The sequence below is a fragment of the Anabaenopsis tanganyikae CS-531 genome (assembly GCF_029891675.1).
GTDB classification, from domain to species: Bacteria; Cyanobacteriota; Cyanobacteriia; order Cyanobacteriales; family Nostocaceae; genus Anabaenopsis; species Anabaenopsis arnoldii.
Window position 1 is genome coordinate 1 of record NZ_JANQDF010000089.1, and the last position, 57671, is coordinate 57671.

At 42.8% G+C, this 57671-nt stretch carries 44 protein-coding genes, 1 pseudogene and 1 CRISPR repeat array (1 of these 46 running past the window's edge); of the genes and pseudogenes, 23 read left to right on the plus strand and 22 right to left on the minus strand.

Annotated features, from left to right (window positions below; genetic code table 11):
* Window positions 1–389 precede the first annotated feature (389 nt).
* Window positions 390–2186, minus strand: a complete 1797-nt coding sequence (gene mrdA, locus NWP22_RS08895) for a penicillin-binding protein 2 (protein WP_271731778.1) — start codon at window positions 2184–2186, stop codon at window positions 390–392.
* A gap of 279 nt (window positions 2187–2465) precedes the next feature.
* Between mrdA and NWP22_RS08900 the strand changes: the two genes are divergently transcribed.
* A complete protein-coding gene (locus NWP22_RS08900; protein WP_271731780.1) occupies window positions 2466–3629 on the plus strand; it encodes an ABC transporter ATP-binding protein in 1164 nt (387 codons plus the stop codon).
* Between the two features lie 186 nt (window positions 3630–3815).
* On the opposite strand, the gene NWP22_RS08905 is transcribed toward NWP22_RS08900, so the two are convergent.
* Entirely contained in the window at window positions 3816–4328 is a 513-nt protein-coding gene (locus NWP22_RS08905) for a universal stress protein (RefSeq protein ID WP_271731781.1), read from the minus strand.
* Window positions 4329–4423: 95 nt separating this feature from the next.
* A complete protein-coding gene (coaE, locus tag NWP22_RS08910) occupies window positions 4424–5026 on the minus strand; it encodes a dephospho-CoA kinase (RefSeq protein WP_271731782.1) in 603 nt (200 codons plus the stop codon).
* A 122-nt stretch (window positions 5027–5148) separates the two neighbouring features.
* Here coaE and NWP22_RS08915 point away from each other — a divergent pair, with 122 nt between their 5' ends.
* The gene (locus tag NWP22_RS08915) at window positions 5149–5907 is read left to right on the plus strand and encodes a metallophosphoesterase family protein (RefSeq protein WP_271731783.1); all 759 of its coding nucleotides are present in this window, start codon (window positions 5149–5151) and stop codon (window positions 5905–5907) included.
* Window positions 5908–5926: 19 nt separating this feature from the next.
* Here the strand turns inward: NWP22_RS08915 and NWP22_RS08920 are convergent, their stop codons facing one another.
* Window positions 5927–6778: a M48 family metallopeptidase gene (locus NWP22_RS08920; protein ID WP_271731784.1), complete on the minus strand. Its 852-nt coding sequence runs from the start codon at window positions 6776–6778 to the stop codon at window positions 5927–5929.
* Between the two features lie 142 nt (window positions 6779–6920).
* On the opposite strand from NWP22_RS08920, the gene NWP22_RS08925 reads away from it, so the two are divergent.
* Window positions 6921–7451 carry a DUF4330 domain-containing protein gene (locus NWP22_RS08925; protein WP_271731785.1) on the plus strand — a complete coding sequence of 177 codons (531 nt, stop codon included), beginning with the start codon at window positions 6921–6923 and terminating at the stop codon, window positions 7449–7451.
* A 138-nt stretch (window positions 7452–7589) separates the two neighbouring features.
* On the opposite strand, the gene NWP22_RS08930 is transcribed toward NWP22_RS08925, so the two are convergent.
* Window positions 7590–8483 carry an alpha/beta fold hydrolase gene (locus NWP22_RS08930; protein WP_271731787.1) on the minus strand — a complete coding sequence of 298 codons (894 nt, stop codon included), beginning with the start codon at window positions 8481–8483 and terminating at the stop codon, window positions 7590–7592.
* 192 nt (window positions 8484–8675) lie between these two features.
* Between NWP22_RS08930 and NWP22_RS08935 the strand changes: the two genes are divergently transcribed.
* On the plus strand, window positions 8676–9455 hold the full coding sequence (locus tag NWP22_RS08935; protein ID WP_280801754.1) for an armadillo-type fold-containing protein: 780 nt from the start codon (window positions 8676–8678) through the stop codon (window positions 9453–9455).
* 2 nt (window positions 9456–9457) lie between these two features.
* Here NWP22_RS08935 and NWP22_RS08940 read toward each other — a convergent pair whose 3' ends face one another.
* Window positions 9458–10210, minus strand: coding sequence for a WecB/TagA/CpsF family glycosyltransferase (locus tag NWP22_RS08940; RefSeq protein WP_271731789.1), 753 nt, complete (start codon window positions 10208–10210; stop codon window positions 9458–9460).
* Window positions 10211–10395: 185 nt separating this feature from the next.
* On the opposite strand from NWP22_RS08940, the gene NWP22_RS08945 reads away from it, so the two are divergent.
* Together NWP22_RS08945 and NWP22_RS08950 are read left to right on the plus strand one after the other, a co-directional pair.
* Window positions 10396–11103, plus strand: coding sequence for a response regulator (locus NWP22_RS08945; protein WP_271731790.1), 708 nt, complete (start codon window positions 10396–10398; stop codon window positions 11101–11103).
* Between the two features lie 255 nt (window positions 11104–11358).
* Window positions 11359–11799: a hypothetical protein gene (locus NWP22_RS08950; RefSeq protein WP_271731809.1), complete on the plus strand. Its 441-nt coding sequence runs from the start codon at window positions 11359–11361 to the stop codon at window positions 11797–11799.
* 202 nt (window positions 11800–12001) lie between these two features.
* On the opposite strand, the gene NWP22_RS08955 is transcribed toward NWP22_RS08950, so the two are convergent.
* Window positions 12002–12523, minus strand: coding sequence for an orange carotenoid protein N-terminal domain-containing protein (locus tag NWP22_RS08955; RefSeq protein ID WP_271731791.1), 522 nt, complete (start codon window positions 12521–12523; stop codon window positions 12002–12004).
* A 146-nt stretch (window positions 12524–12669) separates the two neighbouring features.
* Between NWP22_RS08955 and queG the strand changes: the two are divergent.
* Both queG and NWP22_RS08965 read left to right on the plus strand, forming a co-directional pair.
* Window positions 12670–13645: pseudogene (queG, locus tag NWP22_RS08960) on the plus strand (tRNA epoxyqueuosine(34) reductase QueG).
* Window positions 13620–14261: an HAD-IA family hydrolase gene (locus tag NWP22_RS08965; protein WP_280801755.1), complete on the plus strand. Its 642-nt coding sequence runs from the start codon at window positions 13620–13622 to the stop codon at window positions 14259–14261. Before queG ends, NWP22_RS08965 begins: the two are co-directional and overlap by 26 nt.
* Before the next feature lie 49 nt (window positions 14262–14310).
* On the opposite strand, the gene NWP22_RS08970 is transcribed toward NWP22_RS08965, so the two are convergent.
* Entirely contained in the window at window positions 14311–14502 is a 192-nt protein-coding gene (locus NWP22_RS08970) for a hypothetical protein (protein WP_280801756.1), read from the minus strand.
* A 242-nt stretch (window positions 14503–14744) separates the two neighbouring features.
* Here NWP22_RS08970 and drmD point away from each other — a divergent pair, with 242 nt between their 5' ends.
* Complete coding sequence (gene drmD / locus NWP22_RS08975) at window positions 14745–17993, plus strand: DISARM system SNF2-like helicase DrmD (protein WP_280801757.1); 3249 nt, start codon at window positions 14745–14747, stop codon at window positions 17991–17993.
* Window positions 17994–18005: 12 nt separating this feature from the next.
* Window positions 18006–22100 carry an Eco57I restriction-modification methylase domain-containing protein gene (locus NWP22_RS08980; RefSeq protein WP_280801758.1) on the plus strand — a complete coding sequence of 1365 codons (4095 nt, stop codon included), beginning with the start codon at window positions 18006–18008 and terminating at the stop codon, window positions 22098–22100.
* On the opposite strand, the gene NWP22_RS08985 is transcribed toward NWP22_RS08980, so the two are convergent.
* On the minus strand, window positions 22066–22677 hold the full coding sequence (locus NWP22_RS08985; protein WP_280801759.1) for a hypothetical protein: 612 nt from the start codon (window positions 22675–22677) through the stop codon (window positions 22066–22068). The two genes, NWP22_RS08980 and NWP22_RS08985, sit on opposite strands and share 35 nt — an antisense overlap.
* A gap of 40 nt (window positions 22678–22717) precedes the next feature.
* On the opposite strand from NWP22_RS08985, the gene drmA reads away from it, so the two are divergent.
* The 3 genes from drmA (at window position 22718) to NWP22_RS09000 (ending at window position 30680) form a co-directional block, all read left to right on the plus strand.
* Window positions 22718–26218, plus strand: coding sequence for a DISARM system helicase DrmA (drmA, locus tag NWP22_RS08990; protein ID WP_280801760.1), 3501 nt, complete (start codon window positions 22718–22720; stop codon window positions 26216–26218).
* 5 nt (window positions 26219–26223) lie between these two features.
* A complete protein-coding gene (gene drmB, locus NWP22_RS08995) occupies window positions 26224–28101 on the plus strand; it encodes a DrmB family protein (RefSeq protein ID WP_280801761.1) in 1878 nt (625 codons plus the stop codon).
* A gap of 256 nt (window positions 28102–28357) precedes the next feature.
* Window positions 28358–29496: direct repeats of the CRISPR family, unit length 36 nt; unit sequence GTCCCCACTCGCTGGGGACATTAATCGAATGGAAAC.
* Window positions 29497–29888: 392 nt separating this feature from the next.
* Entirely contained in the window at window positions 29889–30680 is a 792-nt protein-coding gene (locus NWP22_RS09000) for a hypothetical protein (protein WP_280801762.1), read from the plus strand.
* A gap of 71 nt (window positions 30681–30751) precedes the next feature.
* Here NWP22_RS09000 and NWP22_RS09005 read toward each other — a convergent pair whose 3' ends face one another.
* The 5 genes from NWP22_RS09005 to NWP22_RS09025 form a co-directional block, all read right to left on the minus strand.
* The gene (locus NWP22_RS09005; protein WP_280792726.1) at window positions 30752–31171 is read right to left on the minus strand and encodes a type II toxin-antitoxin system VapC family toxin; all 420 of its coding nucleotides are present in this window, start codon (window positions 31169–31171) and stop codon (window positions 30752–30754) included.
* Window positions 31168–31398 carry a type II toxin-antitoxin system VapB family antitoxin gene (locus NWP22_RS09010; RefSeq protein WP_280792725.1) on the minus strand — a complete coding sequence of 77 codons (231 nt, stop codon included), beginning with the start codon at window positions 31396–31398 and terminating at the stop codon, window positions 31168–31170. Before NWP22_RS09010 ends, NWP22_RS09005 begins: the two co-directional genes overlap by 4 nt.
* A 297-nt stretch (window positions 31399–31695) precedes the next feature.
* Window positions 31696–32460: an ABC transporter ATP-binding protein gene (locus NWP22_RS09015; RefSeq protein WP_280801763.1), complete on the minus strand. Its 765-nt coding sequence runs from the start codon at window positions 32458–32460 to the stop codon at window positions 31696–31698.
* A 55-nt stretch (window positions 32461–32515) separates the two neighbouring features.
* Entirely contained in the window at window positions 32516–33733 is a 1218-nt protein-coding gene (locus NWP22_RS09020; RefSeq protein ID WP_280801764.1) for an ABC transporter permease, read from the minus strand.
* Complete coding sequence (locus NWP22_RS09025; protein ID WP_271731798.1) at window positions 33730–35187, minus strand: efflux RND transporter periplasmic adaptor subunit; 1458 nt, start codon at window positions 35185–35187, stop codon at window positions 33730–33732. Before NWP22_RS09025 ends, NWP22_RS09020 begins: the two co-directional genes overlap by 4 nt.
* Window positions 35188–35547: 360 nt before the next feature.
* Between NWP22_RS09025 and NWP22_RS09030 the strand changes: the two genes are divergently transcribed.
* Window positions 35548–36402 carry a tetratricopeptide repeat protein gene (locus tag NWP22_RS09030; protein WP_271731799.1) on the plus strand — a complete coding sequence of 285 codons (855 nt, stop codon included), beginning with the start codon at window positions 35548–35550 and terminating at the stop codon, window positions 36400–36402.
* A 416-nt stretch (window positions 36403–36818) separates the two neighbouring features.
* Here the strand turns inward: NWP22_RS09030 and NWP22_RS09035 are convergent, their stop codons facing one another.
* On the minus strand, window positions 36819–37223 hold the full coding sequence (locus NWP22_RS09035; protein WP_271731800.1) for a response regulator: 405 nt from the start codon (window positions 37221–37223) through the stop codon (window positions 36819–36821).
* A gap of 373 nt (window positions 37224–37596) precedes the next feature.
* On the opposite strand from NWP22_RS09035, the gene gyrA reads away from it, so the two are divergent.
* Both gyrA and NWP22_RS09045 read left to right on the plus strand, forming a co-directional pair.
* Window positions 37597–40116, plus strand: a complete 2520-nt coding sequence (gene gyrA / locus NWP22_RS09040; RefSeq protein ID WP_271731801.1) for a DNA gyrase subunit A — start codon at window positions 37597–37599, stop codon at window positions 40114–40116.
* A gap of 377 nt (window positions 40117–40493) precedes the next feature.
* Window positions 40494–40673, plus strand: coding sequence for a chlorophyll a/b-binding protein (locus tag NWP22_RS09045; RefSeq protein ID WP_200987555.1), 180 nt, complete (start codon window positions 40494–40496; stop codon window positions 40671–40673).
* 309 nt (window positions 40674–40982) lie between these two features.
* On the opposite strand, the gene rpoD is transcribed toward NWP22_RS09045, so the two are convergent.
* On the minus strand, window positions 40983–42158 hold the full coding sequence (gene rpoD / locus NWP22_RS09050; protein WP_271731803.1) for an RNA polymerase sigma factor RpoD: 1176 nt from the start codon (window positions 42156–42158) through the stop codon (window positions 40983–40985).
* A gap of 1725 nt (window positions 42159–43883) precedes the next feature.
* Window positions 43884–45821, minus strand: a complete 1938-nt coding sequence (gene gyrB / locus NWP22_RS09055; protein WP_271731804.1) for a DNA topoisomerase (ATP-hydrolyzing) subunit B — start codon at window positions 45819–45821, stop codon at window positions 43884–43886.
* Window positions 45822–46142: 321 nt separating this feature from the next.
* Here gyrB and miaA point away from each other — a divergent pair, with 321 nt between their 5' ends.
* The 4 genes from miaA to NWP22_RS09075 all read left to right on the plus strand — a co-directional run bounded on the left by miaA (window position 46143) and on the right by NWP22_RS09075 (window position 50407).
* Window positions 46143–47033: a tRNA (adenosine(37)-N6)-dimethylallyltransferase MiaA gene (miaA, locus tag NWP22_RS09060; RefSeq protein ID WP_271731805.1), complete on the plus strand. Its 891-nt coding sequence runs from the start codon at window positions 46143–46145 to the stop codon at window positions 47031–47033.
* A gap of 101 nt (window positions 47034–47134) precedes the next feature.
* A complete protein-coding gene (glcD, locus tag NWP22_RS09065; RefSeq protein ID WP_271731806.1) occupies window positions 47135–48607 on the plus strand; it encodes a glycolate oxidase subunit GlcD in 1473 nt (490 codons plus the stop codon).
* 118 nt (window positions 48608–48725) lie between these two features.
* A complete protein-coding gene (locus tag NWP22_RS09070) occupies window positions 48726–49949 on the plus strand; it encodes a glycoside hydrolase family 10-like protein (RefSeq protein WP_280801765.1) in 1224 nt (407 codons plus the stop codon).
* Window positions 49950–49999: 50 nt separating this feature from the next.
* The gene (locus NWP22_RS09075) at window positions 50000–50407 is read left to right on the plus strand and encodes a hypothetical protein (RefSeq protein WP_271731808.1); all 408 of its coding nucleotides are present in this window, start codon (window positions 50000–50002) and stop codon (window positions 50405–50407) included.
* An 11-nt stretch (window positions 50408–50418) separates the two neighbouring features.
* Here the strand turns inward: NWP22_RS09075 and tftA are convergent, their stop codons facing one another.
* Window positions 50419–51768, minus strand: a complete 1350-nt coding sequence (tftA, locus tag NWP22_RS09080) for a hormogonium tapered terminus morphoprotein TftA (protein ID WP_280801766.1) — start codon at window positions 51766–51768, stop codon at window positions 50419–50421.
* 111 nt (window positions 51769–51879) lie between these two features.
* Here tftA and dnaG point away from each other — a divergent pair, with 111 nt between their 5' ends.
* Window positions 51880–53775 (plus strand): DNA primase, encoded by a 1896-nt coding sequence (dnaG, locus tag NWP22_RS09085; protein ID WP_271731477.1) that lies wholly within the window; start codon window positions 51880–51882, stop codon window positions 53773–53775.
* Window positions 53776–53883: 108 nt separating this feature from the next.
* On the opposite strand, the gene NWP22_RS09090 is transcribed toward dnaG, so the two are convergent.
* Window positions 53884–54846, minus strand: coding sequence for a protochlorophyllide reductase (locus NWP22_RS09090; RefSeq protein WP_271731478.1), 963 nt, complete (start codon window positions 54844–54846; stop codon window positions 53884–53886).
* A gap of 96 nt (window positions 54847–54942) precedes the next feature.
* Window positions 54943–55452: a pentapeptide repeat-containing protein gene (locus NWP22_RS09095; protein WP_271731489.1), complete on the minus strand. Its 510-nt coding sequence runs from the start codon at window positions 55450–55452 to the stop codon at window positions 54943–54945.
* A 14-nt stretch (window positions 55453–55466) separates the two neighbouring features.
* On the opposite strand from NWP22_RS09095, the gene NWP22_RS09100 reads away from it, so the two are divergent.
* The gene (locus tag NWP22_RS09100) at window positions 55467–55973 is read left to right on the plus strand and encodes a YraN family protein (RefSeq protein WP_271731479.1); all 507 of its coding nucleotides are present in this window, start codon (window positions 55467–55469) and stop codon (window positions 55971–55973) included.
* A gap of 17 nt (window positions 55974–55990) precedes the next feature.
* Here the strand turns inward: NWP22_RS09100 and NWP22_RS09105 are convergent, their stop codons facing one another.
* Both NWP22_RS09105 and trxA read right to left on the minus strand, forming a co-directional pair.
* The gene (locus tag NWP22_RS09105) at window positions 55991–56380 is read right to left on the minus strand and encodes a hypothetical protein (protein ID WP_271731480.1); all 390 of its coding nucleotides are present in this window, start codon (window positions 56378–56380) and stop codon (window positions 55991–55993) included.
* A 391-nt stretch (window positions 56381–56771) separates the two neighbouring features.
* Window positions 56772–57089, minus strand: a complete 318-nt coding sequence (gene trxA / locus NWP22_RS09110) for a thioredoxin (protein WP_271731481.1) — start codon at window positions 57087–57089, stop codon at window positions 56772–56774.
* A gap of 221 nt (window positions 57090–57310) precedes the next feature.
* On the opposite strand from trxA, the gene fabG reads away from it, so the two are divergent.
* Window positions 57311–57671 carry the 5' end (the start) of a 3-oxoacyl-[acyl-carrier-protein] reductase gene (gene fabG, locus NWP22_RS09115; RefSeq protein ID WP_271731482.1) on the plus strand. Its footprint extends 383 nt past the window's final position, so only the first 361 of its 744 coding nucleotides appear in the window; it begins with the start codon at window positions 57311–57313; its stop codon lies off the right edge, out of view.

Genomic DNA, 57671 nt, shown 5'->3' on the forward strand with positions numbered 1-57671 from the left:
TACTGTTCTTAACCCATAAATCCTTGCACTAAAGCATATTGGGTTAACCTTTCAGCTTGTTTTTCTAAGTTGTCTTTTGAACCATTATCAGAAACACGGCAGTAGATAGCTACAACTTTGTTAGGGTTTTGGTTAGTTTCACGTAGACTAATAATTATGGTTCCTGTAGGTTATTCATAACCTGTGATTACGCCGGATTTGTACCAACGCCACGCAGTTCTATAACTTATCCCTACCTTTTTTGCATAATCAGATAGTTTCATTCATTTAATGATCGTACATTCATAATTATATTATACTACAAATGTACATAAATGACTATAAATTCATTAAATTGTAGTCAAGACTCAAGTCTTGACTACGAGCCAAGATTATTTAGTCCCCCAGTTTTAATACTTATCAGGATACTTGCGTTTAAAGTAGTCTTCTAGAATTTCTAAAACCATCGGACCTGCAAGACTACCACCACCACCGCCAGAATGTTCAGTAAAAGCAACGATAACGATTTCCGGTTGATCTACGGGAGCGTAAGCACCAAACCAAGCGTGATTTTTTTTCACCCGATTTTGCCATGCTTCAGCTGTACCGGTTTTACCAGCGACGGGAGGGAGTGTAGGCTTGTTTAAAACTTGACCAGTACCGTGAGTAATCACCTTCCTTAATCCATCATGGAGAATTTTAATGGTTGTCGGCTTCATTTTGATAAGTTTTCGCCAGTTTGCAGCTGGTTGATTATCTTTGAGTAAATGGGGCTGGACTCGGTAACCACCATTAGCCGGAACTGCAAACATGACCGCAACTTGTAAAGGACTACTTAATAAAGCACCTTGGCCGATTGACATATTCACCGTATCCCCCACAGTCCAAGGCATATTTCGATGCTTGCGTTTCCAGTCGTCATCTGGGACTAAACCCCTGGTTTCTTCGGCAGCAAAATCAAAGCCAGTTTTTTCACCAAATCCAAATTTACGAGTCCATTCAATTAAAGTGGGTCCACCCACTGCTTGAGCAATTTGGTAAAAGAAAGTATCACTACTCCATTGCATTGCACCCACAAAACCTAAAGGGCCGAATCCGGCGTGGTTCCATTCACCAAATGTGATCCCACCAATAGTTAAAGAACCGTAGGTTTGGAGTATGGTTTTGGGAGAAAATTTCCCCGATTCCAATCCTGCGGCTGTAGTGACAATTTTGAAGGTACTGGCGGGAGGAAAAGCACTCAGAGCGCGATTCACTAAAGGATGGTTGGCACCTTGGACAGATTCCCAGTCTTTTTGCGAAAGTTTTTGTTTAGAGAAGATATTGGGGTCAAAGGTGGGGCGAGACACCATGGCTAACACCTCGCCATTGTTGGGATCAAGTGCTACAACTGCACCATTATACTTGCCTAAAGCTTTGTTTGCCGCTATTTGCAGATTTAAATCTATAGTTAAATTTAAATCACTACCCGACTTTGCTGCTTTTTCTCCCAACACTCGAACCGGACGACCAGCCCGGTCTACTTCTACTTGCTGACCGCCCCATTCACCCCGCAGAGTATTTTCGTAAACCTTTTCAGTCCCCATCTGACCAATGACATCTCCTAATCGATAGCCTAACTCCCGCTTCCGTTGTAGCTGTTCGGCAGTTAATTCTCGTGTATAGCCCAGGACATGGGCTAATTCCTGACCATGGGGGTAGTACCGAACCGCTTCCGTATGTATTTCTACGCCTTTGAGTTCCCTGTGATACTCTTTGAGGGCAGTTAGTTGGGCTTCATTCAGGTCACGAGCAATGGGAATTAGTGAAGAAGAGTTGGGTCCAGCCTCTTGTAATTTTTTTTCTATTTCTTCCTGGGGGATATTCAGAATTTTCTCTAAACGTGAACCCACAACAGACCAACCAGATTTTCTGTGGGCCATTGGCCACAAGTATACAGAACGAGGATAACGAGTACTAGCCAAAACCTTGCCATTTCGGTCAAAAATATTACCCCTTACTGGTTGTTTGGGAATGATCCGCACCCGGTTAGCTTCTGCTCTAGTTCGATGGTTTGTTCCTTCAACAATTTGCAAGTGTGCTAACCGCACACCTATTATACTTGTCATTAAGAGGGTGAATGCAATTAAAAATATGGGCTGAAAATCTCGTCCAACCGTACGTGTATTATTTTTTAGGGGTAGTCGGGATGGCTGCAATAAAGTCATAACACCCAGTTTCAATAGTCTACATTAACTGACACATTAACACTCTCCAGTCTCAAGACACCACCTCAACTATGCCGTTCTTTGACACTCCCCACGGTTATACAATAGTCGGAGAGTCAAACTATCATTTTCTATTTCTACCCGCTTTTAAGTCTCTGTCTTGGGTGTAACAACAATCAGTGCAAAGATAACATAAGTGCTATTTTTCATAGCATCTTGTCAGATAACCCAGCCCTAAAGGCATCGGGAATCTCAAATCAGCGCATTCTACCAGGGATTATGACTCAAACTCTCACCCACAATCATGATCAAATTACAAAATCTCAGCCGTTGGACGTTGAACTGCGTTATGTGTTCAAGTTTTTTAACCAGGAACCAGCAGTTAATGGGGTCGATTTGGATATTAAACGGGGAGAATTCTTAACTATTATCGGTGCTTCTGGTTGTGGTAAGACAACTATACTACGCTTGATAGCTGGGTTGGAGATGACTGATGCTGGTAAGGTGTTCATTCAGGGACACCAGATGACTAATGTCCCTGCTGCTCGCCGACCCGTAAATACTGTTTTTCAAAGCTATGCTTTGTTTCACCATATGAATGTATGGGATAATGTCGCTTTTGGATTGCGTGTTCACAAAAAAATCCCCAAATCAGAAATCGCCACCAGGGTTCAAGAGGCTTTAATGCTGGTCAAAATCGCAGATTTGCGATCGCGCTTTCCCGGTCAACTCTCTACTGCTCAACAGCAACGGGTAGCTTTAGCCAGAGCTATAGTCAATCGCCCCACTGTTTTACTGCTAGATGAACCTTTGAGAGCTTTAGACTTGAAGCTACGTCAGGAAATGCAGTTGGAACTGTGGAATTTACATAAACATTTAGGACTAACCATGATCATGGTGACACAAGATCGGCAACAGGCTATGTCTTTGAGCGATCGCATCGCCGTCATGAATCAAGGTAAAATTGAGCAAGTTGGTACTCCACAAGAAATTTACGAACATCCCCAAACCCCCTTTGTTGCTGATTTTATTGGGGATAATAATTTATTTACTGGTAAAATCATTTATGTAGATTCCTCATCAATACAAGTTGAGACCACAACGGGACTGAAAATTACGGTTGACCGCACAGAAAAAACACCAACTGAATTATCACAAACCGTAGTGGTGAGCGTCCGTCCCGAAAAAATCCAACTTTCCCTTTATCGGCCGAGTATATTAACTAACTGTTTTCCAGGACGGCTGAATCAGGTTATGTATTTAGGAACCCACCTTGGTTATGTTGTGGATTTGCTAAATGGTATCAGTATCAATATTTCCCAGCCAAATACTTTTGGCAGTTTACCAGAGCGTGACATACCTATTTATGCTTGGTGGATGAAAAGTGACTGTATAGCTTTCAGGAATTGTACTGATGTCCGTGGAGGTTTGAAGAAGTCTTAGCTAACGGTCCGTAAGAAATCTGGAATTTTGGCGGTTGCTGAGTTATGGATCATGGTTGGTAATTTTGGCTTTTATATTCAAACTCAGCAGCCCTAATGACTTTACTTACAGCTATTGTCAGGTAAATCAACCACATTTTTCAGTCTGACGCTAAGACGCAAAAGACATGAAACTTTTTGCCAGTATCTATACCGTCTCTGGCATTTTTGTGTTACTAGGAATACGTCCCTGTACAATCAACATTGAGCAAGGAGCATGATGTAGTGCATAATTACTGACACTCCCTAGCAAGAACTCACTGATGCCAGTACGACCGCGACGACCAACTATGATTAAGTCAGCAGGCAAATTACGAGCCACTTCACAAATTATCCTCCCAGCATCACCGAGATTTTGGGTAAACCCTGCTTTTACACCGGCATTAGTTGCTGTATCACTCAGCGATCGCAACCAGTCTAGTCTCTGTTTTTTTAGTTCTTCCCACTCTCGCATATAACTTTCAATAGGTGCGGTTTGCACAGATGGATATATGGTATCTGGTTGTGTAAATACAGGGCTGAGATAGGGGTCTTCTAATGGGGATAGTACGTGTAGCAACATCAGTTCCGCATCAGACGCTTTTGCTAAAAATACACCTTGTTCAAAGACATATTGACTCGTTTCTGATTGATCCACAGCTACCAAGATTTTCTGATACATACTTCACATTCCTGACTATAATTAACTTATCCTAATTGTAGTTTCTTATATCCAGTACAAAAGTTTAAAATTATTGTCATTTTTCCAGCCCCACATTATAGCTTATTTGTGGTAGTCATAGCCAAAGCAATATCCACCTGTTTGCACACAGATGCTGGGGTGGAAGAGTTATCTAACACCACATTTGCACGCGCTGCTTTTTCTTCTAGAGATAACTGGCTATTAATGCGGGTTTGGGCTTGTTGTGGAGTTAAATTATTTCTCTGCATTAGTCTTTGCAGTTGCTGTGATTCCGAACACCGCACAACCCAGATTTCTGTGACTAAATCAGTCATCTGAGCTTCAAATAACAAAGGGATAACTAACACCAATGTTGGTGATGCTGATTTGGCCATGGCTTCCTGAAAGCGATGGACCACATAAGGATGTATCAAACTTTCTACCCACTGGCGTTCATCTGACTGGGTAAAGATAATTGCACCCAGTTGTTCTCGATTCAGGCTACCATCTGGGAGTAAAATTTCTTGGCCATAACGTCCTGCGATCGCCCGGAGAATGTCCGAACCTATAGCTACAGCATCCCTAGCATAAATATCTGCATCAAAAATAGGTATATTTTTAGCCGTAGCCAAATAATTGGCAACAATGGTTTTGCCTGTAGCAATACCCCCAGTCAAGCCAATGATGCGTTTATCCATAAGTCATTTTAACTTCAAAGCCGGCAATTCAACTAAGATTAAACTATACTTGATTAAATGTTATTTATTAGTCTTTGCGGAAACCAGACAACTCAGTCAAACTCTTGAGAGATTCAGAGCCGATGATCGAAACTAGCCAACGTCGAATTGTTATTGGGGATGTGCATGGACACTACGATGGGTTGATGAAATTAATGGAGTTCATCGCCCCCACATCAGAAGATCAAGTTTATTTTCTAGGAGACTTAGTTGACCGCGGTCCGAAAAGCTCACATGTGGTTAATTTTGTCAAGGAAAATAATTATGGTTGTCTACTGGGAAATCATGAACAGATGTTTTTCAAGATTGTCACCGGTGATCACATTTCTACATCAGCAATGCAAGCATGGCTGTATGGTGGGGGTCAAGCAACTATAGCCAGTTACGAAAAAGGTAGTATTCCTAAACAACATTTGGAATGGTTGGAATCTTTACCCCTGTACCTGGATTTGGGGGACATTTGGCTCACTCATGCTGGGGTTGACCCGGAGCTACCTTTAGCCGCACAAACAGCCGAGCAGTTTTGCTGGATACGCGACCAATTTCACAGCATTGAACAGCCCTACTTTACTGATAAACTGATTATCATCGGTCATACCATCACCTTCACTTTACCAGGAGTTGCCCCTGGTCAACTGGCACAAGGTCAGGGATGGCTCAATATAGATACTGGTGCTTATCATCCCCGGAGTGGCTGGTTGACTGGATTAGACACTACAAATAACATAATTTATCAAGTCAACATTTTTAATAATTCTCTGCGCAGCCTACCCTTAGCAGAAGGGGTGGTCATGGTTGAACCTGCTAAAATAGCCACTCGCCGCCATAAGCAGCGAGCCTAGTTGATCATTGACATTTTTACTAAAGTATGCTGCGGATTTGGGCGCGATAAGCAGCATGATTTAATCCGTCACCCTGATTGCTAGGTTGGGCATTAATAGAACTTTGGAGGGCATTAATGCGATCGCCTGTACCGGGATGAGTACTTAAAAATGTCGGTACAGACCCGCCACTTTGCATCAGCTTTTCCATAAAGGAAACCATCGCCGAGGGGGCATAACCAGCCGCTGTCAGAGCTTGTAAACCTCGGTTATCGGCATCAAATTCATCTTGACGACTGCGGGGACGCTTGAGTGCCAGTTCTATACCAATTCCCACTGCGGTATTACGATCTAAACCTGCGGCTGAAACTAGACCACTAGCGATGGTGCTTTGGCGCATCTGTTTGACTAAGTGCCTACCGCCAATGTGACCAATTTCATGAGCAATTACACTGGCTAATTGCCCTTCATTATCTGCGGCTTTGATTAAACCTGTATGGATATATACAAACCCACCCAAAGTAGCAAAGGCATTGATGGTGTTATCCTCAACTACTTGAAAGGTGAAGGGAAGCTGAGGGCGATCGCTATTAGCTACCAAACGCCGGCCAATTTGTTCCACATATTGATTAATTTGAGAATTGCGGCTAAAGCGAATATTACTACTGCGTAACTGCTGATTCATCTGCCGACCCAGATCCACTTCCTGAGCATCAGACATATTAGATATCTGAATTACCTGTATTCCCCGGAACAGAAGAGAGCGGATATCAAACGCCCTTCCCGGCAGGGGTGTACTTAGGCACACACTCAGGGCAACAACCACGGCAATCAAGGGATAAAACCAGCGACGCAGCCACCCATGGTGAGCAAAAAAAGCTTGACAATTCATGATCATTAACTGTAATGCAATAAATAACAGGACGAACTTATCCCTCTATAAGTTGCACCTGAGCCTATAAACAAAGCTAGGGTTAGTAGCTAGTATAATTCTCAGTATTCTCCTCATAAATGATCTCATAGGAAAAGTTCTGATGACTATTTTAGATTCCAAAGGAAGATTGTTTGGTAAAATCAACTTACTTGATTTAGGGGCTGCACTAGTAATAATACTAGTCATAGTTGGTATATTTATTTTTCCTGGAACCACGGGTTCTGTTGCCCAAATCGGTACCAAAACCGTACCCATTGAAGTTGACTTAGCCGTTCGCGGTTTAAATGTACGCGACCCTCAACGTTTATTTGAGGCCGGATTCACCAAAGGGGGTAAAACTAACGTTATTATTCGGAATCAACCCTACGGTCAGATTAGCATCAAATCCGTGCAACTACTACCGCGAACCGTGACAGTTTCCCAACCAGATGGATCTGTGAAAGAATTACCAGATCCTAGAACTAATAACTTTAGTACAGATATGCTTTTAACCCTAGAAGGTAAAGCCCAAATTACTGATACTGGGCCAGTATTAGGTAATAGCAAAGTTAAAATAGGTACAACCTTTGAATTAGAAGGTTTTAACTATAACTTTAATTCTACAGTGATCGATGTCAGAGTCAAAGATTAATGGGAACATCTCCCGCTTTAGCGGGAGATAATACAGCACATTTCATCTGAGTAGGTACAAAAGCGGACAAGATGCCCACCCCACAAAAGTTGTATCATTCAATCTGTACTTCAGATTCGGTGCTAGGTGCTGTAGGAACTAATTCAACAAAGTGAAAAACCGCCGAATTAATCCAATAGTCACCGCGGGTACTTCTAACTGGGGCGTTAATCCCACATTTTCTAAGGGCTGAAATACTCTGATAGCTTGGGGATTCTTATGCGCCAGACGACGACCAATTTCAGGTCCGGTGAATTGGGATTTTTGCCCCCAAATAATCCCAGTAGGAGTCGTCAACTGTTGAATATAAAGGGACAAATCAAAACATAAGTCACCACGGACAAAAGACAAGGCTGCATATTCAGCATTTGGTTGTTGGGCAGATTCCAGATAAGCCTCGACAATTTCCTCGTAAATGCGATGAGACTGGGCAAATTGCCTTTGTTCTAAAAAGTTGCGAATACCCGCACTTGTAGCAATTCCAGTGCTATAAAGTAAGCGATCAATCATGGGAACACTAACTACCTGGGCAAAAATACTGCGAGAGTAGTCTTGACCAAAATCTGAGAGTCCCGCCGGTGTCACTAGAATTAAAGACCGAAATAAATCGGGATGGGCGATCGCCACTCGAATTGTGAAAGCCGCAGTCAGGGAAGAAGCGATCACCCTCACAGGTCCTGTACAAGTTTGCTGTAAAAACTCCCGAATCGTCGTCAGATAATCATCAATCATATAGTTTCGGGCTGGATGCTCAGACCTACCCCAACCGATTAAATCCGGTGCTAGAATGCGATACTCAGCCGCAAAAGCCGGATAAACCTTTGACCACTCATAAGCAGAAGAACCACCACCAAAGCCATGTAAGAAAACTAAAGTTTCCTGCTCATCTGTTGCAGTTCCATTCTGCCAAGGTGAGCTAGTGGCAGTATAATAAACCATCTTACCCAGTGAGGTCATTATGGAGCGTTGCTCAAATCCCTGTGGTTGAAACATAAGTATTGATTAGAGTTATGTAATAATCGGATCGCTGGCCTATTGAACCGAGACAGACTACAATTTTAATGATCACTCAGCCAGTAAATTTAAACCTCTGGCCACCGTCATAAATGATTTTTATGCGTCCTGTGCTATTTTTTTGATAGCCGTCTTAATATTAGACAATTTTTTATACACTAGATCAAGACTATGGCAAAGGCTTCATTTTTTATTAAAGTAATTACACAGATACTGCAATGCTTACCTGGAGAGTTGAAAACAAGCAGCTACAAGCAACTAAGTTTCCAGGTATTTTCCGGTCCGGGGGGTATTCTGGGCTTTCTGACAATTGTTCTGGCCATGCTGTTGTGGAACTGGAAACTGCTCTTAGCCCTTGTAGTTGGGGTTGGGGTAATGTTATTAGTTTACTCAATGCAGAAATGGGACTGGCAATTACACTTATCCCAGCTGTGGCGGTCATTAAATAGTCCCAATTCTCGTTTTGCCTTAGCGGTAGGTAGTGGAGGTATTGCCACTTTTAGCACATACATGGCCGCTGCTATCTGGGTTGACTCTAAAAGTTCTTGGATTGCGACCGGTGCCATTGTCCAAGGTTTAGCAACCTTATTAACTTTAGTTTTACTGATGTGGCAAATCCTCAGTTTCCATGGAACACAACAGCAAAACAACCTTGATCAGTTGTTAGTTAATTTAACAGTAGAAGACCCATTGCAGCGTTTAATTACCATACGGCAAATAACTAAAATTATCGCTCATCACGGAATTGATCGCAAGGTACAGCAAGAAGTCATTCAGTGCTTACAGCTATTACTCAGTCAGGAGCAAGAAACAGTGATCAAAGATGCGGTTTTAGATAGTTTACAGGCTTTAGATGGTTTACAAGCTCTAGCATCCAGTCCAGTGAAACCTTTGCGCCCTCTATCTAGCAAGTCTCAGGTTACCGTTTCTTCCTCTGGAAAATTAGCTTAATCCTATATTCCACCCCTTGCAGTTACTCGATAAATCAAAGCTTTCACGGCAAATTCCGGCAAAGCCAACATCCGCCGCCAACGCCAAGGTTCTTGATATAGGCGATATAGCCATTCTAAGTTATTATTTGCCAACCAAGCAGGAGCGCGAGTTTTACCCCCCGACCAAATATCGAAGCTACCACCAACACCAATCCAAATTGCTTGGGGACACAAATCACGATTTTGGGCAATCCATAACTCTTGACGTGGGACTCCCAAACCTACAAAAATTACTTGTGGCTGCAATTGTCTGAGGGTTTGTTTTAATTGCTGTTCTTCTTCTAAGGTATGGTAGCCAGAATGAGTACCTACTACGTTTAAGCTGGGGATTTTTAGCTGCCAAAATTCCTTGGCTTTGACAACTACTTGGGGAGCGCCACCATAGAAAAAAATTTTTGTATCTGGTTGCTGTTGTCCCAGTTCTTGCAGCAGGTTTTCTGCTAGTTCAATCCCCGGAAAACGTTGCACTTTTTGCCACAAAAGCCACCGCAAATACAGCACTACCCCCGCACCATCTGGAATTACTAGGTCGGCATTTTTAATCGCTTGGGCCAGGGTCTGATTCTTTCGTGCCTGCATAGTCATTTCTGCATTCAGGGTCACCACATGAGCACCTCTACTTTGTCGTATGGATTCCAGCAGCCAGCCCGGATAATTGCTCACAATATGAACTGGTATTCCCAGTACCGAAAACTCTTGAGGCGGTTTCAACATAGCCTAATTTTCAATAGGAATTACAGGGGATGATTTCGACCGTTAGTCTATCAAATTTTTTTTCATTGAGCAAAAAAAATAATTATCTTCTGAACACCATAAGAATATCAAAATTATTTACTCAAAAGAGTTTCACATTACTATCTATTTTCAAGTTAAATTAATATATTATGCTGCCTAAGACTATGAATAAAATTCGGATTGCTATCATTGAAGATCATCAACTGACTCGTCTGGGGATTAGGAGACTTTTAGAACAAAGGGCGGAAATTGAAGTTGTAGGAGAAGCTGCAAATGCGGTGACAGGTCTGGAAATGTTAAAAAAGGTACAACCAGATATTGCAATTATCGATATTGGTTTACCAGACAAGGATGGTATTCAACTGACACGAGAGTTGAAAGCGCTCTCTCCTGCAAAATATTCACCTACAAAAGTGTTAATTCTCACCCTTCATGAGCATCAAGAATCTGTACTGGCTGCTTTTGCTGCGGGTGCTGACTCTTACTGTATGAAGAATATTACTTTTGATACTTTACTGGTAGCGCTACGGAACACTTATCAGGGCAATTGTTGGATTGATCCGGCGATCGCCAGGATTGTCTTACGAGCAGCACAAGCAAATACCCAATTACTCACAGATGCGCAGAATATTTTTTCTCCTGCAGATTCTCAGGTTCAGAAGAACAATACCCCAGCTTATAACCTGTCAACCAGGGAAGTACAAGTATTACGCTTAATGGTTGAGGGTTGTACTAATCCTATCATTGCACAACGACTCTATATTAGCATTGGGACGGTGAAAAGTCATATCAGAAGTATTTTGAGTAAGCTAGGTGCTGATGACCGCACCCAAGCCGCAGTAAGTGCTTTGCGCCATGGATTGCTGGGTTAACAGTTTCTGCTCATGAAGAAGAAGCTAGGTAATCGGGTGGGTTTTGTGACTATTTCCCGTCCGTCATCATGCACTATATATAAATAAATATTAAGTTAGTTAATAATTTTTGCTAATTTTATTTGATTTATTACTACCAATTCCTAAATACTGAATACAGTAGCAAGCCTAAACCTTATGGCATAGCCCTACAACCCCCAGGATTGTCAAGCCGGTAGAAAATCACCACTAGTAAACCAAGTTATGACGAAATCTATGGCAGCTTTATTTTGTTTGTCCCCACGGTATCGCCTTGATGATGAATCGCCTTGGCTACAAGGTATAGACCCTAGTCGTCATTATTGGCTGTCAGTGAATGGGGACAAGAATGTAACAATAGCTATACCTGGGTTGGTAGTTTCTTCAATAAGTGAGTTGAAGCCGACTATCCATCAGTTTCGCTGTTTACAGCCAGGGGAACAGATGACAGTAAATAGAATTGCCAGTGCTTCGACAATTCACTGTGTCAGTCCTAACTGTTATGCTGTGGAAGGTGAAATTAATGGCGCTCCTATTTGGCATCTGTTTGATCACGAAACTTTAGATAGTTTATTGATGACGGCACACCCAGATTGGCAATGTGCGCCGTCAGATATTGATTTGGGTCGGAGATTGTTACTGCGCTCCTTGGCACAAACCGCCGCTACGAAAAAATAGGCTCTGGGGACGGATACATCACGCCATCATCGGCGAATAGGTCTGCGGTTGTGTCAAATTACCCGGCGTTGAGAGTGGCAAAATAACCCAGTATAGTGGGTTCAGTGATGCCATCAAGAAATTCCGATTTTCTGGTAAGGGCGACCTTACATTCACCTGCTGCCATATTCTACCTTAAATCAGCAAATATTATCAGGTAAAATTATTCTGCGAAGGGGTCAACGCCCATCTCAGCTACTACCTTGCGCAAAACAGATATTTGCTGACCAAAATCTAATACCTTGATTGCTTCAAGTACCTGTAAACCATCACGGGATAATTGATAACCAACTGGCATGGGTACAACCAAGTGTTTTACCATTAATTCTGATAATTCGTACCAAAAAGCCAACTTTGTATTATTGCTGAGGATACCGTAGGAGCGGCAAATGGGGGTATTTTTATGAGCAACTAAGTCACGCATGACATCTAACTGCTCTGCATAGGACATCTGCTTGATTTGACTTAGCAGACCCTCAGCTAACTGTAAACGGGCTACACCAGTGGCTGCAGGTGTAATGGAACGTCCCATTTCTGTATAAACATACCATAGCACTGCTAGCTGGTCATCTGCGGTCAGACTTTGGAATACAGCCGTGGTGGAGTTAACAGCATCAGCGGACTGATTACTCTGATTTAAAGCATTAGATAAACTGGTTGAAGCTGAATCAGAAGTGAATGTCATGATATTACCACAGTTGGTTAATGGAAGTACACAGGTGGCAAGCTGGAGGCTTAAAATACACCTTAATTGACATCTTGCACGATTTCTTAACAAAAATCAAATAATTTTTACATATAGGTATATTAAGAAATGTTGAACAAAGGAAAATGGATCAATATTCTGTAACTAGCAGCAGTGTAGTGAAAGCTAAAGCCAGAGAGTTGGGATTTCACAAGGTGGGGATTACTGCTGTCAATGGGGTAGATGATACAAACGTCCAGAGGTTACAAACATGGGTAAATCTGGGTTATCACGCCGATATGGAATGGATGAATAACCCCAAGCGTCAAGATATTACCTTAGTTATGCCAGAAGTGCGATCGCTTGTATGTGTCGCTCTCAACTACTACACACCAGATCAACGTCCTGGAGGTGAAGAATATGCTAAAATATCTCGTTATGGCTGGGGTAGAGACTATCACCGGGTGATGCATAAAAAGCTCAAAGCTTTGACTACTTGGTTGCAATCACTAGACACAACTATTCAAGCCAGATATTATGCAGATACAGGACCTGTACAAGATAAACTCTGGGCGCAACGAGCGGGGATCGGTTGGATTGGTAAAAATGGTAATGTCATCACTAGGGAATATGGATCTTGGGTATTTTTAGGGGAGATATTGACCAATCTAGAACTAGAGAGCGATCGCCCACACACAGAACACTGTGGTAGCTGTACTCGTTGCTTAGAAGCCTGTCCCACAGGTGCAATTACCCAACCCTTTGTGGTGGATGCCAATCGGTGCATAGCCTATCATACCATTGAAAATCGCTCCGAAACCTTACCAGAAACCATATCAGCCAATTTACAGGGCTGGGTTGCGGGTTGCGATATTTGCCAAGATGTGTGTCCGTGGAATCAGCGGTTTGCGCAAACGACGGATGTAGCTGATTTTCAGCCTTATTCTGGGAATGTTGCCCCCCTTCTGGTAGAATTAGCCAATATATCCCACCAAGAGTGGGAAAAACGCTTTCCTGCTTCAGCCTTGCGGCGAATTAAGCCAGAAATGTTCAGGAGAAATGCTCGTGCTAATCTTGATGCATCCCCACCTAAAGAATGACCCACAAAGTAATTATTTTTGATTTTGATGGTACGATTGCGGATACAGTAGATGCTCTGGTGAGTATCGCCAATCGTTTAGCTGGAGAGTTTGGTTATATCCAAATTACTCCAGAGGATTTAGCCCGGCTGAGAAATTTTACCTCTAGGGAAATTATTAAATACTCTGGGGTCTCTATGTTGAAAATTCCCTTCCTTCTCAAAAAAGTTAAGGGGGAATTAAAAGCAAAAATCCCCGAATTAAAACCTATACCGGGTATTTCTGAAGTTCTATTAGCACTGCATAGTCAAGGTTATAGACTGGGAATCATTACATCTAATTCCCCAGAAAACGTCACAGCATTTCTGAGCAACAACCAATTAAATCACTTGTTTGAGTTTATTTATTCAGGGGTGACAATCTTTGGCAAGACAACTATAATTAATAATGTATTAAAACAGAAAAAACTCAACCCTACAACGGTAATTTATGTGGGGGACGAAACCAGGGATATAGAAGCTTCAAAAAAAGCCAATATTAAAGTTATTGCGGTGACTTGGGGTTTTAATTCTCCAGAAGCTTTAGCTAAACAAGAACCATATATTTTAATTAACCATCCCCAGGAACTACCGGAAGTTATCGGAGTTGTAGACTGTTGAATATTTTCACCAATCCTCTTGAGAGGATTTTTGCTTTCAGACGGGGAATTCATTCCCCGGATTGGTTGAACACTGCCTGTGTATCCCCACCCACCCGGAAATCAATTTCCGGGCTAATAGCGGAAATCGGTTCAAACCGATTAGAAATTGCCTGAATATTTTCATCAATCCTCTTGAGAGGATTTTTGCTTTCAGACGGGGAATTTATTCCCCGGACTGGTTGAACCGATGGTGGGTTCATTCCCCCACACTGGTTAACCTAATCCTCAACTATTCCTTGATGTAGTTGACCTGATTGTGAATCTATGGCGCGATCGCATTGACCATCCAAGATTACATCCCCATCCCCTTGAGTGTCCGTACAAAATACTTAGCCACAGAGAAATAAGATTTACCAAAAGATGTATAATATTCTTCTGTTGGTTATAGCGAGAACTTTCTCGCTGTTCTTGTATAACAGCACATAGAGGTTACCGAAAGCCAGTGACTGAACTTGCAGCGGGGGAAATTGTCCGGGTGCGATCGCGCCAATACCTAATTGAGGATGTGGTATTTCCATCCACCCCAGCAGAAAATACTTTAGTTTCCCTGTCATGTTTAGAAGATGATGCACTAGGGGAAAAACTAGAGGTACTGTGGGAGAAAGAAATTGATGCCAAACTCATAGGTAAAACCTCATGGGAAATTATAGCCCATCGGGGCTTTGATAGTCCCGGGCTATTTTCTGCCTATCTCCATACTCTGCGCTGGAATTGCGTCACCTCCACAGATCCGAAACTCTTTCAAGCACCATATAGAGCGGGTATTGAAGTCAAAGCGTACCAACTCGAACCCCTGCGCAAAGCCTTATTAATGCCGAGAGTGGGTTTATTTATTGCGGATGATGTGGGTTTAGGTAAAACCATAGAAGCCGGGTTAATTCTGCGGGAAATGTTGATGCGGCAAAAAGTCCGGCGGGTGGTGATTTCCTGTCCGCCCTCAGTGGTGCGACAATGGCAACAAGAAATGGAAAGCCGCTTTGGGTTAACCTTGATAATTTTTGATCGGGAATTTATGGCTAGTCGTCGTCAAGAACGCGGCTATGGGATTAACCCTTGGACAACTCACAACCGCTTTATTATTTCCCATGCTTTATTACGAGATGAAACCTATGCTGCACCTTTGCGAGATTGGTTAGGAGATTTCAGCGGTGGGTCAATGTTGATTCTGGATGAAGCCCATAACGCCGCCCCTGCGAGTGGGTCGAGATATGCTGTAGACTCCCAACTAACCAGAACCCTCCGGGATATCGCCCCCAGATTTGAACATAAACTGTTTCTCTCAGCTACACCTCACAATGGACATTCTAACAGCTTTGCAGCATTGTTAGAAATTCTTGACCCTCAAAGATTTTGTCGCGGCGTACCAGTGCGCGATCGCCAACTGTTAGATACAGTCATGGTCAGAAGATTAAAACAAGACCTGCGAGAAATTGGCGAAGAATTTCCCGAACGGCGAGTAATACCTATTATTATTGATCACCTCCCAGAAAACGCCCCAGAATTGCAACTCTCACGCTTACTGCAAGAATATCGCCACCTGCGGGAAGAAAGACTAAAAACAGCATCTAAATCTAGTCAAAATGCCGCCATGCTGGTAATTACTTCCCTACAAAAGCGGTTGCTATCTTCCATAGAAGCATTTGCACGGACTTTAAAAGTCCATCGGGCGGCTGTGGTTCGACTCCGCTCACCAACCATGGAAAAGAAAATTACTCACCATGTAAGTCAAATAGATAACTTACCCTTGCTGCGGGAAACCCCCGGCGCAGACGATGAACGGGCGGAATTACCAGAGGAAGAAATTCAAGCAGAGGAAGATAGCCAAGTAACATTAGCTACCGCCAACGCTGTGAATATAGGGTTAAGCAGTCGGGAATGGGAAATTTTAGAGCAGATGACCGACATCGCCAACCAAGCCAGATATGAACCAGACCCACGGGTAAAAAAATTAGAGGCTTGGATTAAAGAACATCTGTGCCCCAACTTAGGTCAACCTAACGCCCCTTGGCTAAATAGAAGAGTCATTATATTTACTGAATATATAGACACGAAAAACTACCTAAAACAACAACTAGAAGCAGCCATTACTGGCTCCCATAGAGACACACAACGGCTAGATGTATTTCATGGTGGGATTATTGGGGAAGATCGCCGGGATGTAATCAAAAATGCCTTCAACGCCGACCCCGCCCATCATCCCCTGCGGATTCTCATTGCTACCGACGCAGCGCGGGAAGGGGTAAACCTGCAAAACAACTGTGCGGATCTGTTCCATTTTGATATACCTTGGAACCCTTCGAGAATGGAACAGCGCAACGGACGGATTGACAGAAAATTACAGAGAGCGCCTGTAGTTAACTGTTACTACTTTGTGTTAGCTCAACGCCCAGAGGACCAAGTATTAAAAGTATTGGTGAAAAAAACCCAAACCATTCACCAAGAACTAGGAACCCTTTCACCGGTACTACAGAAAAACCTATCCCAGTTACTAGAAACTGGGATTCGCCACCATCAACTCAATAATATTACTGCTGCTATAGAAAAAGCTGATTTACCCAACTCACAAATAACTAACACCGAACTGGAAGCAAATCGACAGCGCAGGGAACAGTTAACCCAGCAATTATCCCAACTACAAGAGATGCTGAAAAAATCCCGGGATTGGTTAGGACTAAGTGACGAACATTTCCGCCAGGCGATTTCTGCTTCATTAGAAATGCTAGGTACAACAGCTCTCACAGCTGTAGACCCAGCAGAAGTAATTCAAGACTCCGCAACCGCACGCTGGAAGCTCCCAGAACTTGACCAAAGCGCAGACCCCACATGGGTTAATACCTTAGACACTTTAAGAACCCCACGCCAAAAAGCACAGAAACCATGGGAATGGCGCAAGGAGTCCCCCATCCGTCCCGTAGTATTTCGCGACCCTGGTTCTTTAGATGGGGAAGTTGTACACCTCCACCTAGAACATCGGGTAGTTCAGCGATTGTTAGGTAGATTTTTATCCCAAGGATTTTTACATGATGAATTAACTCGTGCTTGTGTGTGTCTCACAGATGACCCCATGACTAAAATCATCGCTCTGGGACGCTTATCAATTTATGGAGAGGGAGCATCACGGTTACATGATGAAGTAATTACAGTCGCGGCCGAATGGTCTGACCCGGTAACCAGGGGAAGGAAGAAATTACAACCCCTCAAAGAAGGGGAAAAAGACGACGTATTGAAGTTATTAGAAACCTCCTTAGTAGCGCCGCGCTTGCAAAAAGTACCAGAAACAGTTAAACAGATATTACAAAAAAATGCCGACCAAGATATCGCCGCATTAATTCCCCATTTAGAACGACGGGGGGAAGATTTAGCCCAAAGAGCGCAGAAGAAGTTAACCGCACGGGGTCAAGCAGAAGCAGCGCAAATGAAGAAAATTTTAGAAGCACAACAGCAGCGCATTCAAGAACATCAAGGAGAAATTACACAGAAAAAAGCTATTCAGTTAAGTATTCCCTATGCAGAATTTCCCGCGCAGGAAAAACAGCAATTAGAAGCAGACCTTCGCTACTGGGAAAAACGACTCCAGGGACTTGCTGAAGAAATTAATTCTGAACCCGGACGTATTGAAGCTTCTTACCAAGTCAAAGCGATGCGCATTGAACCGGTGGGATTAATTTATTTATGGCCGGTTTCCGGTTGAGGGGTGTAAACTTTGATGAAAGATAGAGAAATTCAACAACATAAAGAATGGTTGGGCTTTTTACAACCAGTGGGGTTAGTGGTCTCCCCCATCGCATTAAATAATTTACAAGTTTCGGTAAATCGTAATGTTGTGGAGTTACAGCAGCGTTTAAATAGCATAGTTACACCGCTCATTGCTGAGTTTGCTAACTTTACCCAAGAAATTTTAGGTTGGGAACCTACGGATTTAGTTCCCAGTCCTGATGATTTGGTGGTATCCCTCCCGGAATATGGGGAAATTTTAAAACCTACCTATGGTGTCCCTGACCCGGATCATAGGGGTTGGCTGATGTTAGTCCAGGTAATTTCACCAGGTATAGATTTAGATAGGGTGAGGGAAGATACCACATCAACAGGGTGGCGAGCCAGCCCCCAAGCTAAGTTTGAGCGACTGTTACGAGAACAAGATATACCTGTGGGTATATTATGTAATGGTAGTCATTTACGCTTGGTCTATGCGCCTAGGGGAGAATCTTCGGGATACCTAACCTTTCCTGTACAGGCTATGTGCGAAGTGTCGGGACGGTTGATCTTAGGTGCGATGCATATGTTATTAGAAGAACAGCGAGTGTTCAATGGACCGACGGAACGCCGGTTACTAGCCTTGTTGGAAAATAGCCGCAAGTATCAAAATGAGGTTTCTACTAAGTTATCGGCACAGGTACTTGATGCTCTATGGGATTTGTTGCGGGGGTTCCAATCTGCGAATGTAGCTGCTAAGGGCAGGTTATTTGATGACATTGCTAAAAATAATTCTCAATATATTTACGGAGGACTAATTACAGTCTTGCTGCGGTTGGTGTTTCTGTTATATGCAGAAGATGAGGGATTAATGCCCCAAGATAGGATTTATATCAGCAATTATTCAGTTACAGGACTATATGAACGCTTGCGTACAGATGCGGGTAATTACCCTGATACAATGGATCAGCGTTATGGTGCTTGGGCGTGGTTACTGAGTTTATTTCGCCTGGTTCACGATGGGGGTAGTCATGGTGATTTATATTTACCACCACGAGCGGGACAACTGTTTGACCCCGATGAGTACCCATTTCTGGAAGGTCGCAGTTTATTAAATTCTCACTTATTAAATTCTCACTTACCATCGCAGATTGAACCGCCGCGGGTGTCTGATGGGGTAGTGTATCGAATCCTAGATAAGTTACTAGTACTAGATGGCGATCGCCTATCCTATCGCGCTCTGGATGTGGAACAAATCGGCTCAGTTTATGAAGGGGTCATGGGTTATGAAGTTGAACAAGCGACATCCCCCTCTATTGGTGTGTGGAGTAAACCCAATGGCGCAAAACATTCTGTAACCGTGGTGGTGAGTGTAGAAGAGATTTTGCAGACATCCCCCAAAGACCGGAGCAAATATTTACAGGAGGTTGCTGGGTGTGAGGTTTCCGGTAAATCATTAACCGAGTTAAAACAAGCTCAAACAGCACAAGATGTAATTACATCTCTAGGTCAAAAAATATCTCCCCAAACCCCTAGTTTATTACCCCCTGGTTCCCTATATTTGCAACCTGGGGAAGAACGGCGTAATAGTGGCTCCCACTACACACCGCGATCGCTCACAGAATCAATAGTTAAAGAAACTCTTAGACCGGTTTTAGAGTCTTTGGGAGCTAACCCCACTCCTGAGCAAATATTGGATTTAAAGGTATGTGACCCTGCTATGGGTTCCGGTGCTTTTTTGGTAGAAGCTTGTCGCCAATTAGCTGAAAAGCTAGTGGAAGCTTGGGACAAAAACCCTGGTTCAACCACAGTATCTTCTAATGAAGAACCTTTAGTTTGCGCTCGACGATTAATTGCAGAACGGTGTTTGTATGGGGTTGATAAAAATCCTTTTGCGGTAACTTTGGGCAAAATATCTATATGGTTGGTGACCTTTGCAGATAATTATCCTCTAACTTTTTTAGACCACTGTCTTAAGTCTGGTGATTCCTTGGTTGGTTTAACTCAAGACCAGATTAAACGGTTTACTTGGGAGGGCGATCGCACCTATGATGACCCGGACTTGTTGCTGTTAAATCAACAATTATCCAAGTCTAGATTTAACCGAGATGAAATATACCGACTAAGAGATGAGGATTACCAATCTAAACAGCAATGTTACCAAGCATCAGAGGAGTTATTAACTGATAGTCGGGTTAAGGCTGATATGGCGATCGCTGCTTTCTTTGGTGCGGGTAAACCTAAAGCTAGGAAGGAAAAAACAGATGAGTTATTCCAAAAGTATTTCCGATGGCGACAAAACCCAGAAAACAATACGGAGGTAATGGAGATTAGTCAAGGTTTACGCTCTCAAGAGAAACCTGTAATTCCCTTCAACTGGGAATTAGAGTTCCCAGAGGTATTTAACCGTCCTAATCCTGGGTTTGATGCGATCGTGGGTAATCCTCCGTTTGCGGGGAAAAATACAACTATCAACGCTAACGCCCTCGGTTACTTAGATTGGTTAAAGGTGGTTCACCCGGAATCCCACGGGAATGCAGATTTAGCGGCTCACTTTTTCCGACGTGCTTTTACCCTCCTGAGAAAAAACGGGACTTTTGGATTAATCGCCACTAACACTATCTCTCAAGGTGATACCCGCTATACAGGGTTAAGATACATCTGTGAAAACGGCGGGACGATTTACAACGCCACCAAACGGTTAAAATGGCCTGGTGTTGCGGCGGTGGTTGTTAGCATTGTTCATGTGATTAAGGGGGAATATGGACGGGTTAATCAAGATGTCAATATGCGATCGGTTCAACGGGACGGGGGAATAGATTCGCGCTCGGTTCAACCAGACCGGGGAATAAATTCCCCGTCTGAAAGCGAAAATCCTCTGAAGAGGATTGATGGAGATGTTGATACAATTTCTATTTCTGCTATTAGACCGGAAATTGATTTGCAGGCAGGTGATGGGGTAATTTTAGATGGTAAACCTGTTAATCATATTTCTGCTTTTCTGTTTAAAGCACCGGGTAATAATAACCCTAAGACCCTGTTAGCTAATGCGGGTAAAAGTTTTATTGGTAGCTATGTTCTGGGTATGGGTTTTACCTTTGATGATACTAACCCCAACGCGACACCCATTGATGAGATGTACCGGTTAATTGAGTCTAACGCTAAAAATCAAGAGTGTATTTTCCCTTATATTGGGGGTGAAGAGGTTAATTCTAGTCCTACCCATGCTTATCACCGTTATGTGATTAATTTTGGCGATATGAGTGAACAGGAAGCTAGGAATTATCCTGATTTAATGGCGATCGTGGAGACTAAGGTTAAGCCACAGCGCGATAAAGTAAATCGGGATGTTTATCGTAATAATTGGTGGCAATATGCAGAAAAACAAAGAGCTTTATTTAATGCGATCGCACCTCTTAACCGCGTGTTAGTAACTAATTGTGGTGCAACTTCTTATATGTCTTTTGCATTTTTGCCATCAAACTATGTTTATTCCCATGCTTTAGTAATATTTCCCTATGAAACATATTCAACCTTTACCGTCATCCAATCTCACATCCATGAGATATGGGGACGCTTTTTTGGTTCATCGCTAGAAGAACGATTGCGTTATACTCCCTCAGATTGTTTTGAAACTTTTCCATTCCCTGAGAACTGGGAACATGACCCCAATTTAGAAGCTATAGGGGCTGAATATTACCAGTATCGTGCTGAGTTAATGGTACGCAACAATGAGGGGTTAACTAAGACTTACAACCGGTTCCATGACCCGAATAATTTTGACCCTGAGATTATTAAGCTTAGGGAGTTACATATGGCGATGGATAAGGCGGTTATAGCTGCTTATGGGTGGTTTGACTTAAAGCCCCAGTATGAGTTTATTCTAGACTATGAGGATGAGGAGGATTCTAGTAAGCGTAAAAAGCCGTGGCGTTATCGTTATCCTGATGACTTGCGGGATGAGGTATTGGCTAGGTTAATTCGGTTGAATGGCGATCAATATGAGTTAGAAATCTTAGGGGGTAAAGGTGTAGATAAACCCAAACCCCAAGGAAAGACTAAAAAGACTGCTAAAAAAAAACCCAACCCGTTGCAGAAACATTAAGCTTGTTCCCTGATGAAAATAATTTATCTGTGGTTTCGACTTGACCGATGGTGGTTTCGACTTGACCGATGGTGGTTTCGACTTGACCGATGGTGGTTTCGACTTCGCCGATGGTGGTTTCGACTTCGCCGATGGTGGTTTCGACTTCGCTCAACCACCGGAGTGGGTATGTTCCCTGAGCGTAGTATGTTCCCTGAGCGTAGTCGAAGGGAACATTAAGGGCGATGGTGGTTTCGACTTCGCCGATGGTGGTTTCGACTACGCCGATCGTGGTTTCGACTTCGCTCAACCACCGGAGTGGGTATGTTCCCTGAGCGTAGTCGAAGGGAACTTTAGGGGCGATGGTGGTTTCGACTACGCCGATGGTGGTTTCGACTTCGCTCAACCACCGGAGTGGGTATGTTCCCTGAGCGTAGTCGAAGGGAACTTTAGGGGCGATGGTGGTTTCGACTACGCCGATGGTGGTTTCGACTACGCCGATGGTGGTTTCGACTTCGCTCAACCACCGGAGTGGGTATGTTCCCTGAGCGTAGTCGAAGGGAACTTTAGGGGCGATGGTGGTTTCGACTTCGCTCAACCACCGGAGTCGGATTGATACCAAATATTAAACAAAATACATGGAAAATAATACAACATCTCACCAAGTTAGATCACAGCTGATCACCGCTTTACAACTTGACCTTATTGGTCCGACTCCTGAAGATATAGACCACCAGGAAGAAATTCTTGATCAAGCACCATCAAAATGGTATCTTTCAGGTTTTTTAGTTCCCAGTGGTGCGCCCTTAGAACAACGGATAGATGATACAGTAAATGAGGATTTAGACCTGATGGAAGGTGGTAGCACCGCTGAAGATGAAAACGTACCAGAAAAACCCTTTGCTCAAAAAGCTTTTTTCCCATCATCTATGGGTTTAAGTTTCTTAGTTCCTCAAAATGCCAGCCAACTGAATATTACAGTACAGTGGGGTGATTACTTCCCCATTAAAGATGACCATCACCCAGAAGTTGAAACTTCATATACACAGCTAGATATTCTCTCACCCCCAGATAAGATAGATCAGACCCCCCCAGACAAATCGGGTCAAAATTTATCGGGTCAAAATTTATCGGGTCAAAACCTATCGGGATGCTGGAAACGTATACCCAAACAAGCCTATCTGACTATTCCACTCCCAGACCATCCCCCAGGCCAAGACAAAATAACTTACTCTGTACCTGACAGTGACGGTTTAAAGCTGGTTATTTCTATCCGCAATGTAGGTTACCAAGAATTAATACCAGAGGGAACCTATTCAGTTTCAGTATTTTTAGTCAATAATCGTCTGGTGACTGTAGATAAACAACGGGATATTAGTTATACCTTTCAAACAACCTTAATTATAAATACCCCAGAGCCATTAGTACCCCGTCCCAATTTACGGGGAAGAGATGACAACGATTGGGATGAAAATGTGGCAGACTTGCAATACCGTGATGATTATGAGTATGCTGTGGGTCATAACGTTTCTGCCATTTCCTTGACTAATTCTGATGGGGATTGTCATAATATTCAAACTGCTTGGATACCCACGGCAGATGTAGAAAAGGTGATAGCCAGCCCTGTGGACAAGGTAGAATTGGGGATGGAAGCCTTAGCTAAGGCATCTACACCGGAAGCATTGCAAAATATGCTCACTCCCATGAGCGATGCTTACGCTGGGTGGATTGAAAACCAACGCCATCAATGTCCCACTGATAGCGATCGCCTGGGGTTAACCACAGCAAAACGTTTAACCGTCGCCCAGAAATTACTTGACCGGGCAGAAGTTGCCAATCAACGCATTAAAGCTGGAATCACAGCTTTACAAGACCCGGAAATATTCACAGCTTTTTCTATTGCTAATCGTACCATTGCCAGATACATCCGTCAACGGGTCACCCACGGCAAAGATATTACACCAGAGTCCGTAGAAGCCCCTAAGTGGCGACCTTTCCAGCTAGGGTTTTTATTGATGAACCTAACAGGAATAGCTGACCCGGAAACAGGCGATCGGGAATTAGTTGATTTATTATTCTTCCCCACCGGTGGCGGTAAAACCGAAGCTTACCTGGGACTTGCAGCTTTTACCCTAGTTCTTAGGCGACTACGTTACCCCGGTATCAAATCCGCTGGGTTAAGTGTTCTCATGCGTTACACCCTGCGGCTTTTAACCCTTGACCAACTGGGACGCGCTGCGGCGATGATTTGCGCCCTAGAAATAGAACGTCAAAACAACCCCCAACAGTTAGGAACCTGGCCTTTTGAAATCGGACTTTGGGTAGGACAGGGGTCTACCCCTAACCGCATGGGTAAAAAAGGCGAGACTGATGATTATAGTGCCAGAAAAAGAACCCTTGATTTCCAAAAAGACGATGGCAAACCATCACCAATTCCCTTAGAAAGTTGTCCTTGGTGTGGGACTAAATTTAACCGCAATTCTTTTCAATTATACCCCAACCCTGATCATCCTACAAATCTGCGTGTATCTTGTGCCAATCGGCGCTGTCACTTTTCCAGAAATCAAGCTTTACCAATAGTCGCTGTGGATGAACCAATCTATCGCCGCTTACCTTGTTTTATGATTTCCACTGTGGATAAATTCGCCAGTTTACCTTGGGTGGGAGAAACAGGGGCGTTATTTGGCAAAGTAGACCGCTATGATGATGATGGATTTTATGGACCGACACAACCAAAGGGCGGTAAAACCCTAGGTGGTCATTTACCACCCCCAGATTTAATTATCCAAGACGAATTACATTTAATTTCCGGTCCTTTGGGAACAATGGTAGGACTATATGAAACCGCCATTGATGCTTTGTGTACCCAAGAAATCAACGGGAAAAAGATTCGCCCTAAAATTGTCGCTTCCACCGCTACAGTCCGCCGCGCACATCAACAAATTCAAGCTTTATTTGGTCGCAGTGAGGTTGATATCTTCCCCCCTCCAGGCCCAGACAGACGAGATTCATTTTTTGCTAAAACTGTTTCACCAACTGTAAAAAACCCCCGGATATATGTAGGTATTGCAGCCCAAGGACGCAGTTTAAAGGTGGTATTATTACGTACTTACTTGGCATTATTAAGCGCAGCCCAGAAGCACTGGTTAGAGTTGGGAGGGAAGAAAAACCCCCATAACCCCGCCGACCCCTACATGACCCTGTTAGGTTACTTTAATTCTGTGCGGGAGTTGGGAGGAAGTCGCCGGATTATCGAAGATGAAGTTAAATCTCGTCTGTTGACTTACAGTCAACGGTTGAGAATTAATGAAACTACTGGCTTATTTGCTGACCGTAAAATTGCTGATGAAATTGAAGAATTAACTTCTCGCGTCAATACTAGCCAAGTTGCAGAGACTAAACGACACCTGGAATCAACCTTTACCCAAGCGGATAAAGTTGATGTTGTCTTAGCTACTAATATGATTTCCGTGGGTTTAGATATTACCCGCTTAGGTTTAATGGTAGTTCTGGGTCAACCCAAAACCGCTGCGGAATATATCCAAGCTACCAGTCGAGTGGGAAGGGATGAGGAGCGACCAGGGTTAGTAGTAACTTTACTCAATATTCATCGTCCCCGCGATCGCTCCCATTATGAACGTTTTGCTGCTTGGCATTCTACATTTTACCGAGCCGTAGAAGCCACCAGCGTTACCCCCTTTTCCCCCCGCGCCATTGACCGAGGGATTGCAGCCATTACCGTCGCTTTAGCACGTTTGGGACATCCCAAAATGACCCCACCAATGGGCGCTTTTGACATTGCTCAACATCGTGATCAATTACAGTTTGTCATTGACACCATAGCCCAACGCGCACAAATGCAAGAGACCGAACCTAGTCAAGCACAAGCACAAGGTGAAAAAGTCGAAAGCCGAGTTAAAGACCTACTCGATAGTTGGGAAACCATCGCCAATAACAAAACCAACTTGCAATATCAACGGGAAGTAGGCGCAGCACCCCCCCTGCTGTTTGACACCCTCGACCCCGAACTAGACAAACAAAGTTCAGCAGCTCAGAAATTTAAAGCCCAGCGGAGTTTGCGCGATGTTGAACCAACAGTCAACATCTGGGTAATCAATCCTGAAAAAATAGAGGAATAAAAATCATGAGTAAATCTGACAACAAAAGACCCCCAGAAGGAGAAATACGCCAAAGTCAAATGCTTTCCAGCTTTGGCCCCGGTTCCATGGTAGATTTACCCAACCATTCTGTAATCATCGCTGGGTTAAATCATTGGCGTGGTGACAAAAAACTGATCTATGAGCCGCGATTAGCAAGTAGAGTTGCTGAAATCTTGGGTGTCAATAGTATTCAACTCTATGCACCACCAATAGACGCACAAAACCCCTGGGATATCCGTACAGGAGTTAAGGCTTTTATTTTCCCTGCTTGGTGTTTAGCTCAAGTTAAGGAAACTTGGGAAGACCCCAGAAATAACATCAAGGGTAAAAAAATTTATCGTACCCGCCCTTTATTACGTTGGACTGATTTAACCGGTGGTAAATATCTCGATGCTCAAAAAAAGAAAGTACCAGTTGTCCCCGTTCGCTTTGTACAAGCTTGCGTTAAAGGACATATCAGTGATATTGATTGGTCTGCTTTTGTCCATGATGGCCCTGATAAAAAATGTCGCGGTCAACTATGGTTAGATGAAGCCGGTTCTGGTAACGACTTTGCCGAAATTTATGTACGCTGCGAAGCTTGTAAAAAACGTCGCCCCCTGGCTAATGCTACTATTCCCAATGGCAAAGTATTGGGGAAATGTCAGGGACACCGCCCCTGGATTGGCCCCTCTGCTCAAGAACTTTCTTGTATTCGTGAATCTACGGGTCAACCAGAATACAATCGTTTATTAGTCAGGTCGGCGAGTAATGCCTATTTCTCCCAAGTCCTAAGCGTGATTTCCCTTCCTGAGCGGGACGCACCTTTACAAAACGCTGTTAATTTAGTGTATGAAGATTTTTTACAATATGCAGAAAGTCTCAGCGATATTCACAAAGAACGCAAAAAGAAAAAAGTAGAGGCGGCGATCGAACAATTTAGCGATGAAGCCGTATGGGAAGAGGTCCAAAGGCGACAAAGTGGAGTGGAAAAACTCTATAAAAGTATTAAACAAGCAGAAATTGAAACCCTACTTTCTAGTCCTGTTGTGGGGGAAGATAAACCAGATGGTAATTTTTATGCAACTGCGCGCAGTTTGGATGATTTAACACCTGCTTTTTCTCCCCTGATTGAAAGAATTGTTTTAGTACATCGCTTACGGGAAGTGATCGCCCAGGTAGGGTTTACACGGTTTGAGGCTGAAATGCCAGATATTGATGGTGAACTAGATATTAATGTTAGGCGTGCGGCCTTGGATACTGAACCTAGTTGGGTTCCAGCCATTGAGAACAAAGGGGAGGGTGTATTTATTGCCTTTCGGACAGAAGCTATAGAAGCTTGGTTACAACGGGAATCAGTGAAAAAACGAGGACGTAAACTGTCTAGGGGGTTTGACATTTGGTGCGCCAACAAAGGTATAGACCAGGAAAAAGACAAGGTGAATTTTCCGGGTTTACCCTATATTATGCTGCATTCATTATCACATCTATTAATTATGTCTGTCTCCCTAGAATGCGGTTATGCTGCTAGTTCTATCCGTGAACGCATCTATGCTAATGAAGGGGGTTATGGTATTCTTTTATATACTGGTTCCTCCGGCTCCGAAGGAACTTTAGGGGGACTGGTAGAAGTTGGTAAACGCATTGAACACCATTTAGAAGTTGCACTAGAGCAAGGGCGATTATGTTCTAATGACCCAGTATGCGCCCAACATCGTCCTGATGATGAACAAGAGGAGCGTTTTTTACATGGTTCCGCTTGTCATGGATGCTTGCTGATTGCGGAAACATCCTGTGAGCGCGGTAATCACTTTTTAGATCGCGCTCTGGTGGTATCTACTCTGGAAGGGTTGGGAACTGAGTTTTTCCCAGATTTACTTTGAAGGGTTGACTGTTGACGGTTGACGGTTGACGGTTGACGGTTGACGGTTGACGGTTGACGGTTGACGGTTGACTGGTCACGGAGGTTCAATCAAAATCGCTGAAATAATGATTTTCTCGTTCCAAACCTCGGTCGCTTGCTGTATAAGAGTTTCAGCCGTTTGATGACTATGCTAAATGCCATTTCAGCCGTTAAGTTTCTTGAACCTCGGAAAGTGCCTCTAGACTTCTTACTGGGACTGTGTTTAAAATGGAAGGGTCCCCACTCGCTGGGGACATTAATCGAATGGAAACCTATCTTGAAAGGAACATTCATACTATCTGAAATCATCCGTCCCCACTCGCTGGGGACATTAATCGAATGGAAACTTACCGGCTCATCGTCTACGACTACCCTAAATACACCTGTTTGTCCCCACTCGCTGGGGACATTAATCGAATGGAAACTATGAAAACCCCTTGGGGGGGTTGAGTTGGGCAAACTGGTCCCCACTCGCTGGGGACATTAATCGAATGGAAACTTCGGGCGATATGGGCTTCCCATCTTTGTAGATAGTTCGTCCCCACTCGCTGGGGACATTAATCGAATGGAAACGTGAGCGTTAACGGTGTCAGGATTAAACATTTTTGAACGTCCCCACTCGCTGGGGACATTAATCGAATGGAAACGGTACGGTAACCACAGGAGCCTTAGTAGGTACGGTAACCGTCCCCACTCGCTGGGGACATTAATCGAATGGAAACAACCCGGCTTTGGGGTTTCCCTTGGAATCCGTAGGTGTCCCCACTCGCTGGGGACATTAATCGAATGGAAACTTTGGCGATCGCGTCCCCAAAGACTTTGTCGTCACGTCCCCACTCGCTGGGGACATTAATCGAATGGAAACTCCCAAAAAGTTCTTATCAAACGAAATCGGAACAAGAAGGTCCCCACTCGCTGGGGACATTAATCGAATGGAAACCGAGAGCAACGTATAAGAATGCGACCCATTTGGGTGTCCCCACTCGCTGGGGACATTAATCGAATGGAAACGAAATAAACTCGAGTTCCAGTGGGTCAAAACCCCAGAAAGGTCCCCACTCGCTGGGGACATTAATCGAATGGAAACCATGATGCCTCCTTAAAGGCTTTAAGTGCACGAAAGAAGTCCCCACTAGCTGGGGACATTAATCGAATGGAAACTGAAGACTATCTTGTTAAACATAAAGTTCCTTTGGAGGTCCCCACTAGCTGGGGACATTAATCGAATGGAAACGACTCGCAGACCGAGGGCGGTCTTTCACAAGTAACGTCCCCACTCGCTGGGGACATTAATCGAATGGAAACCTGGTGATAAAAACACCATGCTTTGGGGGTTCCAGTCCCCACTCCCTGGGGACACCAATCAAATAAAAACAAACAGGCTACGCCGTCTGTGCATCCCCAACCGCCCGGAAATCAATTTCCGGGCTAATAGCGGAAATCGGTTGAAACCGATTAGAAATTGTCTGAATATTTTCATCAATCCTCTTGAGAGGATTTTTGCTTTCAGACGGGGAATTTATTCCCCGGACTGGTTGACTTGATGGTGAGTTTATTCCTTGATGTAGTTGACCTGATTGTGAATCTATGGCGCGATCGCATTGACGATCTAAGGTTATATTCCCGTCCCTTTTAGTGTCTGTATAAAATACTTAGTCGGGTAGAACATAAGACTTACCAAAAGAGGTATAATATTCTTCTGTTGGTTATAGCGAGAATTTTCTCGCTTTTTTTTATATAACAGCACGTGGAGGCTACGGAAAGCCAGTGACTGACCTTGCAGCGGGGGAAATCGTCCGGGTGCGATCGCGCCAATACCTAATAAATTTATCTCCAGAAATTGCAGAACGTTGGAAAGCAACTAAAAATGTGCTTAACCAAGGTGTTGACTCAATAGCTAATTCAAAACAGCAGTTTAGTGAGTCTTTAAAAGCAACAGCAAGTAAACAGACAGGTGAAGTAGTTGATACAGTTATTAATACTTTCCAAAAAGTTAAAGATTCTGTAGATGAAACTTTGCAAAGTGCTGAACAAATCAAAAATACTACATCATCAGCATTGCAAACTGTTGTGACTGATTCTGTAAATAATTGGTTGACTCAACACCCTGGATTTTTGCGGTTTCTTCATCTGTTGGGCTGGGCTGGTAGTCACCCCATTCTCACTATAGTGATTTTGCTGTTTGCGATCGCTTTGATTTGGAGCATTATTAAAGTCATTGTCCGCCTGATTGAAACAGCTAGTTGGTCTTTACTGCAAATTCCAGTTAAATTAATTTGGTCTGTGATTAAAGTTAGCTTTGTTTCTTTGACTAAATTTACAGGTTTTGCTTTTCAATCAGTGAGAGATTCTAAATTAGATAATACGGTAAAAAATTTACCTATAAACTCTGAAACTTTCGATAACAATAAACATCAGCGATTAGCTCAAATCTCTAAACGTTTAGAAGTGATTCAAGCAGAACAACAACAACTTTTAGCAGAAGCAGCAGACTTAATGGCTGGGGAAAATATTGATCATTCCACTATTCATAGCGCCTTGGCGATAACTGAGGAATAATTTTATCCTCCTTTAAATCATTTAGGATTGCTATATGGGTTAATAAACTTGATGAAAATGATAAAATTCAATCAAAAAGGATTGATGATTTTAACTGGTGTCATTTGAAAATCATCAACATTGCGGGTAACTAAAATCAACTGATGATGATGCGCTGTCGCGGCAATCAGACTATCCATTACAGCTAACTTTTTACCTTGCAATTCTGCATTTGCAGAAAATTTTGCCCAACTATCTAAAATCTCATCATTTATCGGTAAAATCTGAGAAGAAAATTCCCTTTCTACTTTTTGCAGCCATATTTTTAGTTTTTGATATCGTTCCATCTGTGAGTTTTGGATTTTATAAATCCCTTTTTTTATTTCAGCGATGGTAACACTACTTAAAAATAGCTGTTCAATTGATTGTTGATTAAACCATTGACTAACTTGGGGGTTGGGAACTTTTTTAAAAAACTCAGACATTATACAAGTGTCAATTAGATAAGTCATATTTCAAAGTTCCTACCTGTGTCTCTATCACGTTCAAATAACGAGGCGATATCATCTTCGGCAGATTCATCATCTATAAAACGTAATCGCTCAAATAAAGGCAGTTCTTTTTTTTGTTGCTGTAAGTAATTGGATAGTATTTTAATGACTGCTTCCTGGGCATTTTCATAGTGACTAACTGCGACAATCTCATTAATTAGTTCATCATCTATTGTAATAATGGTCATTGTTTTTCCCCATTTTTAATAAGTTGTCCAACTATATTGTAAAATATTCTATTTTCGTTGTCAAAATTGCCTGTGATAAATGTGGGGCGTAAGGGTTAATTCTCATCTCTCAAACTTCCAAATCTTTGCACAGCCGTAATACACCCTACTTAATATTTACTCTCTCTTATACAATATATGTACAGCACTTTGCGTAACAATGAGGTACACTGTGTCGATTTTAAAAAAACAAAACTTGACGGTTGATTTATCTGGGCGATCGCCCCTTCCCCCTGTACACTGCTGTATATCCTGAATCTAAGACATAGTTACTGCGGTTAAATCCTCTGGGGTCAAATGGTTGTGAACCACAGCGCCATCACGAAACCAAATAATCCGCTGGGTTTGACGCGCCACCTCTGACTCATGGGTGACCATAATCACGGTAATTCCACTGCGATTTAATTCGGTGAAAATATCTAAAACTTCCTGGGTAGTTTGAGAATCCAGCGCACCGGTGGGTTCATCAGCTAGCAAGACAACGGGACGATTGACAATAGCACGGGCGATCGCCACCCGTTGCTGCTGTCCCCCTGATAATTGAGTGGGTTTGTTATTCAAGCGTTTTTCTAAACCAACCTTGATTAATGCTTCCCTGGCGCGATCGCCTCTTTCCCTGGGGTTGACACCAGCATATGCCATTGGTAACATGACGTTTTCTAATGCTGTGAGTTGGGGTAATAAATGGAACTGTTGGAACACAAACCCCAGTTTGATATTCCGAATTTTTGCCAACTCACCATCATTCATGGTTGCTACATCCAGGCCATCTAAATAATAATGTCCCGTAGTAGGGCGATCCAAACAGCCAATAATATTCATAGCTGTGGATTTACCAGAACCAGATGGACCCATAATTGAGCAATATTCCCCCTCATTGATGGTCAAATTCACATGATTGAGTGCTCTAACTTCCGTTTCTCCACTCCCGTAAATTTTAAAGATATTTTCTAGGCGAATAATTGCTGATGGAGTTGGGGGATGAGCACCAAGAGCTTGAGTAATTGCGATAGTATTTTTCATAGGAAGGGAACAGGGAACAGGGTATAGGAAGGGAATAGGGAAGGTATCACAGACATTAAGCACTTCTTAAAGCCACAATGGGGTCAAGTTGAGCCGCACGACGGGCCGGAACTACACCAAAAAATAAACCAACACCACCGGAGACAAGAACAACCGTCGCAATTGCACCCGGAGAAATTGCTGCTTCTAAGGGGGTGACTGCTGCTACTAGTAGAATACTGCTGACACCGATTGCAGTCCCAACCACACCACCCATAACCGAAACAATTACAGACTCAATCATAAACTGAACTAAAATATCTTGTTGGGTAGCACCGATTGCCTTTCTCAGTCCGATTTCTTGGGTACGTTCGGTGACGGAAACTAGCATAATATTCATAATGCCAATACCACCCACAAATAAAGATATACTAGCGATCGCAGCCAGCATAATAGTTAATGCGCCGGTAATTTGACCGACAATTTGTAAAGCATCCTTTTGGGTATTGATAGTGAAATCATCCTCCCCAGTAATTTTGTGCCGCAACCGCAGTAAATTAGTAATTTGAAACTTAGCTGCATCCACACTCTCGGCATTTTTAGCCGAAACCACAAGATAAGTTAACTCTAATCCGTAGGGAGAAGTGCGCCCCACAATTCTGTTAGCCATAGTCATGAGTGGGATTACCGCTGCTTCGTCGTAATTCACACCTAGATTTGAGCCTTTACCTTCCAGTACCCCAATGACTTGAAAACTGGCATTTTTAATCCGCAACTGTTCACCAACGGGGTTCCTATTCCCAAATAGTCTTTCTGCTAACTCCGCACCTAGAACCACAACTTGGTTATTGCGTCTCATATCTAGGTCTGTAAAAAATCGCCCCATCGCAGTTTCAAAGTCACGAACCGTCAAAAACGAGGGAGTAGTACCAATGATATTGACGTTAGTGTTTTGGTTACGGTATGTGACTACCTCCCGACTATTCAACTCCCCTGCAACTCCTGCTACTGTTGGTACTTGATTAGCGATCGCCTTTGCATCTTCATAAACTAAAGTTTTGGGGACATCCCTAGATATGCGCTGAGTGGCGCGATTACCTGGGATTACAAATAATACATTAGGTCCTAAAGATTCTAATCCTTGGTTAATAAACCTTTGTCCACCTTCGCCGATTCCCATCATGGTAATTACCGAAGCATTCCCGATGACAATCCCCAGCATAGTTAGGGCGCTACGCAACTTATTAGACAGTAGGGTTTTACCCGCCATTTGGATACTTTCTAGGAAATTCATTGGTTATTCCCCCTCTTGTTGTAGTCTGGTGGTGGGTTGACAAACACGCGATCGCCTTGTTTTACTCCCTGTAAAATTTGAGTTTGGTCAGCGATTTGCGCCCCGATGGTCACCTGAGTGAAACTGGGTTGATTTTTCTCATCTGCTACTAATACCCCTGTTTGACCATTTTCGGTAACAATTGCTACTGTTGGTAAGACTAAAGCATCACTAATGCGATCGCCCAAGAAAGTCAAATCCACATTTAAACCAGAGCGCAGTTTTTCTGTACCCGTATCCAGCGCCACCCGCACCTGAAAAGATGTTACACCTTGTTCTACCACCGCTTCGGGAGCGATTAAGCGCACATGACCTTGGAAAACTTGATCTGGATAAGCATCAGCCACAATTTCTACTTGCTGTCCCTGTTCAATTCTGCCAAGATCCACCTCTGGGATTTGAGCGAGTACTTCTAAACCCCGTGCAACCGCCACAATAGAACTAGAAGTCGCCGATGCACTAGTAGAAGCCGAAGTTGTGGGAGTGACAAAAGCGCCGACGTTGGCGTATTTCTGAGTGACAATACCGGAGAACGGCGCACGAATCACACTATCTTGTAAGCGCACTTCTCCCGCCTTAACTTGAGCTTCAGCTGCTTTGACTGCGGCTTGACGTTGAGCAATTTCCTCCGGACGACTACCCTTTTCTAGCAGAACCAATGCGGCTTTAGCCTCGGTGACTGCGGCTTCCCTGACCGCAATTTCTTCATTGCGGCTACCACTTTCCAATAGTGACAAGCGTTTTTGTGCTTCTGCTAAAGCTGCTTTTGCCCTTTGGTGGTCGGTAACATATTGTTCCAATTGGTCCTGAGCAATTGCCCCTTGCTTCAGTAATTCGCCGTATCTGGTTACCCGTGATTGTGTAAGATTTACTAGAGCTTGGGCTGAATCTACCTGGGCTTGAGCTTGGGCAATTTCCTGAGAACGATTCCCCGCACGGGCTTGATTTAACTGCGCCTGGGCTTGGGCTAAACGGGCTTGGGCTTGGGCAATTTCCTGAGAACGACTCCCCGCAAGGGCTTGATCTAACTGCGCCTGTGCTTGGGCTAAATTAGCGCGGTATTGCAGGATTTGCGCCGGGATATCACCCACATCCATCCGCGCCAGAATTTGCCCTTGTTCGACGCGATCGCCTTGTTCTACATATAATTGCGCCAGCACACCGGGGTTTTTGGGACTAATATTCACAGTTTGAACTGGCACTACCTTACCACTGGCTGCAATTCGCAAAGTCACATTTTGTGCTTCTACAGGGACAGTTAATTGAGTAATGTCTTGTTCAGTAGTTCGATTGATCAGATTATAGGTAATAGTTGTACCCACTGCTAAAGAACCCACTGCTATTAACCCAATTGCCCAGCGGAATGGGTGTTTAACTTTTTTGCCCAGGAAGGGAACTTCTACTTGCGTAACCATAAATAAGAATAGCCTACTAATATCACTTAGTCTTAATCACCTGATTAATTGTCAAAATTCCAATCATATTTTGAGACAATTGTCAACATCTGTCCCTCAGGTAAACAACCCAACTAGGATTTACCCTGATATTTGCTTAATCTTTCTTTATATTACATTTTAGTCTTTGTTTATGTCTTCGGCTGAAGTAAGTAATTTTGTGGCTGTTGATGATCTGGTCTATTAACACTCCCGCTGCCGGGGAATGTTAACTGAAATCCGCTATAATATCTTGTGAAAGTCCGGTTTGTCTTTCTGATCAAGCATAGATCGTTTAAGCTAGCTGAAAGATTCCTTGATTTACGGCTAGGAGGCGTTAGTGTGCCTAAACATATTCGGTTAATTTCCCTTCTGGTGATCTGTAGTTTGTGGAGTATGCCTAGGGCAGCTCACGCACAGGCACTGATACCTCATGCATTGCAGCTAGATGCGGAAAAATTAGAACAACAAGGGTTGGCTTTAGCACAAGAAGCAGTTCAACTCGGACAGTTTGGGCAGTTTGACTTGGCTTTACCACGGGCGAGATTGGCTACTCAACTGGCTGCTAATAATGATAAGGTTTGGGTTCTGTTAGGTAGTTTACATTTACAATCGAGAAATTTTGAACCGGCCATCGCAGCATTGGAAAAAGCCCAATCTCTTAATCCCCGAAATCCTGACATTCTGTTTGCTTTGGGTTCGGTTAATTTCCAACAGCAAAATTACCAAGCAGCAGCGACACATTACCAAAAGGGTTTGCAGTTGAAACCCGAAAGCGCAGAAGGATGGTTTGATTTGGGGAATGCTTACTATATGTTAGGTCGATTACCAGAAGCGATCGACCAGTACAATAAATCCCTATCTAAAAATCAAAAATTCTGGCCGGCGATTAATAATATTGGCTTAATCAAATACGAACAGGGGGAGATTGAAACGGCGATACAGCAATGGCGAGCTTCGGTTAAAATAGACAAACAAGCGGCAGAACCGCAATTAGCATTAGCAGTGGCGCTGTATAATCAAGGACAACGCGAACCAGCCCTGTCCATGGGAGAAGCAGCACTCCGCATCGATCAGCGCTATGGTGATTTAGATTTCCTGAAGAAAAATCTCTGGGGTGAGAGATTACTATCTGATGCTGAAAAATTCTTAGCATTACCACCGATTCAAGCGGCTCTACAGCCACAAGAAAACTAACTACCTAGTAGCTGATTCGTGATTGAGATTGACATCTCCCCTGGTTGAAACACAGGGGATTCTAAACTGATGTTCCTACCCCTGCCCAAGCCTTGCTACCCAAAGTTTACGATATGATTTACTTAATCACTTAAATAAATCAACTCGTCTTGGAAGTGTCAAAGCTCCCCTACTCACCTGGGTCTAATGTCATACTTAGCTGTGTGGCTATTGAATGGGAGCATATCAACGGGTTTTTCACCATGTTTGTGGATGCTTTTTTTTATTTTAACTGCACAAAAATACTTTGTTAATACCTGTTAAAACCTTTTTGTTAAGGATACCACAGGATAAATCCTGTTGAGTTGCGTTTCATCCCTACGCTTTAGCGTAGGGGTTCTCACGTTCCCACTATGTTTTGATAGAATCAACATTTATTAGTGGATATCTGTAGGGAGAAGTGCCATAATTTGTTCAACAAACTGTTGATGATCCACAACTGGCTTAGAGATGTAGCCATCAGCACCGCTCTGGTGCAGAAAATTCTCGCGATCGCCTTCCATGGCATGGGCTGTTACCAAAATTACCGGTAAGTTGGCGGTTTTTGGGTGAGATTTCAAGATTTGGGTAATTTTGATCCCATCAACAGACTGACCTTGATAAACGCTTCTCGAGAGGGAGACATCCATTAAAATCAGGTCTGCTTCTCCTGAGTGGGCAATTTTGATGACTTCTTCCACATTTTCTGTATGTTTGACATTCAAGCCACCCCGCTTAGTCAAAATTTTGGAAAAAACGCGAGCATTAATCAGGTCGTCTTCAACAATTAAAACGGTTTTCATGAGAATTTTAGACAATTGTGCTGAAAGTAGCCAAAGGATTTGAGATTAAGTGTAACCTTGGCATACGGGAGATGTGAGATTTATTCTGCCGATAAGCAGCGGAAGTGAACCAAAATCCCCAATCTAAAAAGTTACTATCAACGGATATGACTGATCAAATTGCCACCCCAACATCAAGGATAATACTGCTGCGATTTATCCTGTGAGCACCACTGGCTTGAGACATGGGAGCAAGGCACTGAGGATTTTAATCGCTATGATAAACTACCATCAAAATTGTGTTATGAACCCCATGTCATCCGTTATGCTGCTTATTGCGTGCAGTGTTGAATCCAAGCGACGTTTGTGTAATTAAATTTCAGGGAAAAAACTCATGGCAAAACAGTTAAACCTTCTCCCAAAGGGACAGGTAATCACAACAGCCCTGCATACAGAGATGCAGCGGTCTTACCTAGAATATGCCATGAGTGTGATTGTAGGGCGGGCTTTACCAGACGTGCGTGATGGCTTAAAACCAGTGCACAGGCGGATTTTATATGCCATGCATGAACTAGGTCTAACCCCAGATAGACCCTATCGTAAGTGCGCCCGTGTGGTGGGAGATGTGCTGGGTAAATACCATCCCCACGGTGACCAAGCAGTTTATGATGCCTTAGTCAGGTTAGTTCAGGAATTTTCCAGCCGCTATCCCCTATTGTCAGGACATGGTAACTTTGGCAGCGTCGATAATGACCCCCCAGCAGCCATGCGCTACACAGAAACGCGTCTTGCACCCATCAGCCATGAGGGGATGTTGGCAGAAATTGGTGATGAAACTGTGGAATTTATCGGCAACTTTGATAATTCCCAACAGGAACCTACGGTACTCCCGGCTCAATTGCCTTTTCTGTTGCTCAATGGCTGTTCTGGTATTGCTGTGGGTATGGCCACAAATATTCCTCCCCACAACTTGGGAGAATTAGTTGATGGCTTGATTGCCTTAATTGACCAGCCGGATTTGTCAGATGAAAAACTATGGGAGGTGATTCCTGGTCCGGACTTCCCCACCGGTGGCGAAATAGTCGGTAACTCAGGGATTCGAGACGCATATTCTACTGGTAAGGGTGGAATTGTACTGCGAGGAGTGGCCAAGACGGAGGAAATTGCACCGACTAGGGGTAGTAAGCGGCGCACAGCAATTATTATTACTGAATTACCTTATCAAGTGAATAAGGCTGGCTGGATTGAGAAAGTAGCAGATTTAGTTAATCACGGTCGCCTACAAGGAATTTCTGATCTGCGGGACGAAAGCGATCGCGAAGGGATGCGGGTAGTGATTGAACTCAAACGTGATATCAACCCCCAAGAAGTCCTGCAAAACTTGTATCACCAAACCGCCTTGCAAAGTAATTTTGGGGCGATTCTCTTAGCATTGGTGGATGGACAACCGCGCCAGTTAAGTTTACGCCAGATTTTGCAGGAGTTTTTGAAATTCCGGGAACAAACCCTCAACCGTCGCTATAGTTATGAGTTGGGTAAGGCACAAAGTAGGCTGCATCTGGTGTCAGGGTTGCTCAAAGCATTATCTCAACTGGATCAATTAATTGAAATTTTACGCCAAGCTGCTGATGGTAGTACTGCTAAAATCAACCTTTGTAGCCGTCTGGATTTGAGTGAGGAGCAAGGAGATGCTATTCTGTCTATGCCGTTACGCCGCCTCACGAGTTTAGAACGCTCTAATTTGCAGCGAGAGTTTGAGGAACTCAGCGGAGAAATCGCTGTATTGCAAAGATTACTTAGCGATCGCCAAGAACTACTCAAAAGACTGAAAAAAGACTTGCGATCGCTCAAGCGCAAATATCACAATCCCCGACGGACTAGGCTTTTAGCCCACACTAGTCAAGAGTTACCTCAAAACAAGGGAGCCGAAAGTAAAGATAAATTATATTTAGGCTCAAACAAAGTGGCTCCCGAAAGTTTACCATCTTCTGAACCACCAGAAGAAGTGGTGTTAGAATTCAGCCACCGGGGATATGTGCGTAGACTGCAGCCATCAGGGAAAAAATCGAAAGCCGAAAATGGTCTAGCGGATCATGACTTCATCACCCAAACGGAGTTAACTACAACAGATCAGGAGTTACTACTAATTACCAGTGGTGGCAAACTCTACCCTATGAGTGTGGGAGATATTCCCCCTACGACTGGACGTTCTCCCCGGGGAACACCACTGATTACTATGCTCAGTAGTACGGCTCAAAGTGCTCAGGAAGCGGTGGTTAGTCGTGTCCTCTTACCAGAAAATTCTCAAACTAGGCAGATGGTTGTGCTGACAAAGCAAGGACGAATTAAGCGCCTATCTTTGGGAGAATTTACCAATCTCACCCGTCGGGGAATTACGATTTTGAAGCTCAAAGAAGATGATGAGTTGTTGTTGACCCAGTTAACTACTGCCCAGGACAATCTCATTTTAGCTAGTTCTGGCGGACGCTTGTTAAAGTTTGCTGCTGATGATCAACAACTTCCTCTTATGGGGCGGACTGCTATGGGGTTGCAAGCATTCCGGCTGTTAAAACATCAACACATGGTAGGCTGTGTTACTGTGCCTGGGGAGGATCACCTGTTGCTGGTGACTGAACAAGGATATGCCAAACGGCTACCTGTGAGTGATTTAAAACGAGCTGATCGGGGTAATTTAGGCACACAAGCCCTGAAATTTGCCACTAAAACGGATCATTTAGTTGGGATGGTTAGGGCGATCGCCTCTGCTGAGGTGGCACTGGTGACTAATAAAGAGCGTGTTGTACGCATTAGAGTAGAGACTGTGCCCATTTTGGGTAGAGATGGTCAGGGTGAAAGCATTCTTGACCTGCACCGGGATGAAAGAGTGATCACGGTGATGCTAGTCGGACTGTAATCCGCATACACTAATTTATAACTATGGGAACCTCACGCAGCTTCTATGTGTGGGGTTTTTAGCGTCATAAATCATAAACTTTACTATTAATCAATATAATTTCCCGGCTAGGTATTCCCAAAATAATCGCTAATATCCGTATTTTTGTGGGCAAATCACCCAACTAATCATATATTTATTGAGAATAAATCTTAATATTTATGTAAAATAGTTGTAATTTCTGCATATCTACCCAGTGATAGATGCTTTTCTAGCCTTATCAGCAATAAATACCTAAGTCAAGATATCGCAACAAATCATAAATAAATGTTGTATTTCTAAACTATTTGTTATATTATTTTACATAAGGCAATAATATATAGTTAGGAGTGCCAACCATGACAAACGCAACAAACGTTAATGCCCCCGTAACTGAAGATCGCAACGCTTGGCGTTGGGGCTTTACACCCCAGGCGGAAATCTGGAATGGTCGCTTGGCGATGATTGGCTTTTTAGCAGCTGCCCTGATTGAGTTGTTTTCTGGTCAAGGCTTCCTTCATTTTTGGGGCATTCTGTAAGTTTGATATACAGAAATAGGTAGATAAAAAAAATCAATAAAAAAACCTGGCACTACCAGGTTTTTTTATTTGTGGTTCATTTTTGCATTATTGACCTACTGCAAGCTGCCGAAGTAGTCTTACAGTCGCTCCTCGCCCATTTAAAGTCGTGCCGATGCCCCATGCCGACCATTTTAGACTCTACTGTACTGCACGCTAAACAGCAAGAGCTATGCAGGACAGACGAAAGCCGTCCTAGAAGGACGTTGCTGTGTATCCCACTCCTTTGGTCAAACTAATGACTAATGACTAATGACTAATGACTAATGACTAGCGAATATATTCCTTAAGAACACTATTGCGATTGGGATGACGTAACTTACGGAGTGCTTTAGCCTCAATTTGACGAATCCGTTCCCGGGTGACGTTGAAAATCTGCCCAATTTCCTCTAGAGTCTTCATGCGACCGTCATCTAAACCATAGCGGAGTCGGAGTACATCACGTTCACGAGGGCTGAGACTATCAAGGACTTTTTCTAGGTCTTCACGCAGCAGATTTTTGGAAACCTGATCTTCTGGAGTTTCACCATCGGATTCAATAAAGTCGCCCAATCGAGAATCTTCTTCTTTACCGATAGGGGTTTCTAGTGAAATGGGTAACTGGGCAGATTTGGCAATAAACCGCAACTTCTCGATGGTCATTTCCATGCGAGTAGCGATTTCTTCTTCAGTGGGTTTGCGACCCATTTCTTGAGATAGCAACTTGGTAGTTTTCTTAATCCGGGAAATGGTTTCGTAGAGATGAACCGGTAGGCGAATAGTACGGGATTGATCAGCGATCGCCCGGGTAATAGCTTGACGAATCCACCATGTAGCGTATGTAGAAAACTTATAACCTTTTTCGTGGTCAAACTTTTCTGCGGCGCGAATCAAACCAAGACTACCTTCTTGAATTAAGTCTTGGAAAGACAAACCACGATTCATGTATTTCTTGGCAATTGACACCACAAGACGCAGGTTCGATTGCACCATTTTATCTTTTGCCCGGCGACCAATATGCAGGCGATAACGAAATGCTGGCAATGGCAATTGTACAGCTTCTGCCCATTCCCGATATTCAGGTTCCCGTTCTAACTGCTCTTGCAGTCTATCCCGCACCCTTTCCAATTCCAGTAAATCAGCGATTTTCCGCGCCAATTCGATTTCCTCATCTGCCCGCAATAGGCGAATCCGGCCAATTTCTTGCAAATAAAGGCGAATAGAGTCTTCAGTGTAGTGCTTTTTCTTGCTTTGTGTCCGACGACGTGATTTAGCGGCTTTTCCAGACTTTATGTCGTCCTCATCAGACTGAGGCTCTAAAAACTCATCTTCGCCATCATCATTAATCAGCAAGTCCTCTTCTTCTTCTTCTTCTTCGACTAAGAGTTCTAACTCGAGCTCAGGCTGATTTATTATTTCTAGGTCAGGCTGATAAATGCTTTCGAGTACGTTGTTAGCCTGGTTCATGCCGCGTTCCTCATGCTCCTTGCAGAATCAATTACTCAAGATGTGTTTACTGCTCTATTAACCGAGCTATTTCACTACCGAAAATAGGTTTTTAGGCTGACTTCCCGGAAGTTTTTCTCCTCTGTGAGAGGACTGTTTGATGATATGTAGAAAGTCATATTACTGACTTGCTCATTTTAGTTAGAAATCATATGTGTTGCTATGACATACAACTTTTAACCAAGTTTAAACAAATATTTGTCTTGATCCCAAAAACCTACCACTCCATATAACCAAAATATGAGTGTAATATGAATGTTGGCATATTTTCTGATAAAGACTTTTCCGATTGTAGCGTGTTTCACAAAAATTGCACTCTTTTTGTGTGTTAATCATGATGCAATTGTGCAAAGTCAAGCCGCTAATAACTAAAAGATATTAGAAATGGTAGTCATACCCTGAAATTTTTAACTTTCTCCCTTCTAGTGGCGTTATGTTTACATTCAAAGGAAACTACACCCGCTATTACATACATTTAAGTATGATATGCAACATTAACTACATAGCAGCCGTTTTGTTAATCTTAACTTAAGCGAGAAATACTAATGCACCCATTTTTACATTTCCTTCATAAACAACTCAATTTTTAGATTTGCACGGAGCTTTTGGCACCGTAAATACAGTCATAATCATCATGCTTGTCTTCAGACACGGAACTTTAGCTCTGCCAAATGCCTCAACTAGGGAGTTAAGGCTGTGGTGTCATCAGCAAAATGACCAACAGTTGAGATTTGACTGATTCGTCTTATTCACACATTAGCGCACTGCCGAGATTTCTACCTTATGATAGTTGACAAACTGTTCTTATTGTATACACCGATATTTTAATCAATTCAGAGGAATTTTAACAGTTAAAATTACAGATTTTAGACTTAAGTAGACTAATATCTAAATTATACCGGTAATATCATAGACATCACCCCGGCAATCCCAAGAAGGTATAAGCAGTCAGAATTCCCAACATCAAACAGTCAGATTATTGGTTGCTCACCCACTGGCGGCGTGGCTGTAAGTCATAACATTGTTAAATCTAATACTCTTACTCTAGGGACAATGTTGTGATTACGCGATATTTAATCTTTAAGATATTGAGCTAATTCCGCTGGGTAGAAGAAATTAAGCTTTGCTATTCAAGCATAACAAATGCTTTTCTAACTTGTGGGTGAATTTCACCCATAACTTAGATTTAGATATCGATGCTTTTGACTCTGACTAAAGTGCCAATACAATCTAGTTGGCATATACTTGACAAAAATTTGTTTTTGTGATATTTCTACCATTGAAAAAATTATAGTTATGCTAGTTTTATCTTGATGTATTATATCAAACAATTTGACCAGACAAGAAATCACCAAGCAAATTTCCCCGGTTTTGATTCGACGGGGAAATTTAAGCAGGGAATATTGCTGTTGATAAAATTATTTGAGTTCTAGCTTGTGGTCTAAGTATCGGGGAAATCTGATGGCAGAATTACCCGATAAACTATTTGACACTCTGATGGTGTAAAGACACTGAGATCCGGTCGTCAAACATCGTCTACCCAGTCGGCTAAAGTCTAAGCCTAGTTTTCCCTCTCAGGGCTAAAACCGCTGAGTTTCCCGCTGACAGCGATATTTTTATGAACAATCAGGTTTTTCGCCATTTTCGTTATCAACGCTATATCAAGGGATTTAGATATCTAAGTATTTAGATATCTAAATCCGTGAGATTGAGTTTAGAAGCATAGGTTTCGATGAATTCGCGTCTGGGTGCAACGCGATCGCCCATTAAAATTGTAAAAATGCGATCAGCTTCCGCAGCGTCTTCAATTTCCACCTGCTTCATTTTCCTGGTTTCTGGGTTCATGGTCGTGTCCCAGAGTTGTTGAGGCATCATTTCACCCAAACCTTTGAAACGTTGGATGGTATAGTTAGCGTTGCTGGGGAATTGAGCAATTTTTTGTTGTAATTCCCGATCGCTATAGCAATACTCATGATTGCGTCCCCGTTCTAATTTAAATAGTGGTGGACAAGCAATATATATAAAACCCTGTTCAATGAGCGATCGCTGATATCGATAGAAGAAAGTTAACAATAGTGTACGGATGTGCGCCCCATCAACATCAGCATCAGTCATAATCACAATGCGATGATAACGCAGTTGGGAAGCGTCAAATTCGTCACCTTTTACCCCTAAACCCAGGGCTGTAATTAATGCTTGGACTTCGTTATTTTTATAGATTTTAGCGTCGTCTGTCTTCTCGATATTGAGGATTTTACCACGAAGGGGGAGGATGGCTTGGGTACGGCGATCGCGTCCTTGTTTAGCACTCCCACCTGCTGAGTCGCCCTCCACGATAAAGATTTCCGACTCTGCTGGGTCACGAGAACTGCAATCTGCTAATTTACCTGGTAAGGGTGAAGATTCCAGAACAGATTTGCGCCGCACTAACTCCCGCGCATGACGAGCTGCTTCGGCCGCTTTAAAGGCTTGAATAGCTTTATCTAAAATCGAGTCAGCGATTCCCGGATGAAATTCTAAATACTCACTGAGGACTTCTCCCACCAAAGAATCAACAATCCCGCGAACTTCAGTATTACCCAGTTTGGTTTTAGTTTGTCCTTCAAATTCTGGGTCGGGGACTTTCACAGAAATTACTGCTGTCAAACCTTCCCGCACGTGTTCGCCACTGAGGTTAGATTCATTCTCTTTAATTTTATTGCGCTTGCGAGCGATGGCATTTAAAGTGCGAGTCAGAACCGCCTTTAACCCTTCTAAGTGAGTACCACCATCAACGGTGCGAATATTATTAGCAAACCCCAGCACATTGTCTGTGTAAGCATCAGTACACCACTGTAAAGAAACTTCTACTTGTACATTATTGCGTTCTCCATGCACATAAATAATTTCTTCGTGTAGTGGTTGCTTCTCGCGGTTCAAATAACCAACATACTCTTTAATTCCACCCTTGTATTCGTAGGTTTCTACCCTGGGTGTATCGCTTTTGAGCAGTTCCAGGCGATGGTCGCTAAAGGTAATTTTGACACCTGCATTTAGATACGCCAGTTCCCGCAGGCGACCTGCTAAAGTCATGTAATCAAACTCAATACCAGTAGTAAAGATTTGGTAATCTGGCTTAAATTTGACAGAAGTCCCGGTTCTGCCATCTTTTTCAGGCTTTACTTGCAGTTCAGTAACTGGTAGACCTCTTTCATAGCGCTGGACATGAACCTTATAATCCCGCCAAACAGTCACTTCTACTAGTTCCGACAGGGCGTTAACTACGGAAATCCCCACCCCGTGTAATCCCCCAGATACCTTGTAACCACCACCCCCAAACTTACCCCCAGCGTGTAGTACGGTTAACACAGTTTCCAAAGCAGATTTCCCCGTGCGCGAGTGAGTGTCGGTGGGAATACCCCGACCATCATCTGTGACGGTCACGGAACCATCAGCATTGATATCCACTTCTATATGGGTACAGTGACCCGCCAAAGCTTCATCAATAGAGTTATCTACCACCTCATAAACTAAATGGTGGAGTCCTCGCGGCCCTGTAGTCCCGATGTACATCCCTGGCCGTTTGCGGACGGCTTCCAGACCTTCCAGAACTTGAATCTGATCGGCACTGTAACTGCTCGTCATGAAAATTCTCCTGATGCGTGGGTTGAAAGTCGCCCAAAAACAAAAAAGTTAAAACACCCCAAAATTATAACACAAAAGGGTTAATGAGGACTGTAGACCATTTTTATGAGAAGTTTATCTAGGGGATACAACCCCATAAGTTTTGTGAACTGATTGCCTCAAAATTTGCAGTTACTGAGATGCACTCTGTATTATCTGTAGTATATGAATTTTAATTAGTAAGGGCTAGGAAACTACCTATGAGAAAAAATAAAATAAAAACTTTAGGATTCTATCACAAAAGCTTGACTAGAAACCGGTGAGTATGGGAAGTTAAGATAAATGACTAAATTGATTGTAATTTGTGGTGCGACGGCCACAGGTAAATCAGGTTTGGCTTTGAGTTTAGCCGGGGGTTTAGATTCTGTCATCCTCAGTGCTGATTCCCGTCAGGTGTACCGGGAATTTAATATTGGAACGGCGAAACCAACATCTACAGAACAAAAATTAGTACCACATTATTTAATAGATATCTGCGACCCCAGGGACACTATGACGGTAGCAGACTATCAGGAACAAGCACAAAGTTTAATTACTTCCCTACCTCAGTCTCCACTACTGTTAGTTGGTGGTACTGGTTTGTACATCCGCTCTATCGTTCAAGGAATGAAAATTCCCAGGGTTGCACCACATCCAGAATTGCGATCGCAACTGGAATCTTTAGGACAAACCTCCCTATATGGCATTTTAAAACAAGTAGATGCGATCGCGGCCCAAAAAATTCATCCCCATGATACTGTCCGGACTTTACGAGCATTAGAAGTATTTTACATTACCGGTTGCCCCATTTCCCAGCAGCAAGGAGAGAACCCCCCAGATTACCCAATTTTGCAAATAGGTCTAGATTGTGACCCGGAAAAACTAAGGCTGCGCATTCACAGGCGAACCGAACAAATGATCGCTGATGGTTTAGTGGCTGAGGTAGAATATCTCTCTCAAAAATATGGTGCTGATTTACCTTTATTAAATACCTTGGGATATCAAGAAATTAACCAGTATTTGGCGGGTAAAATTTCTTTAGAGTCAGCCAAAGAATTAACTGTTCTACATACACGACAATTTGCCAAGCGCCAGCGTACTTGGTTTAAAGCATATCCTCAAATTCAGTGGTTTAACGCAGATGATCCTGATTTACTAGAAAAGGTTGGGCGACGAGTAGGGGAATTTGTTTAGCAGCAAAGCCTCAACTCTGGGATAAAAGTAGTAACTCTCCCCCTTTGCAAGCGCTATTCTGGTAACAATGAAGATATATCTACATTTGACTATAAAAAGCTATGCTCATCCAAGAGAAAAAGCAATACAACTGGAAAGCTATTATTAAAGCATTTGAAACCGTAGTTGGTAAAAATGGCGTGGTACAACGCCGTGAAGAACTCATCACCTATGAGTGCGATGGTTTAACCAGTTATCGTCAACGCCCTGCTGTGGTATTATTACCCAGAACTACAGAACAAATTGCCCAAATTGTCAAAATATGTAATCAATATTCTGTACCCTTTATCGCCCGTGGTTCTGGTACTGGTTTATCTGGAGGGGCTTTACCTTCGGAAAATTCTGTTTTAATTGTCACTTCCCTAATGCGGCAAATCCTGAGTATTGATTTAGATAATCAGCGCATTGTAGTACAACCAGGGGTAATTAATAGCTGGGTAACACAAACCGTCAGCGGGGCGGGATTTTATTATGCACCAGACCCATCTAGTCAAATTATCTGCTCAATTGGGGGTAATGTAGCGGAAAACTCAGGGGGAGTACATTGTTTAAAGTACGGTGTCACAACTAACCATGTCTTGGGTTTAAAAATTGTCACGCCCACCGGGGAAATTTTAGATTTAGGGGGACAAATTCCCGAAACACCTGGTTATGATTTAACAGGTGTATTTGTGGGTTCTGAAGGTACTTTAGGTATCGCTACAGAAATTACTCTGAAAATCCTCAAAACTGCCGAATCAATTTGTGTGTTATTAGCCGATTTTACCAGTGTCGAAGCTGCTGGAGCAACGGTTTCTGATATTATCAGCGCCGGAATTATTCCCGGTGGGATGGAAATGATGGATAACATCAGTATTAATGCAGTTGAGGATGTTGTCGCCACAAATTGTTATCCTCGCGATGCTACGGCTATTTTATTAGTAGAAATCGATGGTTTAGATGTGGAAGTTCAGGTCAATAAACAACGGGTTATTGAAATTTGTCGCCAAAATGGGGCACGAAATGTAACTAGTGCTAGTGACCCAGAGACACGTTTAAAACTTTGGAAAGGACGGAAAGCAGCTTTCGCCGCCGCTGGACACTTAAGCCCAGATTATTATGTCCAAGATGGTGTCATCCCCCGGACTCAGTTACCTTATGTCCTCCAAGAAATTGAGGCATTAAGTGAAAAATATGGTTATAAAATTGCCAATGTATTTCATGCTGGCGATGGTAATTTACACCCTTTGATTCTGTATGATAATTCTATACCAGGAGCCCTGGAAAAAGTAGAAGAAGTAGGGGGAGAAATTCTGAAGCTTTGTGTTAAAGTCGGTGGCAGTATTTCCGGTGAACATGGTATTGGTGCTGATAAAAAATGCTATATGCCAGATATGTTTACCCCGGCTGACTTGGAAACTATGCAATGGGTCAGGCTGGTATTTAATCCCCAAGGTTTAGCAAATCCTGGTAAAATATTTCCTACCCCCCGCACTTGTGGCGAAGCCGCAAATTCAGTAAATATCAAGCAGTTTCCCGGCGTGGAACAATTTTAATTGGGCTTTAAGTTAGGGTGAGTTTTGTATTGAGGATATCATCACATAATTCTGAGAAATGTTAGTTAGATATCTATATAAAACTGTTTCTCAGTAAAAAACAAAGTCAAGCCCATAAATGAATAGGTTGAATAAACGTAGTTTTTTTTACTTACTGTGTTGGGGATTTGTAATCGCCTACACAGTATTTTCTTTTCCTTTACTAACGGGATCTCAATCGGAGAAAAGCTTACCAATAACAACAGAACTACGAGGGGTTTGGCTAACTAATGTTGCTAGTGGCGTTTTATTTTTGCCCTGGGGAATTGACCGCGCTGTTACACAATTAGCTGCGCTAAACTTTAATACTATTTACCCTGTGGTGTGGAATCGAGGCCATACTTTCTATAAGAGTAAGTTAGCTAAAAGTGTAACAGGATCTGATGCTGATACTTTACTAAATATCATGCACGGCGGACAAGATGTTTTAGCAAAAATTATTCAACTGGCTAGACCTCAAAATTTAAGTGTGATTCCTTGGTTTGAATATGGTTTTATGACCCCACCTCATTCACAATTAGCCAAGGGTTATCCGGATTGGTTAACTATGGGAAAGGAAGGGATAAAATCTACTAACGAAGTTCCTTTAAAGGAAATAAATGATAATTCAGGACATCAGCAAGCTTGGTTAAATGCTCTGCACCCAGAAGTGCAGCAGTTTATGTTAGGTTTAATTCAGGAAGTTGTCAGCATTTATCATGTGGATGGCATTCAATTAGATGATCATTTTGGTATGCCTGTAGAATTTGGTTATGATGCTTTCACGGTTGATCTCTATCGCCAAGAACATCAAGGTAAAAGTCCTCCTAGTGACCCGTTTAATCCAGAATGGATGCGTTGGCGCGCTAATAAGATTACCAATTTTATGGTAAAAGTTCATCAAAGTGTGAAAGCAATTAAACCTAATGCGGTCATATCTGTATCCCCAAATTCACAGGCTTTTGCCTATAAATACTATTTACAAGACTGGGAAACCTGGGTAAGAAGAGGTTTAGTAGATGAGTTAATATTGCAGGTATATCGCAATAATCAAAAGAGTTTTATTACTGAATTAGAACAACCAGCAGTAAAATTTGCTCGGACTCGGATACCGGTTAGTATTGGTATTTTAACCGGAACCTCTACTAGTCCTATGAAGATTTCCCAAATTCAAGCACAGGTGAAAACGGTACGCGATCGCAATTTTACTGGTATTTCGTTTTTTTACTGGGAAAGTTTGTGGGGGAGCATCACCCCAGAACCTCCCCAGCAAAGGCTACAAGTGTTTCAGAAATTGTTTGTCGCTAAAGCTGTTAGACCTTAACCAGGGAAATTCCTGTATACTATCGCTGACAGATTGTATATGCATTTAATATGATACGGCTTTTGGTGACGGTGATTTTACTGGCGTTATTGACAGGGTGTGGTACCATCGGACTATTACCGACTACTCAGTTAGTCCAAAAAGCGATCGCACTCCAGGTAGAACAAACTCAGCAGCAACTCAACCAAAAACTGGATTTAGACTTATCCGATTTTGAAATCAAAGATTTAAAAATTCGCCAGGAACAACCCCTAACCATTGAAAACCTACCAGCTTTCCGCGTCCGGGGAACCTACGATTTAATTTTGCACCTTCCCAAAAGACAGTTAACACAACACCAACAACCTTTTGAAATTTATTTGCAAATTCAGCAAGAAGGTAAGAGCTGGCGCTTGCTAGTTCCCCAACAACAAAATCAGGAGTCACAAGGGAATTGGCGCAGCTATTTAATCCTTTGATATCAGTGACATCACAAAATCTGTGCTGAAGTATATAAACGTTTCATGATTGCTAAGATTTTTGTACCATAATCTAAATCTGCTGACCACCGCCCAGAAAGTTGATAAATTGATGGCGCAATTCCCCGGGTGATAAAGCGAAATCGTGGATCTACCACTTCGGTTACTAAAGGTTCAAGACTCCCATAGGCTTTTAAGTGTTGAATATGCGCTCTCACACCAATTCTGGCGCTAGGAAAAGACGCAGCTTCAACACTACCACCAATACAACCCAAACCAGCAAAGTTATTTTGCTCAGGTCTGACATCGCCCCCAAAACGTAAAAATTCAGTTTCTAAGCACATTTGGCAGAAAGCAATGTCATAGTTTACACCCTCAATCTTACCCTCTTCTCGATACAATTGGGCTATCTGTGAAAAATTTACTAAAGCTTTTTCATGGTTGCTTTTCAGGAATAATTGTAACTCTACTTCCGATGTGTTACCCCTTGACATAATGCGGTCTATTTGATCAACGCAAATTAATAAATTTGAGCGTAAAGTAACTAGATTAATTGTGGTATCCCATGTAATTTGAACGTGAAATTCTCTTAAATCCACAGCTTTAATATAAACTATTTTATGGTAACTAATGCGGTGAACATCTCTTAACTTTAATAAATCAATTTGTAGTTGATCTACTATGTTAATCGGAATGTAGCAATTACCATTAACTAATATTCCTTTCTCACCATATTTTTGCCCATTAATATGAATATCAATAACTGGGTAGTCAGATACAACAGCATTTACAGTACTGCGGTCAATTAGCCGACTCCAAGATATTAAACCCTCAGCAATTCCCAAGGCAAAATCACGGCGATAATTTTGTAACAATAAGCAATCTTCTGGACTGCTGAGAAAGCCTACTTGCATCAATAAAGAAGGAATGATAATCTGGCGGCAAAATGGCAAACTCCCCAAGCAGCTGTCTGTATCTGGCTTAACTCCCCAATTTGCTAACCGCGTGACACGCCCTAAAAGCTTGAGTAATAATAATTCCCCATGACTTTGACGCTCTTGGTTATCAGCAATGTAGTGGACACCCGCACCCTGGAGAGTGGGACTTATAGCAGCTTGAGCATGAATTTCTAGGGCGACATCACCCGGACAGCTCCGGGAATTAATCCAAGCAATACTCTCAGTGGCGCTCAGGTCATCGGGAACCGCTAAAACGTTACAACTTTGCGCGCGTAATTCTGTGACTATTAAATCCCGCAGCAAAATCATTTCTCTGGTTTCGTTTATATTACCTGCTATGGAGCCTGTATATAAACCTTTTGCTGCTTTACCTCCAGCAGCGGAAATAAAAATACGTCCCATTCTTTAGTTACTGTGTGTTATCAAAATTCAGTGCAAAGAATTTTACACATGATTGTTGGCTTTGGAGTAACAATATAATACCTATTAGTGACTACAAAATAATGAACTAAAATGCAAATTCCCCGTTTGCACCCAGATACAATTGAGGAAATTAAACAGCGTGCTGACATTGTTGATATTGTTTCACAGTACGTGGTTTTACGCAAGCGTGGTAAGGATTTTGTGGGCTTGTGTCCCTTCCACGATGAAAAAACCCCCAGTTTCACAGTCAGTCAAACTAAGCAAATGTATTATTGTTTCGGCTGTCAAGCCGGGGGAAATTCTATCAAGTTTTTAATGGACTTGGGCAAACAGTCTTTTGCGGAAGTAGTGTTAGATTTAGCACGACGTTATCAAGTACCTATCCAAACTCTCGCCCCAGAACAACGTCAAGAATTACAACGTCACATTTCTTTACGAGAAAAGTTGTATGAGGTTCTTGCTTCTGCGGCACAGTTTTATCAACACGCTCTCCGACAGAGCCTGGGAGAAAAAGCATATCAATATTTACTACGCGATCGCCAACTCCAAGAGGAAACAATTCAGCGGTTTGGTTTAGGTTATGCACCATCAGGGTGGGAAACTTTACATCGCTATCTAGTGGAAGATAAACACTACCCAGTACAATTATTAGAGAAAGCAGGATTAATTAAGCCGCGTCAGGGAGGAGGCGGTTATTATGATGTGTTCCGCGATCGCTTGATGATTCCTATCCGCGATGTTCAAGGGCGGATAATTGCTTTTGGTGCTAGAACCCTATCTGATGAGCAGCCAAAGTATTTAAATTCGCCAGACACCGAGCTTTTTAATAAGGGTAAAACTTTGTTCGCCCTTGATCAAGCTAAAACGGGAATTTCCCAATCTGATCAAGCTGTGGTAGTGGAAGGATATTTTGATGCGATCGCCCTCCATGCTGCTGGTATTACTAATGTTGTGGCTTCCCTGGGTACAGCCTTAAGCATAGAACAAGTGCGGTCAATCTTACGCTATACCGAATCTAAAGAATTAATACTCAACTTTGATGCTGACAAAGCCGGTAATATCGCTGCTGAACGCGCCATTGGGGAAATAGCCGCACTAGCATATAAAGGTGAAGTACAGCTGAAGATTCTCAATATTCCCGATGGTAAAGATGCTGACGAATACTTATATACTCATACACCAGAAGAGTATATAAAACTGCTAGCAACCGCCCCACTATGGCTGGATTGGCAGATTCAGCAAATTATTCACAATCGAGACTTAAAACAAGCTGCCGACTTTCAGCAGGTTAGCCAGCAAATAGTTAAATTACTTAAAGATATAGATAATAATGATACAAGAAATTATTACATCTCTCACTGTGCGGAAATCCTCAGCTTAGGTGACACCAGACTCATACCCCTACGGGTGGAAAATCTCTTAACTCAAATTGCGCCCACTAGAGTTATAACAAATAAACCTTTACCCCCTCAGAAAAAATGGTATAGTCCCAAACCTACCCCCTCTCCTATTTCAGGGGATAAAAGTCTTTTAGAATTAGCAGAGTCTTTACTATTAAGAATTTATCTGCACTGTCCCGAGCAGCGCCAAGCTATTTTGCAGACTTTAGAAGCAAGGAATTTAGAATTTAGCCTTTCCCACCATCGATTATTATGGCAAAAAATTTTGGAATTAACCGGAGATGAACTAGATTTAATATCAAGGTTACAAAATAAATATTTAGAATTATCAGAACCAATTGAGGTAATTTCCCATTTATTTCATCTGACTGAAAAAACTCAGAAAGACATCCTCCGGACACCCCAAGTAGTCCAAGCAGCCATGGCTGTGATGGAGAGAGTATTTACAGAGAAACGCTATCGTTACTTCTTAGAACTGTGGGAAAAAACCGGCTCAGAATCAGATTACCAATCTTTCTACACCGAAAAAATCCGACTACAGGAATTAGAGTGTCAACGCCAGTTTTCCATTACAGATTTACTTTAATTTCATCCTGAAAATTGCCTATGGGTCACCATACTGAATAAATTTTACCCATGGCAATAAAAAACCACAGATGAACTTTGTTCATCTGTGATTCAACTTAGCAAAAGCCTAAGCTAGTCCTACCAACTTGGCGCTTAAATCCCACAGACGTTCAGCCTTGTCATCATCACTGGCTTCATTAGAAACCTCTTGTAGAAATGATTTACGGTTTTTCTTTTGTCGATTTCCCCAGCTCCAATAAGCACCAGACTGATTATATGCAGGTTCGCTCACCACTTCTGCCACGCGATCGCCAGCCTCCTCCTCGGATACAAAGCCCCCAGTAATGTACTTTTGGAAAACTGGGAAAATCTTCTGAAACAAAGGATAATGATTTCTAAACAGAGCAGTCGTCGCCACACAACCGGGATAGAGCGAGCTAAAAGTGATCCCGTGTGACTCATGATAACGCCGATGTAGCTCCCTCATAGTCAACACATTACACACCTTGCTATCCTTGTAAGCCTTCACCGGTTCAAACTTCTTACCGTCAATCATCGTGACTGGATCTTTAAACCCTTGGGCAAAACCCTTCAAGTCGCCCAAATCTGGACGCGGTGGAATTTTTCCTCCCAACTCCTTGGGGTTATGGGTAACAGTTCCCAAAATCACCAACCTCGGCTCCGTAGATGGGGAATTTTTCAAGTCTTCCAAAAGCAAATTACACAAAAGGAAATGACCCAGGTGATTTGTGGCCACAGTCAGTTCAAATCCCTCTGGACTGCGCAATGGCTCCTTGATTAAAGGCATATAAATTGCCCCATTGCAAACCAAAGCATCCAAAGACCTACCACTGGCGCGAAAGTCCTTGACAAATTCCCGAACACTATCTAAAGAGGCTAAGTCAATATGCATGACTGTGTAGCTGTCCTGCTCCATTCCCAAAGACTTAGCAGCATTTTCCGCCTTGGATAAATCCCGACAGGCCATCACTACATACCATCCCCTTTGGGAAAGCGCTCTCGCGGCTTGCAAACCCACCCCAGAGGAAGCGCCAGTAATCACGACTGTTGACTTCTGATGTTGTGCCATTTTAATTAAAACTGCATGAATTGTCTGGTGACATTTTTATAATTTCTAATTTTCTCATATCACAGAACCACCAAGTTTTAACTTTTGAAAAGCGAATTACTGACAAAACAATGTCTCCCGTGTATCTCTTCCTGTTACGGGATTAGTACCTTTGGCAAGTTGGCACAATTTTTTCTCCTCATCCGGACGCAGCAGAACATCAGTAAAATCAGCACCATCAATAATCGCACCATCAAACCTAGCGTTAGAAGCAAACGCACCTTCTAAAATCGCATTGGTCAAATTAGCTTTAATCAGTCGAGCTGAATCTAAAGTAGCGAAGGACAGATCAGCACTCTCCAAATTTGCCGATTCTAAATTCGCCGCAAAAAAGCTGACACCACGCAAATTAGTATGGCTAAAGTTACTCTGGCGCAGATTAGCTTTAGTAAAACTAGAGTCTGTTAAATCACGTCCGGAAAAGTCAGACTCTATTAAAATCTCTTTGTTATATTCTAGGGCTAAAGCTGTTGGCGTATACCCTACAATTATTATCATGCCCACCACGACCCCAAGCAATACACCGAGTATGCTGGCCCAATTTTCCTTACTTAATCTATTATTCATCATATTTTTAACCAATGGCTAAACCTCCTTTCTCTCATTATCCCGATATTGGTGAATTAGGAGAAGACCTAGTAGCACAATGGTTACAGTCTAGGGGCTGGACTATTTTGCATCGTCGTTTTTGCAGCCGTTGGGGGGAAATCGACATTATTGCCCAGTTTCAGGAGCAACAGCTAGGTAGTGAAGGTGGTCTGTTTGTTGACCAATTACCCCAACTAGCATTTGTCGAAGTCAAAACCCGTAGTCCCAGAAGTTGGGATGCAGGGGGTAAAAGTGCCATCACGCCACAAAAGCAAGCTAAAATTTGGCGCACGGCCAAAATATTTTTAGCTGAGTATCCTCACAAGGCTGACTGCCCATGTCGCTTTGATGTTGCCATTGTCCACCGTCAGCAAATCTCAAAACAGCGGACTGGAATGACATTGACCTCAGAACCTTTAGCTAGTTTATCCGCAGATGGATACCAATTTTATTTGCAAGAATATCTCCGAGCAGCTTTTGATTGTTTTGCTGATGGCTGATGGTCTGGAATTAACAATCACGCTAGTGTTTCCGGACAGTAACCCAATCCTCGCACAAATTGTTGTCGGAAGGCTTCAATTTCTTCTTTCTCAGGGTTACCATGAGAAACTATGGCCACTTGGTAGCGGCGCATTACCTCTACGGGACATTGTCCCCCTTGTAAACTCCAAAGTGCCATCTGCACCCGCATTGGTGGTGTATACCTAATTCCTAATTCATTGAGAAAAGCTCGAAAGTCCCCATCCTCCTGGGGCGAAACTTCCTCTCTTAATTTTATTCTCACCACCCACCCATCAATTTGATGAATTACGGTGACGAAAGAAACTGGCATCTGAGGTCTGGTGTGGAGATGTTGTACAATTCTCAGGGTTATACTGGCATTTGCCAGGTAATATAAATATTCCATAGTTGCTGCTTGGGATTACCGCCCATCCTACATTTCCATCTTCCTCAATAGATCGCCCTTGCGAATAGGGTAAAAGCACCCGTTTTTATATGGGGAGGTCTACCCAATTTTCATCCTATTTCATGGTTTTGTATGTTCCCAATTCACATGAAAGTTACATAATATTAGGCTATGAAGGTAAACTCTAGTACGTTTTGCCGCGATTAAATGCCTATTCGGACGGAATATACGGATGTACTAGCAGTACCAGCTAAATCCAATTTTAAGTAAACTTACATAGAAGGTTTCCGCATGCAATCCATGTTTTATATCTTAACATTTAATGACTAAAAATTAATGTTTTTTAATATCTAGAGACGCACAATTGTGCGTCTCTATAACTTAATCTGTTTTAAATGAAATTTTGCAGATGTTGCACTAGTTGTTCTGCTTGCATCACTCCCTCAATTCTCTCCACTGGCTGACCTTGCTTAAATAGTACCAATGTTGGTAAGGCAGTAATTTGGTACTGATTTGCTAGCACTGTATACTTTTCAGTATCAATTTTTACGACACGCAACCGATTTTGTAATTGAGCATTAACTTTCTCTAAAATTGGCACCATCATCTGACAGGGGCCACACCAATCAGCATAAAAATCCACTAATACTGGTACATCAGAACCAGATAACATCTCTTCAAAACTGTTGAATTGTTTTTTTGTCGCCATGTGACACACACCAAATCTTTATTGATTGCTTTTAATGGTAATGTGTACCTTAAAGAATCGGCATATCATCATTTTGTTTTTATTGTTGCTCAATTTCCCCATCTTCCCAAAGGTATAGATATCCGGATCAGCAAGCAATTAAATCTAAAATCCTGCAATTATAAGCACAAATCACCATAAGATTATTAGCGCGGTTATTTGAAAAGCAAAAGGAATAATTTATGGAAACCTTGCAGGGAAAAGTTGCAATTGTCACAGGGGCTTCACGGGGGATTGGACGAGCGATCGCTTTAGAACTAGCTAAACAAGGAGCGAGTATAGTAGTTAATTATGCTAGTTCTAGCGGTGCTGCCGACACTGTAGCCGCAGAAATTAATGCCGCCGGAGGTCAGGCTATTGCCCTAAAAGCTGATGTATCCAAGGTTGAACAAGTGGAGGCATTATTTAACGCCACCATAGAAAAGTTTCAGCGCCTTGATATTATTGTCAATAATGCCGGTATTACTCGCGACACATTACTTTTACGCATGAAGCCAGAAGATTGGCAAGCAGTAATTGACCTCAACCTGACAGGTGTGTTCT

Coding starts and splice junctions, on each gene's coding strand:
- mrdA (WP_271731778.1), bottom strand. CDS start 2,186: ATGACTTTATTGCAGCCATCCCGACTACCCCTAAAAAATAATACACGT.
- NWP22_RS08900 (WP_271731780.1), top strand. CDS start 2,466: ATGACTCAAACTCTCACCCACAATCATGATCAAATTACAAAATCTCAG.
- NWP22_RS08905 (WP_271731781.1), bottom strand. CDS start 4,328: ATGTATCAGAAAATCTTGGTAGCTGTGGATCAATCAGAAACGAGTCAA.
- coaE (WP_271731782.1), bottom strand. CDS start 5,026: ATGGATAAACGCATCATTGGCTTGACTGGGGGTATTGCTACAGGCAAA.
- NWP22_RS08915 (WP_271731783.1), top strand. CDS start 5,149: ATGATCGAAACTAGCCAACGTCGAATTGTTATTGGGGATGTGCATGGA.
- NWP22_RS08920 (WP_271731784.1), bottom strand. CDS start 6,778: ATGAATTGTCAAGCTTTTTTTGCTCACCATGGGTGGCTGCGTCGCTGG.
- NWP22_RS08925 (WP_271731785.1), top strand. CDS start 6,921: ATGACTATTTTAGATTCCAAAGGAAGATTGTTTGGTAAAATCAACTTA.
- NWP22_RS08930 (WP_271731787.1), bottom strand. CDS start 8,483: ATGTTTCAACCACAGGGATTTGAGCAACGCTCCATAATGACCTCACTG.
- NWP22_RS08935 (WP_280801754.1), top strand. CDS start 8,676: ATGGCAAAGGCTTCATTTTTTATTAAAGTAATTACACAGATACTGCAA.
- NWP22_RS08940 (WP_271731789.1), bottom strand. CDS start 10,210: ATGTTGAAACCGCCTCAAGAGTTTTCGGTACTGGGAATACCAGTTCAT.
- NWP22_RS08945 (WP_271731790.1), top strand. CDS start 10,396: ATGAATAAAATTCGGATTGCTATCATTGAAGATCATCAACTGACTCGT.
- NWP22_RS08950 (WP_271731809.1), top strand. CDS start 11,359: ATGGCAGCTTTATTTTGTTTGTCCCCACGGTATCGCCTTGATGATGAA.
- NWP22_RS08955 (WP_271731791.1), bottom strand. CDS start 12,523: ATGACATTCACTTCTGATTCAGCTTCAACCAGTTTATCTAATGCTTTA.
- NWP22_RS08965 (WP_280801755.1), top strand. CDS start 13,620: ATGACCCACAAAGTAATTATTTTTGATTTTGATGGTACGATTGCGGAT.
- NWP22_RS08970 (WP_280801756.1), bottom strand. CDS start 14,502: ATGAACCCACCATCGGTTCAACCAGTCCGGGGAATAAATTCCCCGTCT.
- drmA (WP_280801760.1), top strand. CDS start 22,718: ATGGAAAATAATACAACATCTCACCAAGTTAGATCACAGCTGATCACC.
- drmB (WP_280801761.1), top strand. CDS start 26,224: ATGAGTAAATCTGACAACAAAAGACCCCCAGAAGGAGAAATACGCCAA.
- NWP22_RS09005 (WP_280792726.1), bottom strand. CDS start 31,171: ATGACTTATCTAATTGACACTTGTATAATGTCTGAGTTTTTTAAAAAA.
- NWP22_RS09010 (WP_280792725.1), bottom strand. CDS start 31,398: ATGACCATTATTACAATAGATGATGAACTAATTAATGAGATTGTCGCA.
- NWP22_RS09015 (WP_280801763.1), bottom strand. CDS start 32,460: ATGAAAAATACTATCGCAATTACTCAAGCTCTTGGTGCTCATCCCCCA.
- NWP22_RS09020 (WP_280801764.1), bottom strand. CDS start 33,733: ATGAATTTCCTAGAAAGTATCCAAATGGCGGGTAAAACCCTACTGTCT.
- NWP22_RS09025 (WP_271731798.1), bottom strand. CDS start 35,187: ATGGTTACGCAAGTAGAAGTTCCCTTCCTGGGCAAAAAAGTTAAACAC.
- NWP22_RS09035 (WP_271731800.1), bottom strand. CDS start 37,223: ATGAAAACCGTTTTAATTGTTGAAGACGACCTGATTAATGCTCGCGTT.
- gyrA (WP_271731801.1), top strand. CDS start 37,597: ATGGCAAAACAGTTAAACCTTCTCCCAAAGGGACAGGTAATCACAACA.
- NWP22_RS09045 (WP_200987555.1), top strand. CDS start 40,494: ATGACAAACGCAACAAACGTTAATGCCCCCGTAACTGAAGATCGCAAC.
- rpoD (WP_271731803.1), bottom strand. CDS start 42,158: ATGAACCAGGCTAACAACGTACTCGAAAGCATTTATCAGCCTGACCTA.
- gyrB (WP_271731804.1), bottom strand. CDS start 45,821: ATGACGAGCAGTTACAGTGCCGATCAGATTCAAGTTCTGGAAGGTCTG.
- miaA (WP_271731805.1), top strand. CDS start 46,143: ATGACTAAATTGATTGTAATTTGTGGTGCGACGGCCACAGGTAAATCA.
- glcD (WP_271731806.1), top strand. CDS start 47,135: ATGCTCATCCAAGAGAAAAAGCAATACAACTGGAAAGCTATTATTAAA.
- NWP22_RS09070 (WP_280801765.1), top strand. CDS start 48,726: ATGAATAGGTTGAATAAACGTAGTTTTTTTTACTTACTGTGTTGGGGA.
- NWP22_RS09075 (WP_271731808.1), top strand. CDS start 50,000: ATGATACGGCTTTTGGTGACGGTGATTTTACTGGCGTTATTGACAGGG.
- tftA (WP_280801766.1), bottom strand. CDS start 51,768: ATGGGACGTATTTTTATTTCCGCTGCTGGAGGTAAAGCAGCAAAAGGT.
- dnaG (WP_271731477.1), top strand. CDS start 51,880: ATGCAAATTCCCCGTTTGCACCCAGATACAATTGAGGAAATTAAACAG.
- NWP22_RS09090 (WP_271731478.1), bottom strand. CDS start 54,846: ATGGCACAACATCAGAAGTCAACAGTCGTGATTACTGGCGCTTCCTCT.
- NWP22_RS09095 (WP_271731489.1), bottom strand. CDS start 55,452: ATGAATAATAGATTAAGTAAGGAAAATTGGGCCAGCATACTCGGTGTA.
- NWP22_RS09100 (WP_271731479.1), top strand. CDS start 55,467: ATGGCTAAACCTCCTTTCTCTCATTATCCCGATATTGGTGAATTAGGA.
- NWP22_RS09105 (WP_271731480.1), bottom strand. CDS start 56,380: ATGGAATATTTATATTACCTGGCAAATGCCAGTATAACCCTGAGAATT.
- trxA (WP_271731481.1), bottom strand. CDS start 57,089: ATGGCGACAAAAAAACAATTCAACAGTTTTGAAGAGATGTTATCTGGT.